The organism is Bradyrhizobium sp. UFLA03-84, assembly GCF_002289535.1.
GTDB classification, from domain to species: domain Bacteria; phylum Pseudomonadota; class Alphaproteobacteria; order Rhizobiales; family Xanthobacteraceae; genus Bradyrhizobium; species Bradyrhizobium viridifuturi.
Genome location: NZ_NSJY01000020.1, coordinates 1 through 57,671 on the forward strand (window position 1 = coordinate 1; position 57,671 = coordinate 57,671).

Genomic DNA, 57,671 nt, shown 5'->3' on the forward strand with positions numbered 1-57,671 from the left:
CGCGTATCTCATCTTGGCCTGGCTGCAACCGCAGCTCACTCGCGAGAGGCCGGATACATTTAAGCAGACTGTGCTCGTTACGAGACCGAAAAGCCTTGCACGGACGGAGTGGACCATACATTTCGGCGGATCACGTCCTGCAGCATCTCCTTGTCGAGTGACAGGTCCGCCACCAGCTTCTTCAGCTTGCCGTTCTCGTCCTCGAGCTGCTTCAACCGTCGCATCTCGGTCGGCAGCAGTCCGTCGTACCTCTTCTTCCAATTGAAATAGGTCGCCTGGCTGATCCCGGCCTTGCGGCAAATCTCCGCCACCGTGACGCCATCGTTGCCCTGCTTCAGGATGAACGCCTTCTGGGCGTCCGAAAACTTCGAGGCCTTCATCGTCTTCGCTCCTCCCAGCCGAGGGAATCGATGCGAAAACTCTAACCAAAAATGGTCCAGTTTGCCGGCCTCAGATCACGATAGATGCAGTTGTCGTCACGCGCGATGTTGTCGGACCGGCGCCTGGGCGATTTGCGTCGTCGCGGATTTACGAACTGACGAGACGCATTCTAGCGAAAACGTCGTCACGCTTCTGGAGATACTAGATCGGGCCAACCCATGTCGAACAAGCTAAATCCGCGACTACCCTCCAGGCAGTGTAGCACCACCTCAATCGTGTTTACATCGATGCTACAAGCTGACGCCGCGTAAGGTTCACGTCCTTCATGACGATCCAACGATCGGTAGATAGAACGCTATCGCAACGATCATCAGGCTCACGGTTGATCCTTCGACGCCCCGGCCTTCCGACTACTCACGAACCTGACGTAAATCACGAGCAGGAGCGATTACTTGCTACTCTCAGCGTGCGCCGCCGTCTCAGTCAGACCGCGCAACTCGCTCGATGTTGAAAACGTTCATCAACCTGAGGAGTTCTCGCGTCGAAAATTCAATTACCCTTCTTTCTGCCATGTTCTCACCCAAAGCAGTGACGCGCCGATTGCGCACTTCGCGCGCGGCAAGAGCGAGTGCCTCAGGAGAATTCGATGGTGAAGCCAGTTGTGATTGTGGTGGGTGCAGACAAGGGAGGAGTCGGCAAGACGACGGTATCACGAACTCTGCTGGACTATTTCAGTGTCAACAACGTGCAAACACGCGCCTTCGATACGGAGTCTCCGCGGGGAACGCTGAAGCGCTTTTATCCCGAGATCACCGAGATCGTCGACATGACGACGACCACGGACCAGATGAAGATTTTCGATACCCTGAACTCCGGGCTATCCGTCACCGTCATCGACGCTCGCGCCGGATTGCTGTCCTCAGCGCTGGCCTCCTTGCGCGACATCGGATTTCTGGATTCGGCGCGGTCCGGCCAGATTACCTTTGCCGTATTCCATATTCTAGGATCGTCTATCGCTTCGCTCGACGAGATCGAGGAGACCGCTACCTTCATGAGCGGCGCAAAGTACTATCTGGTCAAGAACTTCATCAATGACACTCAGTTCTTCCAGTGGGACCAGTCGACCTATAACTCCTATTTTCACCGCATCAAACAGGCGACCGAGTTGACCATCCCGAAACTTAACGAGATGGCCTATGAGCAGGTCGAAGTCGCATCCGTCCCGTTCGTCGATTTCGTGGCAAACAAGGGCCGCAACGATGAGCCCGCGAACAACTCCTTCGTGCTACGCGGTTATGTCCGGCACTGGCTGGCAAATGTCTGGAGCGAATTTGATCGCATCAACTTGACGGAATTGGCCGGCGCCAAGTCCGCTACTCGGAGTGGCGAGAAGTAGTCGCATATTCTTGCGGGCCAAGAGCAGGCCCATATACGAAACGAGATTGATCTGCTGGCTATGTTAGCGACCCCTATCTACATCATCTGCTCTCCTAGCCCGCAGGTCGGAAAAACCCTCATCGCTCGCGTCCTGAGCGAGTTCTTGCTGCTCAAAGACGGCACCGCCCTATCGTTCGATGTCAGTCTAAAAGAGCCATCACTGCTCGATTACCTCCCTAAGATCACCGAGACCGCGGATGTGACGGACACTTACGGCAAGATGCAGCTAATGGACCCGCTTATCGTCCACGATCGGGTACCCAAGGTGATCGATCTCGGCTTCCATGCCTTCGATGAGTTCTTCAAGATGTGCGAGGAGATCGGCTTCATAAAGGAGACAGCGCGCCGCTATGTTGCTCCTATCATTCTCTTCATCGCAGGCGCTGACCGCATTTCCTTTCGCGGTTATGACATGCTGCGGCGGCAGATTCCGCCAGCGTCGCTGGTCACCGTCCACAATGAATTTGCGCTGCACGGCGCATTACCTGAAGTCATGGATGGCGAGCGGGTGCTCCAGATTTCCGCGCTGCCGATGTTTCTCAAGAGATATATAGACCGACTTGGCTTTTCCTTCACCGGATATCTGCGGGACGAAAAGGACTGGTCTACCGAGCTGCATCAGTGGATACGACGGAACTACACGATGTTCCGCGATCTAGAATCGAGCTTGATGCTGCGAAGATCCTATCGATCGCGTGGGACGAACATCGAGAGCCTGCGTTGCACAAAGGCAACTTGAAGCTTGGATTACTCGCCGTCTATTGTCCAGCTTATGAGCAGCCGTTTGACCGACCGCCAACGGCTTTGGCGGTAATGAAATGCACTGTGCGAATCCCCGCCTGGATTGGGTGCAAATCAAGCGTACTTATCCTTGAGCTCATCCGCACCTAATCGCGCGACCGGCGACTGCCCTCTTGGGCTTTGCGGGCGGCCGAGACGCATCGATGATCTTTCCAGCGGAGGAGCTCATAGCTCGAAACCGAGCTTCCCGAGCACGCGGTCCATGACCGCGCCTTTGATCTCGCGGGCGATCTCGTTGCGAATCTGGGCGCCGAGCACCCGCTCGGCATCGGCGTCTCCTGTCAGACCATTCTCCGCCAGCCGCCGATCCAAGCGGGCTTGAAACGGCTCGCCCATCGCATCGGCGAGCCGTTCCTGCATCTCAGCATAGTCTTCGGGCGCGATGCGCCTTAGCACACTTTCCCATGGCTGCCATTGGGTCGCCAGGAACTGCGCAAATTCGGTCGCTTCCTGGTTCCGCACTGCCGTCTCGGCCCTGACGACATCGTCCCCAGTAACGTGAGAGACGCTCATGAAGCGCATGTCGGGGGCGATGTGCCGCAGCTCCAGCGCATCACGCAGTTGGGTCTGGTAGGCAAGGTAGACCTCGATCTCATCGACGTCCGTGTCCGGATCGGCTCGACGAAGCGAGTTGACGGTCTCGCGCGCGATTCGGTCCAGGGCCTCCAAGCGAAACATGACGCGGCCGTGCTGGAGCAGTTCGCCAAGGCGTCCGTCATAGGCGCCGTCCTCGACATCCGCGTTCAGGCGTGCGCTCTGCATGCCGTTCCAGGTCAAAGTGACGCGATCTTCGCAGCTCGCGCTCGCTCCGGAGGCCAGTTCGAAATACTGCTCGCGCAGATTCGACCTGATGGCTGCCTGCCGCAGATCTTCTGCGACCGCGTGCCGGAACGCGTCGCTGCCATAGTTCACGGTGCCGCGGAGCCTGTCGAGAAAGCGTGCATAATCTAGGGCACCCGGCTCTTCGGCGAAGGCCTGCCAAGCTGTTATTGCTGTCGGCTCGCCCTCGAGCCAGTGCGCGACAACCTCCTGCAGCGACCGCAGCTCAACTTGCACCGCGCCTGCGGTGTTCGGTAAGAACACCTGCGGGCCGGCATAGTCTCCGGCATGCATGGCGGTCTCCAGGCCGGCCTGCACCGCGTCGGACAGAGGATTATTCTCCAGATCAACACTCGCGTCGCGGGTTAGCTGTGTCAGCATAGTCTCGGGCACGCTGGTTAGTTGGTTGTTGCTGGCGCCAAGCCATAGCAGATCGGCCGGAAACGTCTCGGGCAGACTGGTCAGCCGATTATGGCTGGCACTAAGCCATTCAAGCCCGGCCGGAAGAGGCTCGGGCAGATCGGTCAGCTGGTTATAGTCGACATTCAGGCGCGCGAGCCCGGCTGGAAGCTCGGGCAGACGAGTCAGCTGATTGCCCGAGACGTCCAACTCCTGAAGCGTCGCTGGAAGGCGATCGGGCAGACTGGATAACTGATTGTTGTCGACATTCAGGCGCCGCAATCCAGGCGGCAGCTCTGCGGGCAGGCTGGACAGCCCGTTGCTAATGGCATAGAGCCGCCGCAGACCGGCCGGTAGCTCGGGCAGGCCGGTCAACCGATTATTGTTCGCGTAGAGCCGCTGCAGACTGGCCGGAAGTGTTTCGGGAAGGCTGCTCAGCTGATTGTCGTCGACATTCAGGCGGCGCAAGCCGGCCGGGATCGGGGCCGCCAAGTTGGTCAGTGACAGGGACGACAGATCTATTGGTTCATTGAGATCGCCCGTGTCCCTCCAGGCCCTCATTCGACTTACCACCAGCTGCCGATCCTCATGCTGCCCCTGCCCGTCTTCGGCAGCCCAATCCGTCAAGACTTGGTCCGGCAAGTCGGCAGCCGCCTGCGCTTCCGTCGAGGCTTCGTCCCAGTGCGGTGAGGCCGGTGACCCTGGTTCGGAGCTTTCCCAATCGGAAGCTTCGAAAGGAGTCCCAGTGCCAAGCTGTTCGGTATTCACAGATGTCGTCTCTTCGGTAGCTAAAGGAAGCGAATGCGCCGGAGCGGCGTATCATGAAGCTGGTAGAGCCCCGCTATGGATGAGCTTCATGGGCTGACGAAAGCACGTCACGAAGCGGTCGCCACGCAGGGCTTGGTGCGATTACTCTGCGTCCGATGGCGACCGAGGACCAATCTAAAGGAGCCTCGCTCGCGGATCGGGTTGATACTGGAATCAATCTCCCCTTTCCTGCCATGCCTGAGCACATCGAGCCGGCCTTGCAGCAATTCGGGACATTCAGCCTACGGGATATAGCTGACGACAAGCTGACAGCCTCGAAGCGATGATCAATGCGCCGCCCAACATTCCTTCGATGTCTCTCGACGTTTTGGCGCAGCGCTCCGCAAAAAGTCCGACGGGAACGAAACAGTGTCCTGCTCGGTAAATTTGGTGTCCGAGGCGGCACGCCGGCAACGTGATGCTGACAGGACGGCGACGTTGCCGCTCCTGTGCGGTCGAGGTCGGCTACCCTTCCTGGGAGACGTTGTGTTGATCGACGAGCCGAACGCTAGTAGATTTTTGCGCGTAACGCGCTCGCTCCTGACCGAGGGCCAAGGCGTGTACCCAATCAGCAAAGCCGACCTGAATGATTGGCCTCCAGCTATCAACGACCGCGGACATGATCCTCAAGCTCAACTGGCGCTTTCGCGGCTTGCGGCAAGCAAGCGGTGATTCCGCTCGCGGGTCCCTCCCGAGTCCGAACAGACACTGCCCATCACTGTCGGCATCGAGTTTCTTTACGTTGCGCTCAGTGTAGCCAACCCTCGCCGCGACCAACGAACTCGAGCACCGACTGCGCTTGGTTGATCTCGCACGACACGCGCTTCAATATCCGTATTGCGACCTCTTCCGTCGCGATCAACCCCGCTCTTTCGCAGGCCAGCCCGAAATGATACATCACCTGTTCGTCGGATGGCGCGATACGATTCTGAAACAAGCTGATCGTCAATGATGAGAGCATATGCTCGACGACGTCGTTTTCAGCCTGACTCACGAATCCACGTCCTTCTGATTAGTCGCTCAATATTGTACAATATGGGCGTCGCCGATAGAGCTATGACACCTCTCATTGTTCCGGGTTGTCGTGCCATGGCATCGCCCCATGAGTATCAAACACCGCTAGCTTGTGCTTTCTTTCTTCGATCGCCTCATCTGCTAACGTCGCTTCTCCTCTCAGAGCCTACGCAGTCTCAGCCGCGAGTTGCAGCTGCCTGATGATCTCAGTCACCCTCCCTTGCCCGGCGGCGTCGTGCGGCCACTTGCTAAAGCCGCACAGCAAATTGTCTGCCTCCAGCTTGGTAAAATTAAAGAGCCTGATACCGCGCCCAAGGATCTCATTGGCGATCGTGATCGTGGCCTGGCGAGCGACACTTTCTTGTGGCGATTTGTTGAAGCCGATCAGCAGGCCCCTGAGATCCTGGGTAGTGAAATCCGAGAGCTCCGTCCTCCGATCCGCGCGGCGAAGGACCTCGCCTGCGAGCACGACGGTCGCTTGACCGCACGGCAGTTCGTCCGGCCAGTTACTGAAGCCGCTGACCAGGTTCGCAAGTCCCTGCTGTGAGAACTCGCAAAGCTGAGCGGCGCGGCGCAGGACCTCGCGAGCGAGTGCGACCGCGGCTCGGCGAGACGCGGCCTCTTCTGGCCACTTACTAAAACCGTTCACCAGGTTTGACAGCCCCTGCTGAGTCAAATCGGGGAGCTGGGCAGCACGGCAAAATACTTCACCGGCGATCGCGACCGCAGCCCTACGACAAGTCGCATCTTCAGGCCATTTGCAGAACCCGTTCACCAGGTTCACCAATCCTTGCTGGGTATAATCCGGAAGCTGGACGGCACGGCGTAGGAGCTCACTTGCGATCGCAAATGTTGCCTGACGAGATGCATTCTCCTCTGGCCATTTGCTGAAGCCATTCACCAAATTCGCCAGATCCTGCTCGCTAAACTCGTGGAACCGCGTCGCACGTCCCAGCACTTCGGTTGCAACCGCGACGGTGACTTGACCACAGGGCAACTCCTCAGGCCACTTGCTAAAACCGTTCACAAGGATGGCCAACCCCTGCTGAGCGAAATCGGCGACCCGGCGGGGGCGCCGCAAGATTTCCAATGCAAGCGTGGCCGCGGCTTGGCGCGAGGCCGCCTCTTCTGGCCATTTGCTAAATCCGTTTACCAGGCTCACCAACCCTTGCTGTCTAAATTCAGAGAGCTGATGGTGGCGGCCCGCTCGGCGGATGATCTCGCCCGCGATTGCAACCGCGGCCTGTCGAAAGTCACTCCCTTCCGGCCACTTGCTGAAGCCGTTTATCAGCCCTGCCAGGCTGAGATTGTTCAATTCTTGAAGCGATCTGCTTTCCTCGCGACAAAATTTGGCTATTCGGACAGCCCCTTGGCGACATTCCGCTCTCCTGGCGTGCCTGCCGAAGGATGCCGCAAATATGGAAAGCGCTCTGATACCGATCTTCTTCATCAGAACATGGTCCAGCTGCGACACGCGAGAGGCTATTCTCTCGCAAGTATCCCGACCCGCCAGACCTCCAGCCCTTCGGCTCACCGCATTGCATGTCGTCGCATAGCCCCACGATTTCTCTGCACGGATGCTTTCCTCGAAACTCGGTAGAAATCTGGATTGAAACTCAACGGCTGCTTGTTGCAGAAACACTGGCAGGTCCGCCTTGCACAGTTGCTTGTCGCGCCTCACGACTGCAGTCGAGAATTCAACAATGCCGACAGCGCGATCGATTTCGCTTAACGCCGTCGTGAGACTAGTTTGAACGGACATAAGACCTTCCGAGCTTTCATCGAAGCACCCTGCGGCTATATGCAAGCAGTCATCGCCTCTGGCTCGATATTAACCGTCCATGCTCTTTGGAGCATCTGCCTGCGAGCGCCGGGCTGTTCACTCTGCGCACTTGCCCTGCGCGACTAAAAACGTGATTACAGTTGTGGCCAACCACATTTTGCTGCCCGTTTCATTTCATTGCCAGCCCTTGATACAATGGTTGGCCCAGCGCTCCCGTGGCGATGGTGCAACTGCCCTTCCCGGCCATCGCCCGAACAAGGTTGGCAATCAGCAAGCCATTCCCCTCCTCATCTCGATTTGCCAATGAGCCGTCGACGCGCGCCCCATCCTGAGCTTTGTGTTGATGCATCGGCGAGTCTACAACCTGTCGCAGCGTAAGATTCAAGCTGTAAATCGTCCTCCTGATGCGCAGGCGGATTGTATAAGGCGGATATCGATTGCAACGATTCCGGCGAAGTGGTTATTCAGCTCGACACCGCGTCCAGCCACATTTGCCGTCGATTGCTGAGATTCCACCCCTGGGCTCATGCGCTTTGTTTGATCGGTTCGCGAGCGCCGTCGTTCGCGGTCAAGCCCGCACCACCCTTCCCCATAGGGAGAACATCTCCGCCATGCCATTTCCCATGCTGTGGATGAGGGCCCTCAGGTCGCGCCCAGCCTGAACAATCAACAAAGGCACCGGACGCTTGTAGGTTTCGGTGCCATAAAGACCTTCGCGACATGGGCCATGCTTTACCAGCTCACGCTAAAGCCACCTAATGCCGGACGTGATTTAACATCTCACCATCCTTGGTATCTGATACGCACAAATACACTGTAGAGCGCAGGAATTGTGCAAGATACGCCATCAGGGCGCAGTGAAAACCCATGGAACTGCCACGATTTTTTGTCAGACGCGGGCCGCAAGGTGATATCGATTAACAGGAGCCTGTACCAATCGAACTGCTCGTCACTATCTGCGCAGAAACGGGTGGGAAGTCGCAAGTCCTCAGACGGAATTATTCGACATGAATGCGGCGGCACCGGTGCTCATGACGATCCGCGTGCGTAATGCTCCGAATGGCAAAGTGAACTACATCTGCAATGACTTCGATCGACGATAGATTGAGTGAGATCAGGTGGCTGCGGAACGAGATCTGGCGCTGCCGTCGGTTGCTTAAAACGGACCTATCTGACGCAGAGCGCAAGAGCATTGAGAAGCGCCTGCTCGAACAGCTGTCTGCCTTTGAGCGGCTTTTGTCGACGACGTTTCCTTTGGCCTTGAACCCTAAAGTCAGTTCGACCAAGAGCACCACGCCCCCGCCAAGCGGCCCCTCTGAAGCGCCCATCGAAAACGCCGCAATGGCATCGAGCAGTTCCTTCTCGAATTCGACTGGGAGCTAACCTCAGCAGTTTCTCGGCTCGATTCGCACTCTCCAGCCCAACCATAATCCAAAGGCGACAATATCTGGAAGAGCGCGATCGAATGTGCCCAACGCGGGCATTCCGGCGATCTTTTGCCAAGCATAGTCGATCTAGTCGCCTGCTGGAAATGCTAGGTCGGCGACAACAACGCCATATTAATGGACAACACGGATTCCTGAACGATGTGCGGCCTGACGACTTCCGTCGTTGAACCGGATTCGTTCGTCGGACCATTTCCAGCCAGACGGCGGTAACTTCGCGGTTGCCTTGTCCCACGAACGGACTGCAGCGCCGGCAACCACCGTAGTAGCGCATCGAACCTCAGAGCGCACCATGACCTCGTAACACGCGTGGTGGCCCAGTCGATCGCCCAACGAGGTCATTCGAAGTCCAGTGCCGCAGTTGGATGAGCTCCGACTCGGCAGCGTGACGTTCCAGCACGATAGACTTTCGAACAGCAAGCTGGTCAAAGTCCGGCGCCAATCAGCCTGGAACACGGCACCGTGCGTCAACCTCTGTAACCTCTGCTCGGACGGCTCACTCTCGATGAAGGACGATCGGAACCCTATTGAGGCGTCGTTTCGGTCCGCCGTTTCTGTCCGCCGCAGTTGGCAACGCGCGGCGACATTCGACGCCCAAGCTTTTGAAATTGTCTCTAAGACAAAACATGGCTGCGTCTACATCCCTCCGTCCTGTGAAGCGCTCACAAAAGCGCATCACGTCTGGTCTGCACGACGTGAGGACCTCTTCGGCCCGCCGATCTCGCGCGCAAGCGTATCCTGTGCACCACATGGCTGCGATCGTGATCGCAGCAAGGGTAGTTGCGCAGCGGTGCGCATTGTAAGTCCACCCCATTCGTTGCTCTTGATTCACCAAACCCTTCTTAAGCCGCATATTCTTCACTATTGTTATTTTCCCAACGAGCATCATCCGTTTACCAGGAACCAGGCGGCAGCAGCCGTCGTGGCGCCGCCGCAATCATTACGGTCTCACGAATCATCGTCTCACTACGCGCAACACGTTCACTGCGAAGACCGAGAGGTCGGCTGCGCTTTGCTGCGCGCGCAATGCGCTCCAGCCTTTGTGACATTCGCGAAGCTGGTTCCCAATGTGGCGTTCCCTGGTGCGAGAGTTCTACTTCGCAATGCCTACAACCTGACGCTACGATCGATTCAAGCATTTTGAGCGTCCAGCGAGCAAAAATACGGCCTAAGACAGGCACATCCGCATTGTGGACGAACTCCCGCCAGCTGCACGCTTCACCGGTGCAGTGTACGATACGTCACTGGTGTTGGTCGGTGATCGCTCGGCTTGGTGTTGAGATTGAAGGCGCAGCAAAGGACACCCGCCGGGACGATCGGCAAGAAGTTGTCGCCGAGTCGGCTGGCTTATTCGTCGTCCGAGCCAATGATCTTACCGTGGATTCCGCAGGCTTGGATTGCTTGCTGCTATTCCAGGTTTGCAACTGCTCGACCACAGCTCAGCGGCTTCGACCTTGAGCCCCGTTGGCACGGCCGTTGCTACTCGGCGCGTGAGCTGGGCGCAGCCTAGCCGCAACGCTGAAGATATCATTCGTCGTTGATTGCTGCGAGTCGTTCTTCGGACGGACTGACTCGCGCGCACCGCTCTATGTTCGCGATTGCATGATCTACGACGAACGAGGCTTAATATGAGGAAAACAGCGGCAGACCGGCTTGACATCGTAGGCAAGCTATTTGTCGTGGCTATTGCCATTCTGGTTTCGTCAGCGGCAGGTGCCAATGATGATCTAATGAGCGCCGCCAGGCGACTATTCAAGCCGATCCCCTCAATGGTTCCAGCGGTGAAGGACAACCCGATCACTCACGAAAAGGTCATCCTTGGCAAATTCTTGTTCTTCGATCCGAGGCTTTCGGCGAGCGAGGTCATTAGCTGCAACACGTGTCATAACGTTGGGATGGGCGGCGTAGATGCCGGTCCGACTTCGATCGGTCATCGCTGGCAACAGGGTACACGTCGCGCGCCAACCGTCTTCAACGCGGTCTTCAACGTGGCACAGTTCTGGGACGGGCGCGCGGCAGACCTCAAGGCGCAGGCCGCGGGACCTATCCAGGCCGGGGTCGAAATGAATGCGACGCCCGATCGCGTGCTCAGCACGTTGAACTCAATGACGGAATATGTCGTTATGTTCAGTAAGGCGTTCCCCAACGATGCGGCGCCCGTTACCTTTGCAAATTTTGCCAAGGCCATCGAGGCCTTCGAGGCGACCTTGATCACACCCGCCGCCCCCTTCGATCAGTACCTTGAGGGCGATGGATATGCTCTCAGTGACCACCAGAAAGCCGGGCTAAAGCTATTCATCGAAAAGGGATGCTCCTCTTGCCACAACGGAATTAATGTCGGTGGACAGGATTACTTCCCGTTCGGCGTGATTGAAAGGCCCGCCGCAAACTTGCTTCCGAGAGACGATAGGGGACGTTTTGCCGTCACTAAGAATCTTAGCGATGAGTATGTTTTCCGCTCCGCGCCATTGCGTAACGTTGCATTGCGGTCTCCCTACTTCCATTCCGGTCAGGTCTGGAGCCTCAAACAAGCGGTTGGCGTAATGAGTGAGGTTCAACTCGGTATAAAGCTGAGCGACAAAGAAACTGACGAAATTGTCGCCTTTCTAAACTCGCTTACCGGGCAGTTTCCGAAGATCGACTATCCAATACTGCCCACGCGCACCAACGTCACCCCAAGGCCCTCTTTAGACAAATAGGCTGTCACGATCGCGACACTCCGTGTGATTAGCGAGAACGCAGGAGCTCGAGCACGAAAGCTTCTAGACAGCCAAGTCAAGCCCCCCAGGTTGCGAATGAGCCGACCTTCTCCTCCGGGGGATCAGGTCTGACAAACTGGATCATATCGCTTTATGCGTTATTAACGAGTTTGACGGTCGCCCGTTCGCCAACGCACCATCTCCAAAGCGCAAGCGACGATGGTACCCCGCCCAGCTTCCATCTCATCGCCCTGCATGTGCGGTTGATGACGCGAGCGTCCAAATCCCTACCATAAGATACCACCATCTTTGACGTCGGGCGGAGACCGATGCGAAGCCCCTTTGTCACGCCAGCCGCGCACCATATTCCCAGCAACGGCACGCGGATTGCTGGGCAAGGATTAACGTGCTGGCGCGAAGAAGGCGGCCGTAGCGGACGCGGAGTCAAAGATGAGGCTTATCCGGTTGATCTTGATCGATCTGACGTTGATGCTGCTCGCACCCGGGAGCGCAGAAGCCACGATTTGGGGCGCCGGCGTAGCCTTCACATCTGCTACCAAAACTATGGCGTCATGGGAGGGGATTTCGGCCGCAGAGCCAATCTTGAGCTCTGGCGCGAGCCGACAGCCTTCCCGTCAAACATCACAAGCGGCGCCAATTCAGCTTGCAACGAACACCCTCGGCCACCCGGCCAAGCCGGCTGAGCATTCCACGATGCTGGAATTGGGCTCTCCCTGCGTGATCGGCAAGCGCGCAGGGCAGCGTCCGATTGCCTCGATCATCGACGGCTCGGAGATACTCAACAAGCCGCTTATCGTGACACCATCGATCTGTAATGCCGCAGCCACGCGTTATGGCCCCCTTGGGGAGGAGACACCGCGTTGGAACGCAACAGACTGGACTCTCGGTGGCATGGTGATCGCGGCGATTCTGCTCGTGATCTTGGTAGAAAGATACATCACAGGCGCGGGCACGTGAGAGAAGCAAAACCTGGCTTTATCGAATTTTCCTTCAACGGCTCTATCGCAAACATCCCGTTAGTGGCCCAATTTAGCGTACCTGCGAAAGGCGTCACGGCAATTTTCGGGCCGCCTGGCTGCGGCAAGACCGCGGTCGCACGCTGCATCGCCGGCGTGCAATGTCTACCGGGTGGATTTTGCGCAATCGATGGCGAGATTTGGCAAGATCAAACGACGTTTCGGCCGCCTCATCTGCGTCCGGTCGCTTATGTATTCCAGCGCCCAATTCTTTTTTCTCATTTTTCCGTCAAGCGTACCCTTCTGTTCAACGCATCGAAATCGAAACCGACACTGATCGATTTTGACGGGGTGGTCGAATTGCTCGCCCTTACCCCACTGCTCGAGCGTTCGCCATCGCATCTTTCTGGCGCCGAGCGACAGCGCCTTGCCCTGGGCAGTGCGCTACTAGCACAACCTCGACTACTTTTGCTTGACGACCCGCTCACTTTGCTCGACCGCTCCGCCAAATGCGAAATTTTGACATTTCTCGATCTCATGCGGGAAAAGCTCCCATTGCCCATGATCTATGTCAGCCATGACATGGCTGACATCGAGCGCTTTGCCGATCATCTCGTCATGATGAAAGATGGCATTGTGACTGCGGCCGGGCCACTCAATGTCGTTCAGAGCGCCCCGGCGCTTGCCGCGCGCGGCGATGCGGCGGTCTGCCTTGATACCGTGGTCGGCGGCTATGACGGGCGCTATGGGCTCGTCATCCTCCGCCTCAAAGGAGCGCGCCTGTTGATCCCTGGAGCGCCTCTTAGGCCGGGCGCGCAGCTGCGGCTGCGCGTCGCAGCCGACGATGTCAGCATCGCTTGCGAGCCGCCGCGCGCCAGCTCTATGCTCAATGTTTTTCCGGCACGCATCAAGGCTTCTCTGCCGTTCGACGATGCCGAGGTCACCTTGGTCCTGGCTCTCGAAACTGGCCGTTCGGGCGTACCGCTTCTGGCCCGCATCCCGCGTCGCTCCTTTGATGCGCTACGGCTCAGCAATGGCACTGACGTATTCGCCGAGGTCGCGCGCGCCTTGCCGGTCGTAGTCCCACAGCGGTTGCTCGTAAGGCCTTCCACATTAGCAGGAGGCGTTCGACAGACGAGCGCCGATACGAGAAACGAACAGCAATCGGAGTACGACAGTGAGCGGCAATCTTGATGAGATAGATCCGCAGCATTTTACGGCCGTGTTCGACTGGCCAGACAATGTAGATATGCAGCAGGCCAATTTGACCCAGGATCTCACGCGGCGAGGCGTACGCGTCGGCGGCATCATCCGGCGACGTTTGACGGGCGCACACGGTACGCCCTGCTTGGTCGCAGGGGACATTACGTCAGGGCAACAAATCTCAATTTGCGAGCAAGTCGGCAGCGCAGTCTTGTCTTATAAGCTCGATACAAGTGGACTTGCGAAGGCCGCAGCTATCGTTCCCCGAGCGCTTCGCCACCTGGTCAATCTCCTCGCGACGAGCACATTTTGCCGGCAGCAAGCAGCTGGCGGCAGCCTGCGCGCCGAATTCGCTAACCCAATTGGCCGTGGCGTACCACCTATGATAGCCGTTCTAGTTACATGCCTTGCCGCCCGGCGAACTTGCACAGGTGATGTTGGCACGTTGCTACTTTGCGATCGCCAAATCGTTCAGCGATGGAGGCGCGATTTCCGCTCGCCCCTAGGGCACAGCTGGGCCTTCATCCCCAGCCGCGGCTATTTAGGCACTATGATACCGGAGCGTTTGATGACGACTATACGACCAGCGGATACGTCCGCTCCGAAATAGCCCGTCGGGTTCCTTCGCCGTCTCTGAAAACAGCCTTAGCTTCGGGCCTCCGCTCCTCGTTACGAAACACCATGATGCATTATGCTTTGCGAACGCTCCGATTGCGGACGTTTAATCGGCGGGGAGTCGCAGTTCAAGCAGCTGCGCGGGCTATTCGGTTGAAGCCGACATCAGCCCCTCAGTCTGTTCTGCAGTGCGTGCCGATCGGCGACGAGGTCGCTAAGGTTCAGATGTGGCTGCCGTCTTCCCGCCAACCGCCTGACCAGCGCCCGCATCCCGTCGACCACAAAGACACCGCATCATAGCCGTTCCTCTGCTGGCGTACGGATGCGTCTTCAGCCATCCGCGCTACGAGCATTGCTGCAGGTCTGTCGTTGTATCCCTGCGCGGAGTCGTAGTGGTAGGCAACCGGCCTGGCGCGATCGCGGCGGTCCACCGGCAACAACGACCAATGGGAGCCGCGGTGATCGAGGTCCGTGGCGCTGGCTCATTGACCGGCAAGAACAGGAAGTCGACCGACCTCTGCTTCTTGTTGCGCGCGCTGCAACTCCCGCTGCTCAGCGTCCCAACATCCAATAGTTCGGATCGTTATAGACCGGTTCCACACCATTCTCCTTTGAGATGACTCTTCACAGCTGCACCAGCTCGCGCTCCGGTGCACTAATCACGGAGCCTCCGGCCTAAGGAAGCCGGACGCCAAGCTCGCCAAATTGAACAAAAGCGACTGTCCTCGCGCTCCTCTCTGGGCACATGCATCACTCTTATCTGCCCGGCCCTGGCTGCCGCAGAGGGCACTCCGGCTTCCAAGGCAATAGGTGTTGCTGGATACCCCCAAAACAACCAAGAGAAACGAAAGCCAGACACTTGTCATTCGAAAGGCAAGGCGTTCGGCCACCCACCCGGCTAGGGCCGCATGCGGCACATCGCGACAGGAAGCGGGCCGCGCCATTGCCGCTGGCCCCCCCCCGGATCTGCTATTGGCACTGCAGATTCTGCTTTGTCTCGACCCTTCAGTTTACGTCTCACATTAGCTACAACCAACCGGGTCGTACCTGCACAGAACATACTCCCGCGCACCATAAAAGGACCTGACATACTGAAGCCTCTCCGCGTGCTCACGAAGCCTCAGAGCCATGCCCTATGTACGATTGAAACTCTACAACCTGACGCTACGTAGACGTCATGCCTTCGTTGCCGCCGCCGCGAGCCTGGTCGGTTATCATTCCCGTTTCAGGTGCGGCAAATCCTTGCAGCTTGGTGAGCTCATGCCGTTTCGAGCGGGCTTAATGCGCGAGGGGAAATCTGCAGCCAAGCCGCTGCGCGGCGTAACTAGGGACAATCGGCTCTTGAAACGGATGGCATATCGTTTGCTTCAGCAGCGTGGTCACCATGTCCGGAAAACAAAAGTGTGAGGACCGCATGCTTGGAATTGGAAGTCAATTGCCGCCGTTCGAGATCACAGGCGTGAAGCCTGGCTTTCACGCGCACGAAGAAGATGGGCAGAGTGCATTCGAGACATTGACCCAAGCTAGCTTTCCAGAAAAATGGAAGATCATTTTCTTCTATCCTAAGGACTTTACCTTCGTCTGTCCGACCGAAATCGCCGAGTTTGCCCGGCTTTCCAAGGAATTCGTTGACCGCGATGCAGTGATACTGGGGGGCTCGACTGACAACGAGTTCTGCAAGCTTGCGTGGCGACGCTCACATGTCGACTTGCAAAATCTGCCAATCTGGCAGTTTGCCGACACGAAGGGGACCTTGGTCGATGGCCTTGGTGTGCGCTCCCCCGAAGGGGTCGCGTATCGCTACACCTATATTGTTGACCCCGCCAACACGATCCAGCACGTCTACGCGACCAATCTCAACGTCGGACGCAGCCCCAAGGACACACTGCGCGTGCTGGACGCTCTCCAAACCGACGAGCTCTGTCCCTGCAATCGCGAAATCGGCGGCGAAGTCCTGAAGGTCGCTTGAGGCAGCATGTCGTCGATTGAACAGTTGAACGAAAAGATCCCCGATTTCGCCAAGGACGTCCGGCTCAATCTGACTTCCCTGATAGCCGATGAGACACTCTCGCCGCAGCGGCAATACGGGCTTCTGCTGGCGAGCGCAATTGCCACCCGCAATGCAGACGTAATTGCCGCAATGGAATCCGCCGCGGCCGCCGTCATGACGCCCGTGGCGATCGCCGCAGCGAAATCCGCCGCCGCTGTGATGGCGATGAACAATGTCTACTACCGCTTCCTTCACCTCGCCTCCAATCCGGAATACAAGACGATGCCGCCACGGCTGCGCATGAACGTGATTGGCAGTCCAGGTGTTGACAAGTCTGATTTCGAGCTATGGTCGCTTGCTGTGTCCGCCATAAACGGCTGCGGTGCTTGTATCGATGCCCACGAGAAGACACTGCGAGCTGCGGGCGTCAGCTCCGGAGTGATCCTCTCCGCCGTGCGATCTGCTGCGATCGTCCAGTCAGTGGCGACTGCAATCGAGGCCGCTCGGCCGAGCTCATCCGAGGCAACGGGCTGATTTCTCCTCTGCCATCCGATCGAAAGGGTGGGGCGCCGTTCCGCATCGCCACACCTGTTACCTTGAAACGTGCCTAGCTCGAATTGCTCCGTGACGCGCGAATATGCAAATATTCCGACGCTAAGGGGCGGTTCGTACCACGGCTTCGTTCCATCCTCACCTTACCCTCAGCCAAACTTGAACAGCACCCCATATCCGCCGCGCGGATAACTCCACTGGATATCGCCGGTGGGCTCAGCGATCACCCGACAGGTACCGCACTCGATACAGCCGTCGACAGTCACCTCGACCCGCCCCTCATCGTTCAGCTCATAGCATCGCGCGGGGCACGCTTTCAAAAGCGCGACTAGCTGCGGCGATGGGGACGTGTGTGCGCGAACCTTGACGTGCGGACGACCAACGTCGACAAGGTAGCGGTTGTAATACAGCTTGTCTTCCACGCGCACCGAGGGCTCGGCATCCATGCTTTGTCCTTCCATACTTGGAACTCACACTGTTGACAATTAGCGCCAGGCTCGCGCAAAACGACATGCATCGCCGAACAGACCGGTCCATGAGCGCGCCTTGACAAAGGATTTCAAGGTCGCATTCTCCTTCTCAACCTTGGGCGTACCATCGACCCGCACAAAGTTTTGCATTGCCTTAGAGATGAGCTGCGGATAAGTGAGAAAGAAGTTTTGTGAGTGAGTATGCATCAGGGGCGGCAAATCCTTGTACTTCTTGAGGTCCTTGATGACGAAGGACTCGTCCAACATCTTCTTGTAGAGCGACAGATTTGTCGCTGTCATCGGCTCGCCGCGCGATTTAACCAGGCCGATCGCGTCGGCCGCTATGCGACCTGAGGTCATCGCGAGATTGGACCCCTCGCGATGAACGGCATTGTTGAGTTGCGCCGCATCGCCAACGACCACCCAGCCTTCCCCGTAGAGCTGCGGGATCGATTTGTAGCCTCCTTCAGGGATGAGATGCGCCGAATATTCCTTGACTTCGGAACCTGCTAGCAGAGGCAACACAGAGGGATGCCTTTTGAATTGATCGAGCAAGCCGTAGGGCGTCAGGCCGGTGCGCTGGAAGTCCGCGACGAGACAACCGATGCCGAGCGAAATACACTCCTTGTTTGCATAGATGAAACCCATTCCGGTCATACCGCGGGAAATGGTGCCCGCCGCCTCGATTACAACGCCTTCGTCGCCCTTAAGATTGAAGCGCGCTTCGATAGTCTCGCGAGGCAAGAAGTGCATTTCCTTGACGGCGAGCGCAACGTTATCGGGTGTCGGCCGCGCGCGCAGGCCCGCGCGCGTCCCAAGCAGACCATTGACCCCTTCAGCGAGCACGACGACATCGGCATGTATTTCGCCGTCGCGGCGATCTGTACGAACGCCGACAATTCTTTCACGCTCGTCGCGTACGAGCTCCGTCACAGTCGTCTCGCAGAGCAAGGTCACGCCGGCTTCGCGCACCTTTGACGAGAACCATTTGTCAAACTGCGCGCGTATGATCGTGTAACGGTTCGGCCGCTCCTCGTTGAAGTCGTCCGAGCGGTAATGCATCCCGACATGCGAGCGGTCATCCATCATCCAGAACCGTTGTTCAACCAGATGACGTTCGAGCGGCGCCTCTTCGCGAAACTCGGGAATTATCTTTTCCATCATGTCAGCGTAGAGGATTGCGCCCTGCACATTTTTCGATCCAGGATATTCGCCCCGCTCGAGCTGCAGCACCTTTATGCCTTGCCTGGCCATGGACAGCGCCGCCGCGTTACCAGCCATACCGGCTCCTACCACGATGGCATCGAACCTCTCTTCAATCATCATCATCTCCTTTAGACCGCGATCCGGGCGCGCGAATTCGGCAAGAGCCGAGCGCGAAATGCCGCCGTCAGCGCCGGCAGCAATTGCATGGCATCACTGACGATCGCAACATGGGCGAAGTCGAAGATCGGAGCACGTTTGTCAGTATTGATGGCGACGATCAAATCCGCCCCCTCGACACCCACCCGGTGCTGGATCGCGCCGGAAATACCGGCCGCAATATAGAGCTTTGGCCGGATCGTCTTGCCGGTCTGACCGATCTGCCGATCAGACGTAACCCACCCCTTCTGCACCAGAGGACGCGAGCAGCCATATTCAGCGCCAAGAAGAGTTGCGAGCTCGCGCACCAGCCGGAAGTTCTCAGGCGATCCCAGTCCCAAGCCACCCGCAACCACGACGTCGGCATAGGCTAGATTTGATGTCTCGGAATCACGATCTGGGAGGAACGACAGAACTTTCGTGACAATATCGTCTTCGACAAGGCCGAGTGGATGGACGATGATACGGGCAGCATCACGTTCGACGCGCTCCGGCATCGGCATGACCCGCGGGCGCACTGTTGCCATCTGCGGACGATAATTCAAGGTATAGATCGTGCAGAGTAACGAGCCGCCAAAGGTCGGACGCGTCGCCGCAAGAGAACCATCGGCGTCGACATCGAGCGCGGTGCAGTCGGCAGTGAGTCCCGTTGACAGAGTCGTCGCCACGGAACCCGCGAGATCGCGCCCCAGCGTTGTCGCGCCCAACAGCAGGATCTCTGGCTTGTAGATATTGACGAGTTCGGTGAGCGCTTTGGTATAGGATTCATTACGGTAATCCGCCAAAACGTTGTCGCTCACGAAATAGGCCAGATCGGCCCCATAGCAAAAGGATTCAAGCGCGGCGTTACGGGTGGACTGCCCCTCCGGGCCGACAACGACCGCGGCGAGATTCACTTTCAGCTTGTCGGCAAGCCTGCGCCCCGCTCCCATGAGCTCCCAGGAAACCGGATGCACCTGGCCGCGCTCCAGCTCGACGAAAACCCAGACATGCTTGTAGGCCTTAAAGTGCTCGGGCAGCTCCTTCTTGGCTGCTGCCCGGCCGGCCGCCGCAGGCGCTGCCGTTTTGGTGACATTGCTCATGGTTTTAAGTCCCCTCAAGAATACGCGCGCCCGCGCCACAGGTTTGTATGTAGATTCAGTTGACTGAGGATCAGTTCTGATTAGCAAGTGGCCGGCCGCTCGGCTGCCGGGCCCGCTTAGTGCAAACCGACCAGGCAGTAACACTCGTCATCGACGTAGACGCTTCGGGCGGGCCAGAGCCAGATATGTCCTCGACGGTAGTGCCTCGCGCGCTCGGTTCGACAAGCGCCACGGTGCCGACGACGCCGCTACGGCAGCTGTGCCCGGAAAAGTTGTTGCGTCCGCCTGCTCTGCAGTATCGGCGCCTCGCTTTCGGCCCAGCGCTCTGCATCGGGTGCGCCCACCAAAGCGATCGGAGCTGCGCACCTGTCAAGCACTGCGTGTTCAGCCTCCAGCCCCGGCACCTTGCATCGGCCGAGCTTGGCGCCTCCGCCGGACGCATGTTGCTATCCGCATTGCGACGAATGCCACTTTGCGCGCATCCGCGGACTCGCTCGACGCTGACGACTATGTACATGCCCTCTCCAGATGTTGCGCAACGGACGACTTAGCCACTGACCACCATCTCACGGTCGCTGTCGGCCTCGTTCGCATCAAAGGCGATATCGAACGGACCGGGCGCGAGCGTGAGCCGTGAGATCACGCCGCATTGCTCGGCAGGCGGTAGAAGCAGCGTCATAGGTGTTCCTTTTTCGTCTCGGACGACCGCCATCTGTCAGCATCGATGACGGGATAGGCACGACAACAGCAAGTGTCGTACCACTTGCAAGAACCATCGAAAGTCAGCCGGAAGCAATGATTTGACAGAAACTTAAATGCTCGCTCAGCGCATTGGACACGATCAGTCCGGACATGGGTCGGGAATGCGACAGCGTCGCTCGGGTCATCGCTGGCGGAGAGATGATCCGGATGAAGGAGCGTTCAGACCGCACGGCATTCGCTAGAGAACACCTCATTACGGCGGAACGCGAAGTCACTTCAGCTCGCTCAACGGAACAAAAGCTGTCGGTTTGCCTGGGCCTGCAACCGCATCCTTCAAAACCTTGAATACTCGCTGATCAATCGGCGGCGATGCCACGAAATCAGCATAAGCCTGCTCCAACATCGCTTTGCACCGAGCTCTGATTTCCGGCTCTGTGGCGCCAGAAAATTGCTCTTTGGCGAAATATTGTCCCATGCGCTTTAGGATGTGTAGGCGCGCGACATTTACAATCTTCGGATCATAATCGACGCCAAGCAACGAAAAGAACTCCTCTGCCGACGAGGCGTTGCTAAGCCGGTCCAGGATAGGGGCTGCCGGGGATGAGTTGATCATCGAAAGGTCTCCTTTGGATCAGCTCTCGGACGCCAAACAACATACTCTTAGCGCCTGATGATATTGCCGCGGTTCTACCTCGCACGGCAGGTGCGCATCGCCAACGCCCGCCCCTGGAACGCCGATGCGCTCAACTTCGCTCTCCAGATCTGCAGGTTCGGCGGGCCCCGACCTCAGCCCGCATGAGGAAGGGGCATGAACGGCCAAACCGCAACCAGTGCCGATGCTCGTCCGACCGGTGGTCGGGCGGGACGGCAGCCTCAAGAGAGGACGTCGCTTGGCAGTCCGCGGACCGTTCGCTGCTGGATTGCAGATCACAGCATGTATGCTGGAGTGGTCCGCAATAGATGGAGCGGAGATTTGCGGCCGGCGAACCGGCCTGAGGAGGTGGGGCATTTTCGCGCCAGTCAGTAGCATCGGATAGCCTCCTTGCGACACACTTGGTCTCTCGAATAGTCGGCGCAAACGTTGCTAAGCACGGCTCTTCACTCGCTTTAGGTGGCTGGGCATCCGCACACGTCGCGCCAGATCGCCGCCACCGTTTTGCGCTCAACTGGCAGCTTGTGCTCGATCGCATGCTTGCGAACTTGCGACAGGATCTGTCTGGCTTGATCGGCGCTGGCGGCCAGCTTGAGTTCATCGAGCAACGCCGTAATCGCCGCAAGTCCGGAATGCTTGCCGATCACAAAGCGGTTGCGGCGGCCAAGCAAAGCCGGATCAAGCGACTGATAGGTGCGCTGATCCTTCAAAAGGCCATCGACATGAATGCCGGATTCGTGCGTAAATACGTACTCTCCAACGATGGCCTTATCCAGAGGAATGGCACGCGCGGCCGCCGCAGCCACCAGTGCGGCGACGTTCTCGAGCTCCGGAAGTATGATGCCGGTCTCGCGCCCGTAGAGCTGCTTGAGTGCGACCGCGACTTCCTCGAGCGGCGCATTTCCGGCCCGCTCGCCTAACCCGATGACGGTCACCGAAGCGTGGCTCGCGCCAGCTTTGATGGCTGAGAGTGTATTGGCGGTTGCGAGTCCGAGATCGTCGTGGCCGTGAAATTCGAGTTCCAAATCGGTAGTCTGACGCAGTTTCCTGACCAGCGCGTAGGTTGCGTCGGGATCGAGCACACTGAGCGTATCTGCAACACGAAAACGACACGCGCCCGCGGCTTTTGCGACTGCAATCAGCCGGATCAGAAACTCGACGTTGGCGCGCGAAGCGTCCTCGCCGCCAACAGAAACTTGAAGCCCCTTCTCACGAGCATAGCCGACCAATTGCCTCACCTGTTCCAGTGCCAGGCTGCGATGACCACCGAGCTTGGCCGCGATCTGCACATCGGAAGTCGGGATCGACATGTTGACCATGGACACCCGGGCTTCAATCGCCGCATCGACGTCCGCTTTCCTCATCCGGCACCAGCCTATCGTCGTCAGCGGAAGATCTGCTTCGACAATGGCGCGGATTGCTGTGATTTCCTCATTGCCCATCGCAGGCGTTCCCGCCTCGATCTCCGTGACCCCGGCCCGCGCAAGCGCCCGCGCGATCGCCAGCTTTTCCTTGGTGGTGAACGCAACACCGGGCGCCTGCTCCCCGTCCCTTAGCGTCGTATCGTTAAGCACGATCGGCTTCGCGCGTTCTTGATCGAACCATGAGGGTTCTTCGCTAGAGGCGATCACGCAGGCTGGCTCCTTATCTTTGACCACATCCCCTTCAGCAACCCGCATGCCACTGCGCTATCCCTGCCAACGGATTGAAAATCTACGCTTCCTTCCTTAACCTCCTCCCGCCAATGGATTGCCGCAAGCGCGACTGACTCATGAAACGGGCGCTTTTGCCATTCCCAAGTCGAGTTCGAAAGCCAAGGCGATTGCAGCGCGCCGCGATGTTGGCGATTGATCCCGGAACAATTCAGGCCGGCATGTCTTAGATCCATGGTCACTTGCTCGCATTAAAGCGGCGTTTATCTGCACGATGACATGCCGCGGGGATCGCCATATCCTGGAAGCGTTGTCGCGCTGCAACGCACGAGAACATTTGTGGCAAGTCAGATGGGCCAATCAGCGGCGACCTGCTGGCGAGCCGCCTCCAGCAACTGGTCGCGCCGGCGCTCGGCCATCCGGCTCTCACCGCTTTCTTCGCCGAAACAAAGGTTGAAGTCGTTACATTGCGTGCACACCGGTGTTGTGCACATCGCGAGGCCTTCATCCTCGCAAAGCATGCGATAGAAGAAGCGCTTCCAACGCATATTGTTGACATTGCGCGCGGCGAGCGGCGCGTAGTGACGGCTGAGCAGCCGAGAGAGCTCGCCACGATTGCGCAATCCGAGATCTTCCCATAAATGGTCTGGTTCGATGGCCCGTCGAGCGATCATGGCAGCCAGCCAGCGACCGAGATCTCCTTGCGTCGAGCGGTGCTTCAGGAGAAGATCGCGCACCATTGCGATTTCGTCGTTCTCGTTGCATTTGTACCTCAGGAGGTCATCGCGAAGTTCGACCTCAAGTGAGGGAAAGTACTGCGCGAGCAAAGCCGCGAGTTCATCGCCCGATAGGCCAGTCTTCGCCGGAAGAGCGCCACCATCCATCGTGGCAGCCGCCAGAATAGATGCCAAAGCATGGCGGTCGAAATGACTGTCACTGGCAATGTCGGCATCCGCAGGAAGTACGCCGGTGAGGAGGCGGTAGGCTACAATTCCGTTGGAACTGCTCGCATCAGGCTCACAAGCAGCCATAGACGGAAGGAAGTGCACTTCGGACATGATTTTGTGGGTCACTGTAGCGGCCAGGTTTGCCTCGCCGCGTCCTGGTCCCGGCCGGGAGCGCTGATCAGAATGCCGGCCTCCCCGGATGGGGGGTGAGGAGGCCGGCATCCGTCGCGCGCCTTCACAAGGCCGCGACTCACGGCCTTTACGAGGCAGCGAGTTCGGCGGCAGTTTTGCCGATGATGGATTCGTCGACCGGCTTCATAATGCCATGCTCCATCAGCATGTCCTCAAGCTCGTCCATGGAGATCGGTGTCGGAATGATACCCTTGCCGCCATTGTTGTGAACCTTGGTAGCGAGATTGCGATAGTGATCGGCCTGCTTCGAATCCGGCGCATACTCGAGCACCGTCATGCGGCGGAGTTCGGCATGCTGCACCACATTGTCGCGCGGCACGAAGTAGATCAGCTGAGTGCCTAGCTTCTTGGCCAGCGCCTCCGCCAGTTCCAACTCCTTGTCCGTCTGTCGTTCATTGCAGACCAGGCCGCCCAGCCGCACACCGCCCGAGTTGGCATATTTCAGGATACCCTTCGAAATGTTGTTGGCGGCATACATGGCCATCATTTCACCGGACATCACGATGTAGATCTCCTGCGCCTTGTTTTCACGGATTGGCATCGCAAAGCCTCCGCAAACGACGTCGCCGAGCACGTCATAGGATACGTAATCAATGTTCTCATAGGCGCCGTTCTCCTCGAGGAAGTTGATCGAAGTGATGACGCCACGACCGGCGCAGCCGACGCCCGGCTCAGGACCACCGGACTCCACGCAACGGATGTCCTTGTAGCCGACCTTCATTACGTCCTCGAGTTCAAGATCCTCCACGCTGCCGGCGCTCGCCGCCAAGCTCAGAATCGTGTCCTGCGCCTTGGCGTGCAAGATCAAGCGGGTCGAGTCCGCCTTAGGATCGCACCCGACAATCAGGATTTTCTGGCCCATCTCGGCCAGCGCCGCCAACGTGTTCTGGGACGTCGTCGACTTGCCGATGCCACCTTTTCCGTAGAACGCGATTTGCCTTAGTGAAGACATGTTGCTCTCCATCAACCGATTTGCCAAAAGTTGCGCGCTTCTGACGCGCGAGCTTGTTTCTCTCTCTCAGAAACGGGGCACACGGGTTCAAGGGAAGGAGCACATCGCTCGTCTTACGCGTCGGCGTGCACTCAGCCCTCACTCAGTGTTGCTGCCCGATACTAGCAACCGCCGTGCCAATGCTCGCAAGCGCTGCCCAAGTCTTTGATTACATTTGAAAAGCCACCTGCCCGCCAGTGCGCCTGGCTGTTTTGGAATCTATCTGTCAGCGCGGCTGTCAGAAAACGAACAAGAGCGGCAACCGCTGACGCGAGGCCCATTGGCATCGGCTGTCCCATATCTTTAGCCATGGAATGGGACTTGCTACTCCTCTGGTGAACCGGCTCTCTGGGACTTGAGCGGTGCGACAATGTCGGTTGCGATCCAGACTGGCCGGACAGCGGATGCCAGCGGGGCTTAGCCAACTGGCATTGAAGATAATCGGCAAGACCATCGAATGGGCGTCGAACGCAGCAGCGACATGGCTATTGTTCACCTCAGCGCTGCCAACATAGGTATGACATGGCGACAATCACTTTTTATCAAAAGCCCGGCTGCGCGACCAATGTGCGTCAGATTCAAGCGTTCAACGCTGCCGGTCACGACATCATAGCCAAGGATATTTTGATGGAGCCGTGGACTTCAGAAGAACTGCGCCGCTTCTTCGGCAATACCCCGGTTGCCTCCTGGTTCAACCAAGCGGCCCCCCGTATCAAATCAGGCGAAGTCAATCCCGCCATAATTGACGACCAGCGCGCACTGGCGTTGATGTTAGACGATCCGCTCCTGATACGCAGACCTCTGATCGACGTCGATGGATCACGATGCGCCGGATTCGATCATGAGCTCGTGCTGTCGCTGCTTGGCCGCAAGACCCCAGATGATCTCGAGGGATGTGTGCATGACGCAAACGAGACGCGCTGTCCGCAAACGTGAGGCTAGGACAGACGGCTTTGATGCGAAGAACCATATTTTTCTGCTTCCGGCTTGGTTCGTGACCGCCAACTCGGACCCTCGCTGAGAAGGCCAACCCGGCTATTCCGTAATACGGATCTGCCGATATTGCGCCTCGGGTGAATGCTGCCTCTACCGGCCCTGCAATGTGCGGGGTTGCTGCATTGCCACTTTGATTTTGCATGGCCCAACGGGCATGGATTGGATCGGGGCATCAAGCCAACAAACAATCTCCTGAAGAGATTAGAATCAGCACGGACTATGAATCGAATAGCTATCAAGCAAAGACAACGACGCTTCGATAGCCGTGCTTCTTGTGCAACTCACCCGCATAATTCCGGTGAGCCCGCCACTACTTTGATCCGCATCAAATCCTCCGCCGCTTGTCATGTGTGACAGAGATCTCGCGCGCCTTATCGCGCGACTTTTGGAATGGAGAATTCGATGAGAACAAGAACAATTCTGACGACGACGTCGCTCCTCACGCTCGCGATCTCGCTGGCCAGCATCTCGACACAGGCTGCAGATCTCGGTCCGGCGCCGGTTTATTACATGGCACCCCCGATCGAACCGTTTAATCCATGGATGATCCGCCTGCGAGTGCTCGGCGTTTTGCCCGATACCGCAGGCAGTTCAGTCCACGTCTCCGGGGTACCCTCGCTGTCTTCTCCCAACTCCGGTCTGTTGATCAGCGATCAAGCCATACCGGAGCTCGACATCACCTATTTCTTTACAAAGAACATCGCGGCCGAACTCATTCTCGGCGTGACCCGCCATCACATCAGCGGCACTGGCACGCTTAATGGACTCGATATCGGCAAAGCGTGGCTATTGCCACCGACGTTGACCCTGCAATATCACTTCGACGATTTCGGTCCACTCAAGCCATATATCGGCGCAGGCATCAACTACACCGCATTCTTCAATCAGTCGGCGGCCAATACGTCGCTCGCCGGCCTTACCGTGACGGATCTGCACATCAGCAACCAGTTCGGCGCGGCGGTCCAATTTGGCTTCGATTACATGCTTGACCGTCATTGGGGCCTCAACTTCGACGTGAAGAAGCTGTGGCTGCGGCCAGACTATTCTGCGACCGTAAACAATGCAATTCCCGTCTCCGGGCGCGCCAATATCGACCCATGGCTCATCAGCGGCGGCATCGCTTACAAGTTCTAACGTCAGAGCAGGATCCAGAGAAGAAGACGAGGTTGATGACTCCGGACGCGGCGAGCCACCGAGCGCGTCCTTCAACCGCACCGCAGTTCATCCCGCGAGCGAGATGGCGTGTCAAAGACGCGTCGTCTCGCGAAGAACGTGAGCGCCATGCGCACCTTGCGCTTGCGGCGTGCTGCGTAGGGACAGTATTAAGTGACGCGAACAGATTGATCGAACAGCCATCGAAAGAATAACGTTCTTGCTTTGTCAGGCGTTGCGACCATGCAAGTTGCCGATCGGGTCTGAAAATTCAAGGCGCCGCGCTGCGCCGTGAATGATAGTCTGACAAGGGAGTTGACGCTCAAGGTTCAGGGCCCGGGCACAAGCAGCTCTAATCTGGGCCCGTCTCACCGAACATCTCAAAGAGCGCCATAACGACAAGCTCCCTGACGCGCTGTTCGCACGTCCTGACGCCTGAGGGCCCGCCGGTCAGCCTGATCCGACCGACGTACCGAGGGAACAGCTCATCGAGGGAGAAGCTGTCCATGCTTGATTGCCCGGCCAAGCGGCGCGAAGAGGCGTTTAGCTGCGCTTTAGCACCATCACGAGGCGGTCGACGCGTTTACCCCGCTTGAGATGGGATTCCAGGATTTCGTCGACGTCTTCCGGCGTAGTCGCGCGGTACCAGATTCCGTCAGGATAGACGACCATCAAGGGACCGGAGTTACAATAGCCGAGGCAGCCAGCCATCGTGAAACCGATATCGTTAAGGCCTTGCGCTTCGATCGCCTTGCCCATTCGATCCCACAATGCTTGCGCGCCAGAGGCGCCGCAACTGCCGTGAGGATGGGTGGGCGGACGCTGCGTGTTGCAGGCAAAGACATGATGCCTATAAATTTGGGGGAGTTCGAATTCGGTTTCTGAGTCCATGCGCTTATCCTGTGATCAATGCGAGCGATCCGAAAGAGACATGGCCTGGGCCCGCATCGCCCTCACAGGGTCTCTTGCTGTCGAACACCGCATCGATAGATTGATGCTACTGATTTCGATGCGTGCCTGCGGACGCAGGCGAAATAAGCGAACGCAACACTAATTGTAAACGTTGAAGATCACCCACAGATCACTCACGTCTGGCACAGCTTTCCTGATTCGTTTCAACGTCTTCTCCTACCATCGCAATCTCTTCGCTCCTACATTGCTCAGCCATCCGATTGCTGCAAAGCAAGTTCCACACCAAATGCAGAATCCTCGCATTTTTATGACTATCTCTTGTTCTGCCGAGGCGCTCCTCATCGTTGATGCTGGAGTTCCGACAATGTCGTTTCTCATCTGTTTTGGACAGGACAATCGTTGGCTTCGCGTTTGACGCCCACCATTCTGCTTCAGCCGTTCGCACGCATGATGTGCGCTCCGCTGTTTGCAATCTATTGTTTACCTCAACAGGATAGCGCCTGGCGCAAACGCCCCGACAGTCAGAGTGAACGCAGACCCGCGTTCAAGGCTATAGGTTAAGCTGCCTGGAGTTGATCGGCCGTCACGAAACCGGCAACACAGCGGTCCTGAATCGCGCCCAGCCCTCCACGATAGCGTCAAGGCGCACTTGCCGCCTCAATGCCGAGCACCGAATGCGTGTTCATTCATGCATGCGTCCGTAAACCGGCGGCTCCCAAAGATCGCGGCGGCACTCGCTGAGAGGTCGCAGTGTGGCGTTTGGCATCGCAATTGCAGCCCAGAAAATAAGTCAGCCGTCGCTGACGGCCTAGCTTCTGACACAGGATCGTCATTGTTCCTCCCAAACGATCCTGTCAGTCTGGGTCTCCCCATTCTCGCAGCCCAGACGGTGTCCTCGGCGGACTTCCAGCCGCCGAGGACATTTCTTGAACATGTTCTATCGGCCGGCAGCAAGAAGCAGGTCCCGCCTGCGAGATCCATTTGGCGAGTTGACGTAAGAGCACCTTTTGTTGGTACGGCAGAGCTCGCTGGCGCCCGGCAGCAAGGCGTTGGACTGCCTTTTGCTCTGACAAGCTAAGAGAGCATAATACCCATCTGCACCAACGCTTAGGAGCGACGATTTCGTCCTCCGATAAAATCCCTCAGCCAACTTGAACAGCAGCCAAATGATACGCCGTCAATCCGGATGGATCGTGATATCCATTGTTTCTTCGCTGTCCTCGAAGCGCTCGGAAGCCCGATCTTCCTCCAGCAGCTCGACGCCGCATAGGCAAACGTCACCTTCGATCACGGCGAGCGCTACCGGCTCAAGCGCTTGTCCATTGCAGGGACCCTCGATGCACACTCCGGTCTCGATCTCGAACCTTGCACCATGCCGGCCGCATCTGAGAAAGGTGTGGTCTGCCGAGAAAAACTCGCCGGAGCCGATGTTCAGGCAGACGCCGTCATGCGGACAACGGTTCACATAGCCAAAATAGTCGTCACCGAAGGTGCGCACCACAATAATGGAAAACAACCGGCTTTCGCCGCTATCATCGATACGCGACAGGCTAAAGCCCCTGGCGCCATTCCGCTCGATGGCATCGGCCGGACAGACGGTAAAAACCTCGATCTGATCGCCCATTGGGTTCCCAATCATCGCTTGGCTCATCCAGGCCTCGCAGTTTCCCGCTTGAAGGCTTCGACCGTAGTACGGCTCAATCGGAAGATGCCGCGGCCACGTGCGAGCGGTCGATATGCCGAGCTAGCGCGGACGTTGAGAACTTCAAACCATTGGTTCGGCGTGAGCTTTGCCGGGCGCTCGCTGATCTGGATCACCTTTCCATTCGGAGCGAAGCGGAGGTGAATGATGACTTCTTGTATGCTCATAGTAATCTCTGCTTGACTAACTCGAGACACCCGAGCCGAAGCCCAGGATGGCGTACTCGGGTTCGAGCATCTTGGCGCGTCGGCCTTAAACCACGGCGTGAGCACGACAGTTTGCGACGATCGGGCAGGCTTTCTGCGAGCGCGAGGCTGGAGCATTTCTCCCGCAGCTTCCCGAACAGTACATGATACAGCGGCATGCGACGTGTTTCGCATTTATGCGGATATCTATCCGCCCGCGGCGGCATCGCATGACATGCGCCCGATCGATTTCTCATCTCGCGGACGCCCAGAGCTATAATTGTGCTCAACCAATCCTCCTTTCATTTGGGGCACAAAGATCATCTCAGTAGATCGCCGCACCCGCGCCCACGTTGATCGAGGCATCTTTCATGGTCTCCACGATAAACGCGATCTGCTTGTTCGTGAGATGGGTGTGAAACGGCAGCGCTAGAGCGCGATCGGCGACCTTTTCGGTAACCAGGAAATCGCCACGGCGATAGCCGAGGTCAAAATAGTGGCGTTGCAGATGCAGCGGCTGGCTGTAGGCAGCGGACTGAATCTGCGCGGCGCGCAGATCATCGATGATGGCGTCCCGACCGGATCGCGAGAAGCGTGTCCCCAATTGAACGAGATAAAGCATCCAGTTCACATCCGTCACATCGGGGCCGACATAAGGCGGCTTGATGCCTTCAAATGACTGGATATGCGCGTTATAGAGCTGCTCGATGAGCCGACGCCGCTCCAGGATTTCATTGAGACGCTTCAGCTGCGTCAGCCCCAAGGCAGCCGTGAGATCGCTGATGCCAGCCTGGTAAGGTGCTGTGCTCGCGACGACGACTGAGAATCGCTCGTCTAGGCGGTGGGCGCGATGGCGGCGCAACCCAAGCGCAATATCCATGTCATCCGTCACCACCATTGCGCCTTCACCGCAGCTTAGGGCTACCGGCTGGGCAAAGTCGAACACGGCCAGGTCGCCAAATCGGCCGACGAGCTCCCCCTTGTAGCTCGACCCGATCGCCTCGGTAGAATCCTCCAACAGCAGCAGCCGGTGGCGCTGTGCGACCGTCCGCAGTTCTGCCCATGGCGCAGGATGACCGTTGGGATTGCCGGCGACAATCGCCCGCGTGCGGGCCGTAATGCTCTCTTCGACCTTCGCTGGAACCAATGTTCCCGACCAATAGTCGACGTCGGCAAATACCACCCGTGCGCCTGCGAGACTGATGGCATGCGCCGTTTCGCGAAATGCGTAGGGCGAGGCGATGACCTCATGTCCTGCTCCGATCCCGAGCGCCTTGAGTGCAAGCAGGAGCCCAATCGTACCACTCGAAACCGCAACGGCATGTTTGCGGCCCAGATAGACCGCGAAAGCCTGCTCGAACGCCTCAGTGATCCGCCCGCTGGAGATCTGCGACGAACACAGCAGGGTTTCAACTGCAGAGAGCTCAGCGACGGTAATATCCGGGCCCGACAGCGGGATAAAGGATGCATTGTTCTCCGCATTGTGCGCGCTATCGCACGGATGCTCTGCGAGCTCAGTGCCGCTCACTGCGCAGCGCTCCTTTTGGCCAATATGATACCGGTCGCCCGTGCCGGGTCGGCCGTAATCTGCACGCAGTGATCCGATCCATCGATCAGATGGAGATCGAAACGCACAAACTGCCGGAATGGCTGATCCGGCATATCCGACGCGTCACAGCGCACACAAGCAAGCTGCGGAAAGCGGCGCCGCAGCTCGACAAACGGCCCCTCCTCGGCCCTGTCGGTCGCAAGCAGCTGCTCAATTTCAATCAATTCCTGCGTAGTGAGCGTCATCGTGGCTCCTCTGTGCCCCCTCAAAAGCCGCCCCTCATTGCCAGAACAGACGCTCCGGATCCGCGTTCAATTCGTCGATCGCTGAAGTCAGGCGGTGATACAGGCTATAAAATTCCCAGATTCCTTGGGCGTGGTTCTTGCAAAACACCTTCCAAATTCCGCTCACGCGATCAAAAAGAATTAGCGCGACGTCGATTAGCGCGCCGTCCCTTTCAATATTGCGCGAGCAACAGGGGCTCTCGACGAGGTAGCCGCCTTTCACCGGTGTCACCTTCGGCGAGACGTAGATATAGCGCGTACGGGAGCTCAAGCTGCGCTCGATCCGCTTGCGATCAAGCTCGTTGGGGTGCGCCACCAGCCCGGTCTTGACCTTCCTCATCAGCCCGGCATTCATCGCGAAAGCCTCCCTTCAAAGACCTGTGATTTCTTCTTCAAGACAGCCGATGAGCAACCGTTCTCCAAAATCGACAGTATAGATCGGAACGTTCGCATCGGTATGGATGGCAACCCTGATGATCTCTCCGGCCACTCCGGCGCCGAGCAAGACGCCGTCAGGCTCTGCATTGGGAAAAGAGCCGTCGTTGATGATATCGACTGTGGTTTTAACCCGCTGGCCCCGCCGATATTTCAGAAAGCCGGGTTCACTCACGACACGGCCTCCACCGGCAATGGAAGATCATCAATCTCCTCGCAGGCATCCACGGGCACGAGTTCCTTGCGCTTCATGCCAACGCGGTAGCCGCTTTCCAGAAACTCGACACCATATATGTAGAACTGCTGCAGGAATGTCCCGATCGAGATGACGTAACCGACCTCTCCCTTCTTGACCAAGATGTCGCCGATCTCCTTGCCACGAAAGGTGCCATCGTTCCGGATGGTGCGACTGGCTCGTACCTTTTGGCTAAAACTGAAGACAGGCGGCTCGTCGAGCTCGACGACGTCGCTGTCGCGAACAATACCGCTCATGTAGCGCTCCTCATGCATCGTTGCTGGTAGACATCAATGGTGTTGCTGCCGGCCCGACCAGGAGACACCCTCCACAATTGTGTGCTCATCCCTCGCCGCACTCAGCCGATTCACTCACCGCAATGCGGTTCGCCAGTTCGTGTCGACGTGCTGACCAGGATGTCGCTTTAGGGCAGTTCGTGCTCTCGAGTGACAGCCGTTCTGCGATATCTAGCCGCGCTCTAGCGTATTGGCCCGTAGCTTCACCAAGTAGCCCCGCAACGGCAGCGAGACGTGGTACGATGTGACGGAACTGGACTTCCTCAGCGCAGATCGATTGATTGCGGAGCTGCGGGCCAAAGTGGCGCGTGAGCACGTCGCCAGTTCCTTGTCGGACAGCATCGGCATCATTTCCCCGTACGAAACGATGTTGCGGCTGAGGCGACGAGGCTTCTAGGGCCATCAAGCATCGACGATAAGACGACGGCATTAGCCTGCGTGGACACGATCGCTCAGACCTCAACGTCTGCGCGCCAAGTGCCGCCATTGCTGAGCGCGGGATTCCGCCGGGAGACGTGCTGGAGACGTAGCCGGCCCAATCATTTGGGCAAATAGCCGAACGCCGGCAGTCGCAGCCCCTCTTGCGCGACCGACGAGCGCAGGCCCTGTAATTGGAGTGATGCCTCAGGGCGGCGTTGCCAATATGGTCGATCTTCGGATTGGCTCCTCCGCTCCAGGACGTCCGCGCGCGATTCGGTACCGATCTTGTCAGCCGGTTCGAGTTCGAGCAGCTTGGTCGCGGCCTCGTCCCCTCTTTCCGATTGCCTGCCCATATCTGCAGGCCGGCCAGGTCCATCAACACGGCGGGATGCAACCGCGGCATGATGATATCGGCGTGATCAAGTGCAGCATCAGTCGCGTTAACCATCCGCCGGCCTTGGCCCGGGACTTCGCCGAACGAAGTGCGCGCGATCAGCGCTCCCTGACCGGCAAATGGCGACCTGGCTGCGGCCTCGAAGGTCATCGGCAGCTTCGTTCGCCCGGCGCATTCCGCGATGTTGCGGCTCGGTAAGACTGATCCCGCCGCGCATGCGCCGATCAGCGTGACCTCGTCAGTCACATAAACGATAATGGCGCGGCCCAGAAGCCTACGCTCGGAGCTGAGAGGCGCTTTTGGCCTGCCGCGCCAAATGAAATGCCTGCCAACGCTCCGCTGCCGGCGACCAGCAGCACGATCGCAGGAACATCCGGAGCAGCCGCCTTCGCGAGGGGAGGCACGAAGGTCGAGACCTGCGGTGTTGACAACGCGCCACACGAAGTTTGCAAATTTTTTAGCCCCAGCTCTTGGCATGCCGTTCATGGAAGCTCGCATCCTAAGCTGGCGCCTGATAGCGGGGTAAGGACGTGTCGATCACGCAGGTATTGTCGACCGGACAGGCCGCAACGCATTGCGGCTCGTCGAAATGGCCAATACATTCGGTGCATTTCGTCGCTTCGATGACAAAGCTTCCTCCCTTTTCCGAGATGGCAACGTTCGGGCATAAGGGTTCGCAAGCTGAGCAGCTGGTACACTGAGAGGCGATGATCTTGAATGGCATATACCCCCCTTACGCCGCGGAGATCAGAGCTCCCTGGCGGATCGCGGCGTCGCCGCGCTCCTCGTGCTGGACATCGCCGCTCTTCACCTTGTCGAGATAGGACCTGAACCAGACGATCGTCGACTTCTCGATGAACTCATGCGCGTATTGATCAACCGGCTCGATCCCGGCCTTGATCAGGTTGCTTTTTGGGCAGCCGCCGATCTTGGCCACGAACACCGCATGGCAGTCATGAATGCCACGAATGATGGTCGAAAGCCTGTCCTCCTCGCCATAACCGTCCTGGCAGTAGACGTCGACGCGACGGTGACCGATGAACTTTGCGCCGGATGTAGAAAGTTCATATACTTGGAATTCCTTTGCATGCCCAAAGTGCTCGTTGATGAGTCCCGCGCCCTTGGTTGCGACCGCCACCAGAACCTTGATCGCGCTCGTCTCGGCGGCGAACTGTGTAAGCTCTTGTTGGAGGGCCACGACGCTGACGGCCCGCTCGTCCTCCACCCTGTCTTGATAAGCCTTGCGCGTAGCAAGGTCATATTTGACGCCCATTTTCATGATCTGATCCGTACTGAACTCTGCGCTGCGATCCTCTCCGATCAGTCCGACAGCATCAGCGCGGCACTGGCGACAATGCCGCATCATGTTCATCTTCCCTTCACAAGCATCCTGCAGCGTCTTCAATTCCTGCGCCGACGGCCCGCGTTGACCGTTTAGGCCAAACACCGTGCCGTGCTCAGGCGCGGAGATCAGCGGCATGATATTGTGAAGGAAGGCACCGCGCGCCTTCACCGCCTTGTTGACCTCGACCAGGTGCTGATCGTTGATGTGGGGGATCATTACCGAGTTAACCTTGCACAGGATCCCCCGTTCGCTAAGCATCTCCAGTCCTTGCAGCTGACGGTCGGTGAGTATCCTCGCCGCATCGATGCCGGTGTAACGTTTATGGCTGAAGAAGATCCAGGGATAGATCTTGGCGCCGATTTCGGGATCGATCGCGTTGATAGTGATGGTGACGTGGTCGATTCTGGACCTGACGATCGTGTCAATATGGTCCGGCAGAGCCAGTCCGTTCGTCGACAGACACAGCTTGATGTCGGGCGCCGCCTTGGCGACCAGTTCGAACGTCTTGAACGTCTTTGCTGGATTGGCGAGAGCATCGCCGGGACCAGCGATTCCGAGCACGGTCATCTGCGGAATGGCGGTCGCGACCACGAGCACTTTTCTCGCCGCCTGCTCAGGGGTGAGCTTCTCGCTCACCACGCCCGGGCGAGATTCATTGGCGCAGTCATATTTGCGATTGCAGTAATTGCACTGGATGTTACAGGCTGGCGCGACCGCCACATGCATGCGGGCGTAATGATGATGCGCCTCTTCGCTGTAGCAGGGATGTTTCTTCACCTTTTCCCAGATTTCGCTCGGCAGATCGCCTTGGCTTGTCCGTGACCCGCAGCCTGCCTGGGCGGTCTTGGCTGCGGTGCGACAGCCCTTATGCTCGGCGGCAGACTGCATCATCGTGCCGTTATCCGGCGCAGCTTTGGCGTACCCTCCGCTCCCCACCATCGCACTCATTCTCTATCTTCCCCGCGGGCACATTGGCTTCCCAGGACCATCCGTGAGCGAGCCTCAAGATGAGGCGTAGCAACTCACATGCCACGGCGCAGAAGACGATATTTGGTCAGCATGTCGTAGCGTTATCGGGTCCGACCGACGTTGAGACATGTAAGAGCGGCAATGATACGCTTGTTAAGAATGCGACAGATACGTCTCATTCTCACTCAGAACTATGCGGGCTGACGCATCAATGATGGTGCCAACGCGCGCGCCACACCCGGCTTCATCCGAACGGGCGTTTCGTGCATCGCGCCATCTCACAACTGGCGATACCAGTTGGGCTATCGAGCTTCACACATCTAACGGGTGAGCAGTATCTCAACCGCGCAAGGGAGCCGAATCGCAAGCGGCGCCAGACCTTGTTCGAGTAGAAAACGGAGCTCGTTGCGCGACAGCGTATCCGGATTGACGATCGCATAGTGGGGGCCACCCGAGCGCTTGATAATCTGCCGCGCATAGCTGCGCAACAGCTGGTCGTTAAAGCGACAGCCGATGAAGAGAAAGGTCCGTCCGCTCCGCCATTCCTTGATGATGTCCGGAATTGGCGTCTGAATGTCGATCTCGGTCAAGGCCTCGACATAGTCAGAATCGGAGATCAGGAAGTTGTTGGCCGGGTGCACGCTGCCATGCGGCTTATAGAGCACCGTCGCCCAGCTGCCGGCCACGGCACTTTCGACCTTTTGGCCAGAGGAATCATAGAAGCGATACCAACGATTCTCGCCAATGCCGGCACGGGTAATGCCCTGCACTTCACCCCATCCCTTGCGCTTGCCCAGCGCGGCGCGCATTGCGCTGTCGTACCATGCATCGACGATGACGGGCGGCGACAGGGACGCGAAATGATGATGTAACGGCGTCGGCTCCGCTGATCGAGCGAAGGCTTGCACCATCAATGTCGTCAGCGTAGAGCGATGTTTGCTGACCTCGATATGCTGCGCCGACGCCCACGCATTGCCTTTGGTCCGCCGAGGCAGCGCAATCTTGCTGGCGAAGAAGTCGGCCAGCGCCTCGGGCGTGGCCGGCGCATCGGATCTGGACAGTCCGGTGAGGCCAGGACCGAGATAGGGCACCACGCGCGCAGCCCTTAACCCGGCAGCGACGTCCGCGAGAATGGTCTTGGCATCGGCTGCATCGACAAAGTCGATCCGCCGAGGCCCCTTCACGGACCCTCTCCGTCCGCGCTCCGCTTTTTAGCGTCGATTGTGATCGGTAATTTTGTATCGCTCGCCATCTTGGGCAAATCGAGTACCCACCCATTGGCTATTTTGATCCACCCGCCCCAGAGGGTCTCATATTCGGACTCGACGATCGACTCTTCGAGGTCTTTCTTTGGTACGTAGATCGACAGGCCCGCGTCCGGAGACCGGCGGATCATGATTTTCACGTTGAACTCCTTGACTGTGAATCATGGCTGGCCAAGCGGGCCGACTCCCGCGAAGTGGCGCGCAGGCGAGCCACGATGTCAGACACGGCGCACACGACCTCGTCGACCTCCGCGAATGAGGTTTCTCGCGATAGCGAGAAGCGCACCGCACCGTGCATGCTCCACGCCGGCACCCGCATGGCCCGCAAGACATGCGATGGCTCCATTGAGCCCGCGTTGCAGGCTGATCCGAGCGACACAGCAATGCCGGCCCGATTGAGATGGTGGGCGATCGCTTCGCCTTCGAGATGGTCGAAGGCAATATTGGTCGTGTTCGCTAGCCGGTTGCTGATATCGCCGAGCGCAATACACTCGCCAATGTGCAGTATTCCCTGCTCGAGGCGATCGCGCAACGCAGCAATGCGAACGCGCTCAGGTTCGAGCCGCTCCGCCGCAAGCTCTGCAGCCTTTCCAAGGCCGACGATTGCAGGAATATTCTCCGTTCCGCCGCGGCGCCGTCGTTCCTGTGATCCGCCCCAGATCAGGGGTCGGAAACTTGTCCCCTTGCGCAGATATAGCGCGCCGATGCCTTTGGGTCCGTGCAGTTTGTGCGCGGATAGTGACAGCATGTCGATCGCACTGTGCTTAAGGTCTACGCGCATCTTGCCGACGGCCTGGACAGCATCGGTGTGAAACAGCGCGCCCGCCTCATGGGTCAACCCTGCAAGGAACTCTACAGGAAATATCGTGCCGGTCTCGTTATTGGCCCACATAACGGAAGCAACCGCTGTCCGTGGCCCGAGAGCGCTGCGAAACGCCTCGATATCGAGCCGGCCGCGGGAATCTACCGATACGACATGCGTCTTGACTCCGCTTGCCCCCAATTGCTCCGTCACGGCAAGAATGGCAGAATGCTCGACCGCTGTGGTGACGATCTCGTCGCGGCCCTCTTGGGTCGCAAGCGCAGAGAGAATCGCGGCATTGTTGGCCTCGGTCCCTCCTGAGGTGAACACGATCTCATGATCGTATGCGCAGCCTAGCAACCGCCGTAAGCTACCCCGGGCCTGCTTCAAGGCGACTGCGACCTCGCCGCCAAAGACATGCGTGGATGAAGCGTTGCCGAATTGCTCGGTGAAGAACGGCAACATAGCTTGCACGACGGATGGATCGGTCCGGGTCGTTGCATTATTGTCGAGGTAAATCGGCACTTGGGTCCCACTCAATCCAGGGCCTCGCCGACAGCCGCAATCGGGACGAGACGAACGCATTCGCATATTTTGTCGATCAGCCTCGTCTGAATGCGGTCCAGCGTCAGTCTAGGACGCTTACAGAACGCGGATGCGCCGTTCAGACTGGCGATGGTCCTGTGGCTATTGGTCCGGATGAGCCGACGGTCGCCATGCAGATCCGCTCGCATCTGTCCGATTGCGTCGCGAATGCGAAGCGCTCTCGCAGCCGACGATTGCCATACTTCTTCCGGTTCGGCCAGCATGCTGCGATGTTTCCTCTTTATCAGCTGAACGATTTGCCGCAGGAGCAGCTCGCGGCGGCGTTCGGGTTTTGAAAGATGAATCCGGGACTATCCGGCGCCAGGACGAAATCAATGGTCGTGCCGATCAGATGCTCATGGCTCTTGCTGTCGACAAATACCTTCAGACCCCCGCATTCGATCACGGTGTCACCAAGCGTCGGCACCTCGGCCAAGCCCATCTTGTATTTGAACCCATTGCAGCCGCCTGCTTCGACCAAAATGCGCAAGCCACCGGTCGGGTGCATTGATGATGCCATCGCGCCTTTGATGGCACTCACTGCGCTATCTGTCAGGCTGATCATGGCTTACCCTCTCATGAGCTTAGGTCTGCCCGACAATGGCAAGTCATGTGCCAGCGTGCAAAGCTTGATCCCGCTTACTTTTTTGGTCGCATCTGTCGGCTTCATCAACGCCGGTGTCGAGTTTGTGACAACGCTGCCTGGGACGATCGCCTCTCGCACAGGCGTTTTGTTTCGCGGCACGGCTGGAGGTCGTTACAGAGGCGGCGGCAAGCAATTTGCATCGCATCTGGCATCGGCCAGCGCGCCGGTGAAAAGCTCAAATCGAGGACGAATTTAATGACTGCAATCGAGAACACCGCACTCGGTCGACTTGAGAAGGAGGGCCGCCTGCTCAATGCTGTACTCAAGGGCGGGACGACCAAGCCCGGCCGGTTTGGCTTTCGCGGCGACATAGCACTAAAATTTCAGACGCAAGTCGCGGACGAGAAGCGGCCGCCGGACTATTCGATCGAACAGGTTCTGACGATCGCGCAGGACGGAGAACGTACTATCCCGGTGCTGGCCGGCTACCTGCACTCCTTGGCCTACCTTGCTGACGTCGCGGCCGTGCTTGACGGTGCGTTAAGCCAAAAGGGCAGTTATTTCTTGTTCTGTAACAACGTCGATTTGCTGGCGAAGTACCACATCAGGCTCGGTGGCATTACCTTCCACGTCCTGCCGTGCGATGAATCCACTGTTTGGAAGGAGATGATGGACCTGGTCGGGCTCAACAAGGACGACCTCAAGAAGCTGGATGCGGGCGGCAAGCTTGATTACCTCCTCGATGCGGCAAAGGCTCTCGATCTACCCTACGACGAGATCTCCTATGAAGACGGGCTGGAGAGGATGGAGCCGGTAAAAAACCGCAACGAGAACCGGCCGGTCTGAGCGCGGACGTCATTCGTTCCGGGACGCATCATCTTCGACAAGACGCATGCCGACGACACAGATATCGCCATCCAGCACTGTCAAGGCGATTGGCGTGAGCGTTCTGCCCTTACACGGACCATCGACGCACAGCCCGGTTCCGAGCTCGAAGGTGGATCCGTGTTTGCCGCACATCAGCCGGACGCCGCTTGGATCGAGGAACTCGTTTTGTTCCCGGTCCAAAGCAACGCCATTGTGAGGGCATCTATTGAGATAGCCAAGCACCTTCCTACCCCAGCGTACCACAACGATGGGCCACGGCCGGTGATTGCCGTCGTGATCGAGGACCATAAGGTGGAATCCCATGGCCTTGCGGCTCGGAATGTCGTTAAAACCACAAATCGCGAAATAGCATCTACTTGCATTCGTTGCTCGCCTATCGCAAGGGCTCTGCAGTGTTGCTGTGCCTTGTGCTGCAAAAACCGTCGGAGCGCTGCTCGGCGTTCGCGCAGCCTTAGCGGTACCGTACAGCTTGTCCGGCTAGCAGAACCGCAAGCGCGTGCGCAACTCGTTGCTCCTGGTGTACCGGTCCATTCCGCCTCCCAGCGTACGCGCATTGGCGCTGCCGCGCGTCTCTATAGAACTGATGTTCTATTGTACCGATAATTTCGTCCATGCGCTGGAGAGCCCGACAAGACGCTCGATCGTACGCTGGAACGCCCGTTTGGTCGCACACCCGATGGCACACCTCGCGCTAGCCGTCGCAGAACGATTTTCAAGATCGCCAATTTCGCAATCCGTTCAGTGATACCAGATTCAACGGAAGTACTGACATCGTGAGCACAATCGGTTCCCGCATTTGCCTCAGATTGCCGCTCGAAAGCCGGATTAAAACAGGCCCTCTCCCAAACCGCGCACCAAGGCACTACTGGCTCGGCGAAGCAGGCCCCCGGCACGTATGACACAAGGCCGGCCAACTCCACCAACCAACTCGCGAACCGGCATCTGGCAAGGGAGCGCGACGTGGCGCGCGCTCCCTTCAAGGCTACGCCTCCTGCTCATACGCGAGCCAGGGCGAAAACCCATCAGTTCCGCCGCACTCCCATTATTCCGGATCGTCTTCAACAGCCATTCGTCGAAGTTCACGCTCCAAATAAAACGAAGGATCATCGTCAGATGAGTCCGACTCAATGCTCTCTCGATGACCGCTGCGGGCTTCTTCGACCTTGGAAAGATATTTTGCAGGCTTGCCTACTCGCTGCCACTCGCTGTTCTCGTTCTTCGTCCACACTTCGGGTTTCTGATGAGGGTCGAGCACCCAGTGATTGCGACCCACGTGAACAAAACCCGTTTCAGCTAGAAGGGGCTCCATCCCCGGTCGGGCAGGACGCGACAATACCAATGGATGATCGCCGCCCAATCGCAATTGATGCTCGAGCAGGATATCGCCTGCGTTTTCGACAAACGGCTGAGTAACGCGTAGATCTACTACGGACGTGATATCGTTACGCCCGAACTGTTCTCGAAACCGGTCTCCCTTGATCCGGACCGGGCCACCCACTGCTAGCAGGCCGACACTTTCGTCACCCAGCTGACAGCTGAAGAACTTCCGGGGTTATTCGGGTCGTGGTAAGTGTTGGCATGGGCTCCAGCAACAGTTGCAGCCCACTCAGCTTTCCTCGAAACAAACTCTGAATACTCTTGTGGATTGTCGGCGATGTCCCTGATATCGCGACGCAAGTATATCTCCACGAGATTCATGAAGTCTTCTTGTTCGTCGATTTTGACAATGGTTGGATCGGAACTCAGAGAGTATGGCGCCGCTGCCCCCCGACGATGCCCCACCTCGCTCCATGCGCGCAACTGTTTGCGCAAAACGGGGGCCATCTCCCGCCTCGCTCGAATCATCAGCCTGATAAGCGCTTGTGGACGGGCTGGATGAGCCAACGATTCTGCCATACATCCGGATCGCTATCCTATCGGCGAATTGCACGCAGTCGGGCTCGTGCCGCGCAAGCTCCGCAATGAGGATATACAATCTCTAGCTGATCACAAGCTTACCGCGCCACCGGCCCACTACGGAGTCGGCAAGGCATCCACCGGAAGACAGACAACGACTCGGCCGCCTTAAGGCTCCACTGGATAGGTGAACCGCGTGTCCCTTCTCGCTGACGGGCGGTCAACGACGTGCCGCTCGACGTTGTTGCTCTCAACCAGTACTAAAATCCCCGATGAGGTTTGAGCACGATGGCCTGATCAAAGATACGAGCTCACTGATCACGAGCGCGTCACCCGCCCAGGTAGCACATGTGATTGCACTATCCTCTGCTGCTGGACGAGGGGGTCTTCGCTTATGTGACCTCAGCTCCGACTGAGGTGTGGACCTGGCAATTGGCCGGGCACACCCTTGCGCAGGCGCCGCAGCCGATGCAGGCGCCCTGATCATTTAGAACCATGATCTTCTTTTCGATCTCATCGTCCGCGTCATCGTCTAAATCGACAAGCTCGCCCTCTTCGCTGATTCCCTTCAAAGTCATGACATCTCGACCGCACACCTTGAAACAGCGCCCACAACCGATGCACTTCTTGTCATCGATCGACGTCAAGTATTCCGGTATCCACTCGCGGCCATCGCGCGCTGCAAATGACATAAGTCAGCCCCTTTGGTTATTTTCCAGCGCCTTCAAATCATGGCTCTTGCGCTCGAGTTCGGCATAGGCATCGTACGCCTTCTCCGCCACTGTCATGATCGAGCCCCAGTTGACAGGCAATTCCTCCGACAGATCGTGCAAATCCATTTTCGCTTGCAGCGCTTTTCCTGACAGCTTCTTCAGTTCTGCTTTCAATACTTCACGATCACTCATGAGCGCCCTCAATAGTTCGCCACGTCCGGAAATCTGCGAACCATGTCGATTCCGTCGTTGACATATTTGTCGCCTTCCTGTGCAAGCTTTACGAGATTAACGAAGCCAAAACGATGCACATCGCGTAGCTGCTTGTTCACGGCGATCAGGCGCCCTGCGACCAACACCACGCGGCCGAAGCCTTCATGATGCAGCTTCATAATGGGCTGGACCATCACGCCGGTGGCCCTCTCGATCGAGAGCGCGACCGCGTCGAAGAACAACTCAAGCCGCCACAGCGTGTCGGGATCGGGATCGCCGACAATCGGCAGGGCGCGCCGCTTCTCCTTGTTCAAGACATAAGGTTCGAGTAGGTCGAGATCGCTCTTGTTCGTCCAGGCGCCGTTGGCATCCTGAGCGCGCCACATCCGGATTAGCTCGATGAGGAACGGCGCGTCGATGCTGCTACCCTGCCGCACTATTTCTTCGGTCATCTCACCTCATTCGTCGAACTCAAACGCGCGGCGCTGGTCCTTGGCCATGGCCTTGCGCAGCCAAGGAGGTGGCGTTCCCTTCAGTACTTCCTGAAGCTTTTCAAGCAGCATCAGGATGCTTTCCGGCTTGCTCACCTTGATAGGATGGATCTTGTTGGCCACCACCCTCGCGGCACCAGCACCGCCGATTGCGGCGACATAGAGAATTACACAATCCTTAATTGCATCGATCTTTGGCGCCAACTTATCGTCGTTGCCATCTTCCTTGAGATCGCCCTCAAACTCAATTGCTTTAATAAAGACGTGCCCACCCGGCGCGACATCATAGATTGCGATATTCTTCGCCCAACCAAAATGTGCATCGACCCGTCTAAGATCTTGCGTAGCGAATGCGACCTTCATGCCGTCAACCTCCCAGCTGCGTCACTCGAGCCGTGGCCGGCTCGTCGTGGCAGTGCGGCCGGAGCCCGCCAGCTATCCGGCGTAGGCTGGTGGTTCTCCTCTCGGTCAGCAATTACGAGATTGGCGATATCGAAAATCATATCGCGCGTACCACGATAGCCGACGGATAGCTGGTGTCCTGCACCAAGCCGATCGAACATCGGAAAACCCGCGCGATAGAACGGAATTTTCAAACGAGCCGCCGCTTGCCTGCCATGCGAATGCGTGACCAGCAGGTCGCATTGTTTGGTTCTGGCGAGCTCCTCGAGATCCTCGAGATCACCGATGAAGACTTCCTCGGCCTTGACTCGCTCAATAACCACCGACTGCGTGGTTGTCACTGCTGCGGTCACCTGCGCGCCCATGTCATGCAGCGTACTGGACAGGTCGAACAGGAGGTCGGGCTCGGCGGCGATCGCAACTCTGCGACCACCAATATGGAAGTGCGCGTCCAGCATTGCATCGGTGAGCTGGCCACGCTGCCGCCGATATTTCACCGGTACGGGCCGGCCGCTGATCTCGCTCAAAAAGGTGATAAATTCGTCGTTGGGATCGAGACCACAAAGCCGTTCGAACAGGCGAAATGGCACGTCGGCCTTGGCCTGCAGGACCTCCGCCGCGCGTCGCATCTGTGCGCCAATTGCGATCGTCCATTGAGCGCGTCCCATGCTCGCAATTTCGTCGACGCCGATGCCGCCTATGGTTGTCGGCGTAAACTCATCGGGGATATGCCCATCAAGCGAGCCTGCCAGATCAGGCAAAAAGGACGGCCGCAAACCGAAATCCTCCAAGATGGCCCGGAGTTCGTCTAGATCACCGGGGGTGAGGTGGCATCCTGGAAGAACATTCACCCTGGACGGGTCGCGCAGTCCACTCACGCCCGGCCCCTCGACCAACGCCTCCACAATACGCGCCACAGCCTTCTCCCAGCCATCCTGGAACGCTCCCTTGAAATCTGGTGTCGAGACATAGACCATCGGCAATTTTGCAAGTTGCGGATGCTTGTCCCGGATCAGCTTGAGGTAGGCATCGACATCGTCGCCATTGGTCTCTGTAACCCCGGTTGAGCAGATCCCCACGATCTTTGGCTTGGCTCGGCTGTGGATATTGAGTATCGCCTGCTCGAGATTCTCGTAGCCACCGAGCACGGTTGCGACCTCGCTCATAGCGGTGGTTTGCAGCGGTACTGCTTCCTTGAAATGGCGCACGAAAAGCGTGAGCCCGAAGGATGTACAGCCTTGCGAGCCGTGCAGAAGCGGCATAGCCCCACGCAACCCCATAAAGGCGAAGGCTCCGCCGATCGGCTGGCTCATCTTCAGCGGATTGACCGCACAAGATTTAGTAGACGCTTTGACGAGGGCCATAACAGGTCCTTATTCTGCGGCCTGTGGCAGGGCAGATGGTGAGGCCGCCAAGATTTCCTCGATGCGTCTGTTGCAGCAGCCGCCGACCGCATTGGTGTGCTCTCTGACAGCTTCCACGCTGATCAAGCCATGGGCGGTAATCGCATCCTCGATTGTTCCGAGATCTACCTTGTTGCAAAGGCAGATCTCCTTGGCTCGGCGCGCCGTTTCGCCGAGCGCAGGATCGCAAGCGATCTCGGCCAGCGGTGATCGCATCTGCACCATCTCCTTCGCCAAGACCTGCCATGGCGCAGGTCGACGCAGCTGCTCCCACATCGGATTGGAGAGCGACTTGTCGATCTCCTCCACCAGTTTGACCATTCCAAGATAGCCCAGATAGGCATGGCACCGCTCTTGGTTGATATCGATCCAGGGCATCGCCGCCTTCAGTGCGACAAACTGCGATTTGCCGCCCGACAGCATGATGTCTGCTTCCGCTTCTTTCAACATTCTGTACATTTCGCGCGGCGTCATCTCCTCGATCATGTGGGCATCCTGCCCCATCAGCTCCTTGATGCGTTCCTTGTCCTCCCCGGTCGATTTCTTCACGCTGGTTCCGACCAATTCGAGACCGGCTTCCTGCAGTGCCGCCACGACCGACCATGACTTGACGCCGCCGGTAATCAACAAGGCCTTCTTGCCTTTGAAACGTGGCTTGTACGGTTCGATGGCAGCCCAGGCGCGCGTTTCCTCGCGCGCGATCACCGCATCAGTGCGCCCGAGCAACTCTTGGGGGGCGCCGCGCTCGACTAATAAGCGGGCGATCTGGCGAAGCGAATCACTTGAATCCTGAATACCGTAGAACGCCCCCTCGAAGAACGGGATCCCGTAGCGTTCCTTCATTTTGCGTGCGACGTTGATCATAGATTTTGAGCAGACCAACATCGCCGCCCGCGCACGATGAGAAGAAGCGACCTCGCGATACTTTCCGTCGCCAGAGATGCATGAGAGAATCCGGACTCCGAGTTCGTCCAGCAATGGCTTCACTTGCCAGAACTCTCCTGAAAGGTTGTATTCTCCGATCAGGTTGATGTCGTACGGCGTTGTGTAGTCCGGCTCCTGCGTTCCGATGACATGTTCGAGCAGGGCCTCGCCGGCGAGCTTGTTACCCAGGTTTTTGGAGCCAACGAACCCTGGGGAATTGATCGGTATAACTGGTTTGCCGAACCTTTGAGATGCAGCCTTGCAAACCGCATCGATATCGTCGCCGATCATCGCCGGGATGCAAGTCTGATAGACGAAGATCGCGGGAGGGTCCCGCTTACTGATGATTTCTGTGATTGCCTTGCACAGCCGCTGCTCGCCTCCGAATACGATATCGGTTTCGTTCAGGTCGGTTGTGAATGCGGTTCGCCACAGATTTGAGCCAGACGACGCCGAGCCGCGATTGTCCCAGGAGTTGCCTTCGCACGCAATCGGACCGTGCACCAAGTGAGCGACATCGGTAAACGGCTGCAGCGCGATCTTGGCACCGTCGAAAGCGCAGCCGCCCGCAGCACTGCCCGGCTGCAGTTGCCTGGTGCAGCCCTTCCTGCGAGCAGCCTTCGACTTACTGCCATTCTTGGCGCAGCCCGGCTCGTCGAAGATATTCTGGACCGTGGCCGCTAGCGAACTCATCCGTTTTCCCCTCAGCAAACTAATTGAGAGATTAACCGCCGTGCATTGGTGCCGTGCCACCGCCGGGTTTGGCGATGGCACGCGCACCGTTCGTCATCAGCGAATGATGTCGAAGCTGTAGTCGGTTTTGCCAAGAAGGTTGGTCTTCTTGTCGATTTCGTCGAAGATCTTGTCGAGGATCTTGACCAGCACATTCAGGCCACCCTGATAACCCCAAACGGGCGAGCGGTGATGGTGATGCCGATCAAAGACTGGAAAGCCAATTCGGATCAGTGGCGTTCCAGTGTCACGCTCGAGGTACTTGCCGTATGTGTTGCCAATCAGAAAATCGACCGGCTCGGTAAATAGGAGCGAGCGCAAGTGCCAGAGGTCCCGGCCAGGGTAGACTTGGCAGCTCTGCCCAAACGGCGAGCCTGCAAGCAGCGCCGCCATTTTTGTCTGCCATGCCTTGTTGCCGTTGGTGGAAAGCACATGGGTTGGCTCGGCGCCCAGTTCGAGCAGAAAGGAAGCTACCCCGTAGCAGAGATCCGGATCACCATAGACCGCGAACTTCTTGCCATGGATATGCGCACTGGAATCGGCGATGGCATCGACCAAGCGGCCACGCTCTCGTGCGAGTTGCTCCGGAATGTCCTTGCCGCCGATCCGCGATAACGCCACCAGCAAGTCATCCGTTGCGGATATGCCAATCGGGTAGTTGAAGGACACGACATCCTGCCCATGCCCGGCCACGAATTGCAACGTTTTCTCCGTACACCACTCCTGCATGGAGATTGTCGCCTTGGCGTGAACGGCGTTGGCTGCGTCTTCCAGCGTGGTGCCGCCGTCATACATCCGGAACTCGCCATCTGTCGGGGTGTCGAAGACTTCGGAGTTGTCGGCGAGTATGGTGTGCTGGATTCCCATCAGTTCCAGGATGCGCCTGATCTCGCGAAGGTTTCCGACGGCATAGCCATCGAAACCGCCGATGATGTTGATGGCCTGGTTCGGCCTGCGCTCCAGCTTCGGCACCGTTCCGGCCTTGCCGTCCCAAAAATGCTCCAAGATCCCCTTGAGCGCGTTGTCGTAGCCGGTGACGTGGCTGCCGACGAAGGCCGGCGTGTGGGCGAATGGCACGTCGAACTCCGCCGGAACCGAGCCCTTCTCTTTGGACGTTTTGATGAAGGCATTCAGGTCATCGCCGATCACCTCAGCCATGCAGGTCGTGGAGACCGCAATCATCTTGGGTTTGTACATGTTGTAGCTGTTTGCGAGCCCGTCGATCATGTTGTTCAGGCCACCGAATACAGCAGCGTCCTAGGTCATCGACGAAGAGACGCAGGAACACGGCTCCTTGAAGTGTCGCGACAGATGGCTGCGATAATAGGCCACGCAGCCTTGCGAGCCGTGAACGAAAGGCAGCGTGCCTTCAAAGCCGACGGAGGCGAATACGGCGCCAAGCGGCTGGCAGGCCTTGGCCGGGTTTATCGTTAGCGCCTCCCGCGCAAAATTTTTCTCGCGGTACTCCGGCGTTTTCGTCCATTCCTTGATACGCTCGACTTCGGCGGGCTCGCGGGGATCCTCGAACATCTTCTTCTTGTCCAGCATCTGCTGGTATTCTGGACCGCGGAACAGTTCGAGATGATCGAGCACGTGCTCGGCACTTTGCGCCATTATTGAGATCCTTTTTATTATCGAAATTGACTGCCCCGCTCTCCGCTGAGAGCGAGACTTGTTGCCCTATTCTGCAGCCAAGAGCTTGGCCCTCGGCGTTTCCTTCCAAGGCGCCTTCGTCTTTTTCCAGACAGGCGAGTTGACAGCCATGTCCATGTCGCGCGCAAAGATCGCAAAGCCGTCATAGCCGTGATATGGACCCGAATAGTCCCAGGAATGCATCTGCCTGAACGGCACACCCATCTTCTGGAACACGTATTTTTCCTTGATGCCCGAGCCGATGAGGTCAGGCTGGAGCTTTTCGACGAAGCGCTCGAACTCGTAGCCATTGACGTCGTCATAGATCAGCGTGCTGTCCTTTACGTAGTTCTGAGCTGTGCGCTGATAATCGTCGTTGTGGCCAAACTCGTATCCGGTGCCCACGACTTCCATCCCGAGGTCTTCGTAGGCGCCAATCACATGACGCGGACGAAGCCCGCCGACATACAGCATGACCGTTCGGCCCTCCAGGCGCGGGCGATACTTCGCAACCACCGCGTTGACCAGCGGCTGGTACTTTTCAATCACCCGCTCAGCCCCTTCCTTGATCTTGTCGTCGAAATAGGCCGCAATCTTCCGCAACGATTCTGCAATCTTTGAAGGTCCGAAGAAGTTGTATTCGCACCAGGGGATGCCGAATTTCTCTTCCATGTGGCGGGAGATGTAGTTCATTGAACGGTAGCAATGCAGAAGGTTGAGCTTGGCTTTCGGAGTTGCCTCGAGTTCAGCGAGTGAACCGTCCCCGGACCACTGCGCGATCACCCGCAGGCCCATTTCCTCCAGCAGAATTCGCGATGACCAGGCATCGCCGCCGATATTGTAGTCGCCGATGATTGCAACATCGTAAGGCGTCGGCTCGAACTTTGGCGCGCCGTTGGGCTCGAGCTTGTCGAAGATCCAGTCACGCACCGCGTCGTTGGCAATGTGGTGACCTAGTGACTGCGACACGCCACGAAAACCCTCGCAGCGGACCGGCACGATGGTCTTGCCTCCATACTCCTTGGATTTAGTTCTTGAGACAGCCTCGATATCGTCGCCGATCAGTCCGATCGGGCATTCCGATTGGATGGTGATGCCGTTGTTGAGGGGAAACAGCTCCTGGATTTCGTCAAGAACTTTGACCAGCTTCTTGTCGCCACCGAATACGATATCCTTTTCCTGGAAGTCGGAGGTGAATTGCAGGGTCACGAAGCTATCGATCCCCGTCGTACCAACGTAATAGTTGCGGCGCGATCCCCACGAATACTGCCCGCAGCCAACAGGACCATGGCTGATATGGACCATGTCCTTGATAGGTCCCCAAACCACGCCCTTGGATCCCGCATAGGCGCAGCCCCGGATCGTCATCACGCCGGGTATGGATTTGATGTTGGACTTCACCCCGCAGTCGGACTTGCCGGCCTGGTGAACGTTGAGGTGCTTGGCACGTCTTTTCGCGGTTTTCTCCGGATAGACCTTCAGCACCTCCTCGATCAGCTGTTTGTTGCGAGCCCTGATATCTGCGATACTCTGGGTCGTGGCGAGACTCATCTGATGTCCTCAAGGTTGGCTGTTGCAAGAGCGGCTTCTGACCAGAACTTTTGCAACCAGCATGCCAGCGCTTCGCGAACACAAAACCCATAACGATTAACGGCAGTTAGCGCGTCTCGCGCGGGGGCAACGCCGTTGTTGCGAACGCGACATCGCGCTTTGCTCGGAGGCTTCTTGGTTTGACCTGTTCGAAACGGAACAAGGGGAACTATGTGCGAAATGGCTCCGCTCAGCTATTCGCGCGTGTTTTCGTTCTAGACGTGAACCTATAAATCTGCCGGGCGGACGGCTTGCCAGAATCCGCTATGGCCCGATAGCGACCAAATTCCGCAGCGCGACGAAATAACGCGAAGGACGTCAGCTCCGGTTCACGCTAATTTATAAACTTGGCGCAATCTCAGACCTGATCCATTCCACGAAAGTCTGCAATGCGCGGCGCTGACGGCCAGCGCGCGGGAACACCAGATGATGACCAACGTAGCGGATGTCGGTGGAGCGGCCAGCCAGGGGCGCTATCAGGCGCCCCGATGCTATCTCACTTTCAGCCAACCGAGTTGATTCCAACGTCACGCCAACCCCGCCGCAAGCCATAGCTATTGCGAGGAAGCTGCGGTCGAATCGCATTCCATGGATCGCTGGAGGTTCGAGCCCGTTCGCGACGAACCATTGATACCATTGAACCTGCTTCACATCGGAGCGAATAAGAACTTGGCTCAACAAATCCTTTGGCTGGCGGATTCTCTTCGCGATCTGAGGAGCACACAGAGGGGTGACGGTTTCTTCGCCAAGCGGGATCACTTCGAGGCTCTCACCGCGAGGTGAACCGTAGACGATGTCCAGATCGAAATCGTCGTTCGTGAAGCGGGCGTACTCCGTGTTGGCGGCGAGCCGAACCTCCAGTTTCGGTTCGGCCGCGAGAAATTTGGTCAGGCGCGGGGCCAGCCATTGCGCTGCGAAACTTGGGGCACAATGCACCCTCAGGAGCTGCGGCCCGCGACCTGCGACTTCTTCGATCCCGCGCCGCAAATTGTCGAAGGCCGCACCGGCGTGACGCATCAGGTTCTCGCCAGCGGGCGTTAAACGGACGGAACGAGCACTCCGCTCGAACAGAACGGTGCTCATGGTGCTTTCCAGCTTGCGGATCGCGTGGCTGACGGCGCTCGGCGTCAAATGCAATTCGTCGGCTGCGTCGCTGAAGGAGCCACTGCGCGCAGCCGCTTCGAAGGCCCGGATGGCGGAGATCGGGATGCTCGACAGCAGCATACCCATAAGTGAACCAGATTCACACATCCAAGACAACTGCGCGTTTGTCCCGGCCGGCCCCTCGGCTCTAGCAATGGGGCAAGAGGACCGGCTGCCTGCGCGGCGTCCAAAACGACAGGGACAGGAGGATTCGAATGCTGCTTCGCGGCAAAACGGCGATTATCACAGGGGCGGCCTCGCCCCGCGGGATTGGCCTCGCAACTGCCAGACGATTTGCCGAAGAGGGCGCGCGGGTTGCCATCCTCGACATCGACGGGACCGCCGCACAAGCCGCCGCGCAAGGCCTCGGCGACGCTCATATCGGAATTGCTTGCAACGTCGCCGACCAGGCTTCGTGCCAGGAGGCAGTCGAAGCTGTCGTCGACCGTTTCGGCCAAATCGACATCCTGATCAACAATGCCGGCATCACACAGCCGGTCAAATTCCTCGACATCACGCCGGCCGACTGGGACCGTATCCAGGACGTCAACCTCAAGGGCATTCTGTTCCTGTCCCAGGCAGTGATCCCGCATATGCGGATGCGCAAGTCGGGATCGATTGCATGCATGTCGTCGGTATCGGCCCAGCGCGGCGGCGGCATTTTTGGTGGTCCGCACTACTCGGCGGCGAAGGCGGGGGTCCTTGGGCTTGCCAAGGCGATGGCTCGGGAATTTGGCGCCGATGGTATCCGCGTCAACTGCGTCACGCCGGGATTGATAGGCACCGACATCACTTCCGGCAAGCTCAACGACGAGATGAAAGCGAAGATCTTGGAAGGCATTCCGCTCGGACGGCTCGGGGAGGCCAAGGACGTTGCCGGCATCTACACATTTCTCGCATCGGACCTCTCGGCATACGTCACCGGCACCGTGATCGACGTCAACGGCGGGATGCTCATTCACTAAGAGCAGCAATGGAGAGACGGATGTCCACGAGTTCACTTGTCAACGCGCCTAGCCTTTCGCAGCGTGCGCGCAATATTCGCCGCAACGCCCTGCGCATGGGCGAAGTTCAAGGCCAGGGCTATATCGCGCAGGCGCTCGATATTTCCGACGTGTTGGCGGTCGCATATTTTCACGCGATGCGCTACCGGCCCGAAGAGCCTACCTGGGAAGATCGCGATCGTTTCCTCCTTTCCAACGGTCACTACGCGATCGCCCTTTATGCCGCACTGATCGAGGCCGGCATTATCCCCGAAGTCGAACTCGAGACGTATGGCTTCGACGAAAGCCGCCTGCCGATGTCGGGCATGGCGTCCTACACGCCCGGCATGGAAATGTCCGGCGGGTCCCTGGGGCTCGGACTGAGCATCGCGGTCGGCATGGGCCTCGGGTTGAAGCGCAAGGGCTCCAAGAGCCGTGTCTTCACGCTGTTCTCGGACGGAGAACTCGACGAGGGATCGAAGTGGGAAGCGATGATGTCGGCTGCACACCACAAGCTCGACAATTTGATCGCGATCATTGACGTCAACAACCAGCAGGCCGACGGCCCTTCGAAACAGATGATGGGGTTCGAGCCGTTGGTCGACAAGCTCGAGGCCTTCGGCTGGTTCGTACGTCGAGTCGACGGCAATGACCTGGACGCCGTCGTGGTAGCATTCGACGCAACGATTTCGCACCCCGAACCGCAACCGAGGATCATCGTCGCCGACACTGTCATGGGCAAGGGAGTTCCGTTCCTCGAACAGCGCGAAAAGAACCACTTCATTCGGGTCGAAGCGCACGAATGGAAGTTGGCGCTGGCAGAACTTGATGCGGGAGACAGGTCATGAAGTCGGTTACCTCAGCTTCGCCCGGGAAACCGCGGCTCACCACCTCCGCGATGATCGCGTCGATCGCCGCCGAGGGACAAAAGACGAAACCGGCGCCGTTCGGTCACGCGCTCGTCGAATTGGCCCGGAGCCGCCCCGAGGTGGTCGGCCTCACCGCCGATCTGGGCAAGTACACGGACCTGCACATTTTCGCGAAGGAGTTTCCAGACCGCTACTATCAAATGGGTATGGCGGAGCAGCTCCTCTACGGTGCGGCTTCGGGCATGGCGGCTGAAGGATTCATGCCCTTCGCTACGACTTATGCGGTGTTCGCCTCGCGGCGCGCCTACGATTTCATCCACCAGACGATTGCAGAGGAAGACCGCAACGTAAAGATCGTCTGCGCCTTGCCAGGTCTCACCTCCGGCTACGGCCCAAGCCACCAGGCGGCGGAAGACCTCGCGCTGTTCCGCGCAATGCCGAACATGACCGTGATCGATCCCTGCGACGCTCATGAGATCGAGCAGATCGTTCCGGCCATCGCGGCGCATCACGGACCCGTATATATGCGGCTCTTGCGTGGTCAGGTGCCCCTCGTCCTGGACGAGTACAACTATCAATTCAGGCTCGGCAAGGCATCCTTGATTCGAAACGGTCGGGACGTCCTGATCATCTCCTCTGGAATCATGACCATGCGGGCGCTGGAAGCCGCAAAGGAACTCGCCGGTGATAGCGTGGACGTGGCCGTGCTGCATGTACCGACAATCAAGCCGCTCGACCACGAAGCGATACTGCGCGAAGCACGGAAACCTGGCCGTCTCGTCGTGGTCGCCGAGAACCATACCATCATCGGCGGGCTCGGAGAGGCAGTTGCAGCGTTGTTGATGTGCTCCGATGTCCATCCAGTCTTCCGCCAAATCGCGTTGCCCGATGAGTTCCTTGCCGCTGGGGCGCTTCCCACGCTGCACGATCGCTACGGCATTTCGACTGCCGAAGTTGCAAGGCAGATCAAGAGGTGGCTGCGCTAAGCGCGCACCTCGATACGTCAAGTTCGACTGAGGGAAGAATCGCTTACGCGGCGTCGCCGCGAAGAACGATGGCCGCTGCCTGACGGCCGGTGCCCGAGAACCGGCCGGAGCTGCAGAAGCGTACTGCTGCCGACAACATACCGATACTCAACAAGGAGGAAGCAATGACCCAACGTAAGTCGACTGCCATCACCCGTCGCAAGTTGCTCCTGGCTGGCGCGGCCGTCCCGTTGTGCGCCATCCTCAGCCGCCCGGCCGCCGCCGCGGAGTTCACTTACAAGCTTGCGACCGGGCAGGACCCCGCGCATCCGGTGAACGCTCGGGCCAAGGAGGCCGCCGATCGCATTAAGGAAGCGACTAGCGGACGCCTGGAAATCAATCTCTTTCCGGCCAACCAGCTTGGCTCGGATACGGATCTGCTGACGCAGGTTCGCAACGGTAGCGTCGAGCTTTTCAACCTCTCCTCTCTGATTCTCGCCACCCTTGTACCCGCCGCTGGCATCGTGAATCTCGGCTTCCTCTTCCCCAACTACGATGCCGTCTGGAAGGCCATGGACGGCGAACTCGGCGCCTACATCCGCGCGCAGATCGCCAAGACGCCCGTCATGGCGGTGTCCAAACCTTGGGACAATGGCTTCCGCCACATCACGTCGTCGGGCCGTGAGATCAAGACACCGGACGACCTCAAGGGCTTCAAGCTCAGGGTACCTGCCGCACCCAATCTGACGTCGCTCTTTCTTGCGCTCGGGGCAGGACCAGCGCCGATCAACTTCAACGAGGTCTATTCCGCGCTCCAGACCAAAGTCGTGGACGGTCAGGAAAATCCCCTTCCGGTCATAGCAACGGCGCGCCTGTATGAGGTGCAGAAGACCTGCAGCCTGACGGGTCACGTCTGGGACAATTACTGGATCCTCGGCAACAAGCGCGCGTTCCAGAAACTTCCGCAGGACGCGCAAGAGATCGTGACGCGCGAACTCGATCGCTCGGCCAACGATGAACGAGCCGACATTGCAAAGCTCAGTGAATCCCTCCGCACAGATTTGTCAGCCAAGGGGATGCAATTCCTCGACGTCGACCGATCCGCCTTCCGGCAGGCGCTGGCAAAGACGAGCTTCTATGCCGACTGGAAATCCAAATTCGGCGAGGAGACCTGGGTTCAACTTGAGAAAGCCGCGGGCAAGTTGGGGTGAGTCATGGAACATGCGCACATGGACGGGGCGACACTCGCTCTTCCTGAGCCTGCCTCCGGATGGCGCAAGGCTGTGGTGAACCTGAACAAGGCACTGAAGCCCGTCGTCGCCATTCCTGCCGCAGTGCTGGTCGTTGCGGAGGTGATCGTCCTTTTCGTCGGCATCGTCTCTCGCTACGTGCTCCACACCCCGATTGTCTGGTCGGATGAGCTCGCCGGTATCCTGTTTCTATGGCTGGCGATGCTGGGATCGGTCGTCGCCTTCCAGCGGGCCGAGCATATGCGGATGACGGCCATCATTGGCATGATCCGACCGGAAGCCAGGTTGTTCCTTGACGTCTTTGCGACAGCTGCCGAGTTTGCGTTCCTGCTTCTGGTAGTTCGCCCCGCCTACGAGTTTGCGGCCGACGAAGTCTTCGTCACAACTCCGGCTCTGGGAATAGTCAACACTTGGCGCGCGGCCGCCCTGCCGGTCGGCGTCGGCTTGATGCTGGTCGTAGCCACCCTGAGGCTGGCAGCCACAGCCAATGTGAAGCACCTTGCTGCTGCAATCGTTGCGGTAGGAACGCTGATCGGGGTTCTCGCGCTGCTCGCACCAATCCTTAAACCCCTCGGTAATCTGAACCTGCTGATCTTCTTCGTGTTTATCGTTGGCGCCATGGTTTTCGCAGCGGTGCCGATCGCCTTCGCGTTCGGCCTGGCGACCATCGGCTACATAACACTGACGACCAGCACACCCGACGTGGTCGTTATCGGTCGCATGGACGAAGGCATGAGCCATCTCATCCTGCTCGCGGTGCCGATGTTCGTGTTCCTCGGCTTGTTGATCGAAATGACCGGCATGGCCCGCGCTATGGTCGGTTTCCTCGCCAGCCTGCTCGGCCACGTTCGGGGCGGCCTCCAATATGTGCTGGTCGGTGCGATGTATCTGGTCTCGGGTATTTCGGGATCCAAGGCGGCCGATATGGCAGCAATAGCGCCTGTGCTCTTCCCCGAAATGACCAGACGCGGCGCGAAGCGTGGTGACCTCGTCGCGCTCCTGGCGGCGACCGGTGCTCAGACCGAGACGATCCCCCCATCATTGGTGTTGATCACGATCGGATCGGTGACGGGTGTGTCGATCGCGGCCCTGTTCACGGGCGGGTTGTTGCCGGCGATCGTGCTCGCGGTCGGACTGTGCGCGGTGGTGTGGTGGCGGTACCGTCGAGAGGATTTGTCGCACGTTCAGCGGGCGACCAAGCGTGAAATCGGCCGTTCCTTTCTGATCGCGATTCCCGCCATTGCCCTTCCATTTGTGATCCGCGCCGCAGTGGTCGAGGGGGTAGCAACAGCCACCGAGGTCTCGACGATCGGCATCGTCTATTCCGTATTGGCCGGGCTTTTTATCTATCGCCGGTTCGACTGGCGTCGCCTCTATTCGATTTTGGTTGAGACCGCGGCTCTTTCCGGCGCGATCCTCTTCATCATCGGCGCGGCGACGGGGATGGCCTGGGCTTTGACCCAATCGGGCTTCTCGGCATCTCTTGCAAAGTTCATGACTTCCCTGCCGGGTGGTGCGCCGATATTTCTGATCGTCACCATCCTTGCGTTCGTCGTCCTGGGAAGCGTGCTCGAAGGCATCCCTGCCATCGTGCTCTTCGGTCCGCTGCTTTTCCCCATTGCCCGTCAGGTGGGAGTGCATGAGGTCCACTATGCCATGGTCGTCGTTCTGGCGATGGGGATTGGACTTTTCGCGCCGCCATTCGGCGTCGGCTACTATGCGGCGTGCGCCATCAGCCGGATTCATCCCGACGAAGGCATGGGTCCGATCCTGGCGTACATGCTGGCCCTGCTCCTCGGCACGGTCATAGTGGCTGCAGTGCCGTGGATTTCCATAGGTTTCCTTTAAAATCCGCGAAACGTCTCAGCTGCGGGGATCGTCCGCAAGGTGAGCTTCTGGCGAGCTAGACAGGTTGTTCGCACAGTTCTTTGCCCCTCGTGGAGGCAACGATCCGGGCGCGAAGCGACACACGGCGTTCAGGGGCATACCCGACTGTGGATCGCGCATCGACCAGATCACCATGCGAGTTTTCGAAAAGGCCTGACGTGAATGCGGGTCGCCCTTCGCTCGAAGCTCCGATTACTTTCACGACAGCGCGACTAGCCTCTGGAAGGCCGCTCCTACGTCACGTCCACTTAGATCATGGACGGCCGGGTCGAGCCACTAGCAAGCCCGGCCAAGTCCGCATGTCGCCGAAAGCGGAAGCGTATGCAAAGCGTTACCGGTAAGGCCGCGGGGCGTTGCCGGTTGATGGCGCGACCCGAGACATGATTCAAGCTCCGAAACCGGAGCCTCGAATCATGCGCTACGAACTCAGCGATTACGAATGGATCGCCATCAAACCGATGCTGCCGAACAAGCCGCGTGGCGTTCAGCGCGTAAATGTCCGTCGCGTGCTTAATGGCATCTTTTGGGTCCTGCGTTCAGGTGCGCCATGGCACGACCTGCCGTTAGAACTACGGACCCCGCGCTCGACGAAGGCGAACGAAGGAA

At 58.3% G+C, this 57,671-nt stretch carries 54 protein-coding genes and 3 pseudogenes; 19 read left to right on the forward strand and 38 right to left on the reverse strand.

Features of this window, described 5'->3' with window-relative positions; genetic code table 11:
* Positions 1-122: 122 nt before the first annotated feature.
* Positions 123-380 (reverse strand): annotated as a pseudogene (locus tag CK489_RS39150) (transposase); the annotation flags it as partial.
* 647 nt (positions 381-1,027) lie between these two features.
* Here CK489_RS39150 and CK489_RS39160 point away from each other — a divergent pair.
* A complete protein-coding gene (locus tag CK489_RS39160; protein WP_095736207.1) occupies positions 1,028-1,777 on the forward strand; it encodes a P-loop NTPase family protein in 750 nt (249 codons plus the stop codon).
* Positions 1,778-1,837: 60 nt separating this feature from the next.
* On the forward strand, positions 1,838-2,557 hold the full coding sequence (locus CK489_RS39165; RefSeq protein WP_095736087.1) for a hypothetical protein: 720 nt from the start codon (positions 1,838-1,840) through the stop codon (positions 2,555-2,557).
* A 227-nt stretch (positions 2,558-2,784) separates the two neighbouring features.
* On the opposite strand, the gene CK489_RS39170 is transcribed toward CK489_RS39165, so the two are convergent.
* The 3 genes from CK489_RS39170 to CK489_RS39180 all read right to left on the reverse strand — a co-directional run bounded on the left by CK489_RS39170 (position 2,785) and on the right by CK489_RS39180 (position 7,420).
* Positions 2,785-4,605 carry an NEL-type E3 ubiquitin ligase domain-containing protein gene (locus tag CK489_RS39170; RefSeq protein WP_095736088.1) on the reverse strand — a complete coding sequence of 607 codons (1,821 nt, stop codon included), beginning with the start codon at positions 4,603-4,605 and terminating at the stop codon, positions 2,785-2,787.
* A gap of 787 nt (positions 4,606-5,392) precedes the next feature.
* A complete protein-coding gene (locus tag CK489_RS39175) occupies positions 5,393-5,638 on the reverse strand; it encodes a hypothetical protein (RefSeq protein ID WP_244486021.1) in 246 nt (81 codons plus the stop codon).
* 186 nt (positions 5,639-5,824) lie between these two features.
* Positions 5,825-7,420, reverse strand: a complete 1,596-nt coding sequence (locus CK489_RS39180; protein WP_095736089.1) for a hypothetical protein — start codon at positions 7,418-7,420, stop codon at positions 5,825-5,827.
* A gap of 3,094 nt (positions 7,421-10,514) precedes the next feature.
* On the opposite strand from CK489_RS39180, the gene CK489_RS39200 reads away from it, so the two are divergent.
* The 7 genes from CK489_RS39200 to ahpD all read left to right on the forward strand — a co-directional run bounded on the left by CK489_RS39200 (position 10,515) and on the right by ahpD (position 16,904).
* On the forward strand, positions 10,515-11,585 hold the full coding sequence (locus tag CK489_RS39200) for a cytochrome-c peroxidase (protein ID WP_094193814.1): 1,071 nt from the start codon (positions 10,515-10,517) through the stop codon (positions 11,583-11,585).
* A gap of 450 nt (positions 11,586-12,035) precedes the next feature.
* A complete protein-coding gene (locus tag CK489_RS42480; RefSeq protein ID WP_244522099.1) occupies positions 12,036-12,563 on the forward strand; it encodes a hypothetical protein in 528 nt (175 codons plus the stop codon).
* Positions 12,560-13,756: a molybdenum ABC transporter ATP-binding protein gene (modC, locus tag CK489_RS39210; RefSeq protein ID WP_198961133.1), complete on the forward strand. Its 1,197-nt coding sequence runs from the start codon at positions 12,560-12,562 to the stop codon at positions 13,754-13,756. The genes CK489_RS42480 and modC overlap by 4 nt, the downstream gene beginning before the upstream one ends.
* Positions 13,757-13,811: 55 nt before the next feature.
* A complete protein-coding gene (locus CK489_RS42975) occupies positions 13,812-14,375 on the forward strand; it encodes a DUF2478 domain-containing protein (protein ID WP_095736091.1) in 564 nt (187 codons plus the stop codon).
* A 1,133-nt stretch (positions 14,376-15,508) separates the two neighbouring features.
* A complete protein-coding gene (locus CK489_RS41145) occupies positions 15,509-15,787 on the forward strand; it encodes a hypothetical protein (RefSeq protein WP_143278324.1) in 279 nt (92 codons plus the stop codon).
* A 7-nt stretch (positions 15,788-15,794) separates the two neighbouring features.
* Entirely contained in the window at positions 15,795-16,349 is a 555-nt protein-coding gene (locus CK489_RS39225; protein ID WP_050402990.1) for a peroxiredoxin, read from the forward strand.
* Between the two features lie 6 nt (positions 16,350-16,355).
* Positions 16,356-16,904, forward strand: a complete 549-nt coding sequence (gene ahpD, locus CK489_RS39230) for an alkylhydroperoxidase, AhpD family (protein ID WP_050402989.1) — start codon at positions 16,356-16,358, stop codon at positions 16,902-16,904.
* Positions 16,905-17,071: 167 nt separating this feature from the next.
* Here ahpD and CK489_RS39235 read toward each other — a convergent pair whose 3' ends face one another.
* The 8 genes from CK489_RS39235 to nifH form a co-directional block, all read right to left on the reverse strand.
* Complete coding sequence (locus tag CK489_RS39235; RefSeq protein ID WP_050403054.1) at positions 17,072-17,368, reverse strand: ferredoxin family protein; 297 nt, start codon at positions 17,366-17,368, stop codon at positions 17,072-17,074.
* Between the two features lie 39 nt (positions 17,369-17,407).
* Positions 17,408-18,715, reverse strand: coding sequence for an FAD-dependent oxidoreductase (locus CK489_RS39240; RefSeq protein WP_050627320.1), 1,308 nt, complete (start codon positions 18,713-18,715; stop codon positions 17,408-17,410).
* A gap of 11 nt (positions 18,716-18,726) precedes the next feature.
* The gene (locus tag CK489_RS39245) at positions 18,727-19,836 is read right to left on the reverse strand and encodes an electron transfer flavoprotein subunit alpha/FixB family protein (RefSeq protein WP_095736092.1); all 1,110 of its coding nucleotides are present in this window, start codon (positions 19,834-19,836) and stop codon (positions 18,727-18,729) included.
* Between the two features lie 547 nt (positions 19,837-20,383).
* Positions 20,384-20,515 carry a hypothetical protein gene (locus CK489_RS42725; protein WP_283806263.1) on the reverse strand — a complete coding sequence of 44 codons (132 nt, stop codon included), beginning with the start codon at positions 20,513-20,515 and terminating at the stop codon, positions 20,384-20,386.
* 294 nt (positions 20,516-20,809) lie between these two features.
* The gene (gene nifW / locus CK489_RS39250) at positions 20,810-21,151 is read right to left on the reverse strand and encodes a nitrogenase stabilizing/protective protein NifW (RefSeq protein ID WP_050402987.1); all 342 of its coding nucleotides are present in this window, start codon (positions 21,149-21,151) and stop codon (positions 20,810-20,812) included.
* 494 nt (positions 21,152-21,645) lie between these two features.
* A complete protein-coding gene (nifV, locus tag CK489_RS39255) occupies positions 21,646-22,869 on the reverse strand; it encodes a homocitrate synthase (protein WP_095736093.1) in 1,224 nt (407 codons plus the stop codon).
* A gap of 320 nt (positions 22,870-23,189) precedes the next feature.
* The gene (locus CK489_RS39260) at positions 23,190-23,900 is read right to left on the reverse strand and encodes a nitrogen fixation protein NifQ (RefSeq protein ID WP_095736094.1); all 711 of its coding nucleotides are present in this window, start codon (positions 23,898-23,900) and stop codon (positions 23,190-23,192) included.
* A 148-nt stretch (positions 23,901-24,048) separates the two neighbouring features.
* Positions 24,049-24,933, reverse strand: coding sequence for a nitrogenase iron protein (gene nifH / locus CK489_RS39265; RefSeq protein ID WP_050403050.1), 885 nt, complete (start codon positions 24,931-24,933; stop codon positions 24,049-24,051).
* A 561-nt stretch (positions 24,934-25,494) separates the two neighbouring features.
* Between nifH and CK489_RS39270 the strand changes: the two genes are divergently transcribed.
* The gene (locus CK489_RS39270; RefSeq protein WP_050627263.1) at positions 25,495-25,908 is read left to right on the forward strand and encodes an ArsC/Spx/MgsR family protein; all 414 of its coding nucleotides are present in this window, start codon (positions 25,495-25,497) and stop codon (positions 25,906-25,908) included.
* Positions 25,909-26,358: 450 nt separating this feature from the next.
* The gene (locus CK489_RS39275; RefSeq protein ID WP_050627264.1) at positions 26,359-27,102 is read left to right on the forward strand and encodes an OmpW/AlkL family protein; all 744 of its coding nucleotides are present in this window, start codon (positions 26,359-26,361) and stop codon (positions 27,100-27,102) included.
* Between the two features lie 561 nt (positions 27,103-27,663).
* On the opposite strand, the gene CK489_RS39280 is transcribed toward CK489_RS39275, so the two are convergent.
* The 14 genes from CK489_RS39280 to CK489_RS39355 form a co-directional block, all read right to left on the reverse strand.
* The gene (locus CK489_RS39280) at positions 27,664-28,011 is read right to left on the reverse strand and encodes a (2Fe-2S) ferredoxin domain-containing protein (RefSeq protein WP_050402983.1); all 348 of its coding nucleotides are present in this window, start codon (positions 28,009-28,011) and stop codon (positions 27,664-27,666) included.
* Between the two features lie 1,198 nt (positions 28,012-29,209).
* Complete coding sequence (locus CK489_RS39285; RefSeq protein WP_245350745.1) at positions 29,210-29,683, reverse strand: Rieske (2Fe-2S) protein; 474 nt, start codon at positions 29,681-29,683, stop codon at positions 29,210-29,212.
* 561 nt (positions 29,684-30,244) lie between these two features.
* On the reverse strand, positions 30,245-31,447 hold the full coding sequence (locus CK489_RS39295; RefSeq protein WP_050627265.1) for a DegT/DnrJ/EryC1/StrS family aminotransferase: 1,203 nt from the start codon (positions 31,445-31,447) through the stop codon (positions 30,245-30,247).
* Positions 31,444-31,713 carry a DUF6129 family protein gene (locus CK489_RS39300; RefSeq protein WP_050403049.1) on the reverse strand — a complete coding sequence of 90 codons (270 nt, stop codon included), beginning with the start codon at positions 31,711-31,713 and terminating at the stop codon, positions 31,444-31,446. The genes CK489_RS39295 and CK489_RS39300 overlap by 4 nt, the downstream gene beginning before the upstream one ends.
* 34 nt (positions 31,714-31,747) lie before the next feature.
* Entirely contained in the window at positions 31,748-32,107 is a 360-nt protein-coding gene (locus CK489_RS39305) for a DUF3024 domain-containing protein (protein WP_050627266.1), read from the reverse strand.
* Positions 32,108-32,122: 15 nt separating this feature from the next.
* On the reverse strand, positions 32,123-32,362 hold the full coding sequence (locus CK489_RS39310) for a nitrogen fixation protein NifZ (RefSeq protein WP_050402976.1): 240 nt from the start codon (positions 32,360-32,362) through the stop codon (positions 32,123-32,125).
* Positions 32,359-32,679 carry a nitrogen fixation protein NifZ gene (locus CK489_RS39315; RefSeq protein WP_050627322.1) on the reverse strand — a complete coding sequence of 107 codons (321 nt, stop codon included), beginning with the start codon at positions 32,677-32,679 and terminating at the stop codon, positions 32,359-32,361. Before CK489_RS39315 ends, CK489_RS39310 begins: the two co-directional genes overlap by 4 nt.
* Positions 32,680-34,031: 1,352 nt before the next feature.
* Positions 34,032-34,256, reverse strand: coding sequence for a 4Fe-4S binding protein (locus tag CK489_RS39325; RefSeq protein WP_083992236.1), 225 nt, complete (start codon positions 34,254-34,256; stop codon positions 34,032-34,034).
* Positions 34,257-34,265: 9 nt separating this feature from the next.
* Positions 34,266-35,825 (reverse strand): nitrogenase cofactor biosynthesis protein NifB, encoded by a 1,560-nt coding sequence (gene nifB / locus CK489_RS39330; RefSeq protein WP_095736096.1) that lies wholly within the window; start codon positions 35,823-35,825, stop codon positions 34,266-34,268.
* A gap of 341 nt (positions 35,826-36,166) precedes the next feature.
* Positions 36,167-37,030: an SIR2 family NAD-dependent protein deacylase gene (locus tag CK489_RS39335; RefSeq protein ID WP_095736097.1), complete on the reverse strand. Its 864-nt coding sequence runs from the start codon at positions 37,028-37,030 to the stop codon at positions 36,167-36,169.
* The gene (gene nifT / locus CK489_RS39340; RefSeq protein WP_050402971.1) at positions 37,027-37,251 is read right to left on the reverse strand and encodes a putative nitrogen fixation protein NifT; all 225 of its coding nucleotides are present in this window, start codon (positions 37,249-37,251) and stop codon (positions 37,027-37,029) included. The genes CK489_RS39335 and nifT overlap by 4 nt, the downstream gene beginning before the upstream one ends.
* A complete protein-coding gene (gene nifS, locus CK489_RS39345) occupies positions 37,248-38,498 on the reverse strand; it encodes a cysteine desulfurase NifS (RefSeq protein ID WP_050402970.1) in 1,251 nt (416 codons plus the stop codon). The genes nifT and nifS overlap by 4 nt, the downstream gene beginning before the upstream one ends.
* A complete protein-coding gene (locus CK489_RS39350; protein ID WP_063695527.1) occupies positions 38,450-38,722 on the reverse strand; it encodes a hypothetical protein in 273 nt (90 codons plus the stop codon). Before CK489_RS39350 ends, nifS begins: the two co-directional genes overlap by 49 nt.
* A 20-nt stretch (positions 38,723-38,742) precedes the next feature.
* On the reverse strand, positions 38,743-39,063 hold the full coding sequence (locus CK489_RS39355) for a HesB/IscA family protein (RefSeq protein ID WP_050402968.1): 321 nt from the start codon (positions 39,061-39,063) through the stop codon (positions 38,743-38,745).
* Here CK489_RS39355 and CK489_RS41150 point away from each other — a divergent pair.
* Both CK489_RS41150 and CK489_RS39360 read left to right on the forward strand, forming a co-directional pair.
* Positions 39,062-39,340, forward strand: a complete 279-nt coding sequence (locus CK489_RS41150) for a hypothetical protein (protein ID WP_128089492.1) — start codon at positions 39,062-39,064, stop codon at positions 39,338-39,340. The genes CK489_RS39355 and CK489_RS41150 overlap by 2 nt on opposite strands.
* Positions 39,340-39,930 carry a hypothetical protein gene (locus CK489_RS39360; protein ID WP_050402967.1) on the forward strand — a complete coding sequence of 197 codons (591 nt, stop codon included), beginning with the start codon at positions 39,340-39,342 and terminating at the stop codon, positions 39,928-39,930. Before CK489_RS41150 ends, CK489_RS39360 begins: the two co-directional genes overlap by 1 nt.
* 9 nt (positions 39,931-39,939) lie before the next feature.
* Here the strand turns inward: CK489_RS39360 and CK489_RS39365 are convergent, their stop codons facing one another.
* The 12 genes and pseudogenes from CK489_RS39365 to CK489_RS39415 form a co-directional block, all read right to left on the reverse strand.
* Complete coding sequence (locus CK489_RS39365; RefSeq protein ID WP_050402966.1) at positions 39,940-40,275, reverse strand: Rieske (2Fe-2S) protein; 336 nt, start codon at positions 40,273-40,275, stop codon at positions 39,940-39,942.
* A 739-nt stretch (positions 40,276-41,014) separates the two neighbouring features.
* Positions 41,015-41,470, reverse strand: coding sequence for a hypothetical protein (locus CK489_RS42495; RefSeq protein ID WP_245350747.1), 456 nt, complete (start codon positions 41,468-41,470; stop codon positions 41,015-41,017).
* A gap of 2 nt (positions 41,471-41,472) precedes the next feature.
* Entirely contained in the window at positions 41,473-41,796 is a 324-nt protein-coding gene (locus tag CK489_RS42500; protein ID WP_244522103.1) for a hypothetical protein, read from the reverse strand.
* 464 nt (positions 41,797-42,260) lie between these two features.
* Positions 42,261-42,560: a ferredoxin III, nif-specific gene (fdxB, locus tag CK489_RS39375; protein WP_050627269.1), complete on the reverse strand. Its 300-nt coding sequence runs from the start codon at positions 42,558-42,560 to the stop codon at positions 42,261-42,263.
* A gap of 3 nt (positions 42,561-42,563) precedes the next feature.
* Complete coding sequence (locus CK489_RS39380; RefSeq protein ID WP_050402963.1) at positions 42,564-42,773, reverse strand: CCE_0567 family metalloprotein; 210 nt, start codon at positions 42,771-42,773, stop codon at positions 42,564-42,566.
* A gap of 8 nt (positions 42,774-42,781) precedes the next feature.
* Positions 42,782-43,246, reverse strand: a complete 465-nt coding sequence (locus CK489_RS39385; protein WP_050402962.1) for a NifX-associated nitrogen fixation protein — start codon at positions 43,244-43,246, stop codon at positions 42,782-42,784.
* A gap of 6 nt (positions 43,247-43,252) precedes the next feature.
* Entirely contained in the window at positions 43,253-43,648 is a 396-nt protein-coding gene (nifX, locus tag CK489_RS39390) for a nitrogen fixation protein NifX (RefSeq protein ID WP_050402961.1), read from the reverse strand.
* Complete coding sequence (gene nifN / locus CK489_RS39395; protein WP_095736098.1) at positions 43,645-45,051, reverse strand: nitrogenase iron-molybdenum cofactor biosynthesis protein NifN; 1,407 nt, start codon at positions 45,049-45,051, stop codon at positions 43,645-43,647. Before nifN ends, nifX begins: the two co-directional genes overlap by 4 nt.
* A gap of 9 nt (positions 45,052-45,060) precedes the next feature.
* Positions 45,061-46,707 carry a nitrogenase iron-molybdenum cofactor biosynthesis protein NifE gene (gene nifE, locus CK489_RS39400; RefSeq protein WP_050402958.1) on the reverse strand — a complete coding sequence of 549 codons (1,647 nt, stop codon included), beginning with the start codon at positions 46,705-46,707 and terminating at the stop codon, positions 45,061-45,063.
* Between the two features lie 96 nt (positions 46,708-46,803).
* Positions 46,804-48,360 (reverse strand): annotated as a pseudogene (gene nifK / locus CK489_RS39405) (nitrogenase molybdenum-iron protein subunit beta).
* Positions 48,361-48,426: 66 nt separating this feature from the next.
* On the reverse strand, positions 48,427-49,929 hold the full coding sequence (gene nifD, locus CK489_RS39410; protein WP_050627270.1) for a nitrogenase molybdenum-iron protein alpha chain: 1,503 nt from the start codon (positions 49,927-49,929) through the stop codon (positions 48,427-48,429).
* 378 nt (positions 49,930-50,307) lie between these two features.
* A complete protein-coding gene (locus CK489_RS39415; protein ID WP_050627323.1) occupies positions 50,308-51,189 on the reverse strand; it encodes a LysR substrate-binding domain-containing protein in 882 nt (293 codons plus the stop codon).
* 137 nt (positions 51,190-51,326) lie between these two features.
* On the opposite strand from CK489_RS39415, the gene CK489_RS39420 reads away from it, so the two are divergent.
* The 6 genes and pseudogenes from CK489_RS39420 to CK489_RS39445 form a co-directional block, all read left to right on the forward strand.
* The gene (locus CK489_RS39420) at positions 51,327-52,076 is read left to right on the forward strand and encodes an SDR family NAD(P)-dependent oxidoreductase (RefSeq protein WP_095736099.1); all 750 of its coding nucleotides are present in this window, start codon (positions 51,327-51,329) and stop codon (positions 52,074-52,076) included.
* Between the two features lie 20 nt (positions 52,077-52,096).
* Entirely contained in the window at positions 52,097-52,942 is an 846-nt protein-coding gene (locus CK489_RS39425; RefSeq protein WP_095736100.1) for a transketolase, read from the forward strand.
* Positions 52,939-53,949 carry a transketolase family protein gene (locus CK489_RS39430; protein WP_050627271.1) on the forward strand — a complete coding sequence of 337 codons (1,011 nt, stop codon included), beginning with the start codon at positions 52,939-52,941 and terminating at the stop codon, positions 53,947-53,949. The genes CK489_RS39425 and CK489_RS39430 overlap by 4 nt, the downstream gene beginning before the upstream one ends.
* Positions 53,950-54,113: 164 nt before the next feature.
* Positions 54,114-55,139 (forward strand): TRAP transporter substrate-binding protein, encoded by a 1,026-nt coding sequence (locus tag CK489_RS39435; RefSeq protein ID WP_050627324.1) that lies wholly within the window; start codon positions 54,114-54,116, stop codon positions 55,137-55,139.
* A gap of 3 nt (positions 55,140-55,142) precedes the next feature.
* Positions 55,143-57,026, forward strand: coding sequence for a TRAP transporter large permease (locus tag CK489_RS39440; protein WP_050627272.1), 1,884 nt, complete (start codon positions 55,143-55,145; stop codon positions 57,024-57,026).
* Between the two features lie 452 nt (positions 57,027-57,478).
* Positions 57,479-57,664 (forward strand): annotated as a pseudogene (locus CK489_RS39445) (transposase); the annotation flags it as partial.
* Positions 57,665-57,671 lie beyond the last annotated feature (7 nt).

Excerpts from the sequence above, each read along its gene's own strand:
- CK489_RS39160 (WP_095736207.1), top strand. The coding sequence starts at position 1,028 with ATGGTGAAGCCAGTTGTGATTGTGGTGGGTGCAGACAAGGGAGGAGTC.
- CK489_RS39165 (WP_095736087.1), top strand. The coding sequence starts at position 1,838 with ATGTTAGCGACCCCTATCTACATCATCTGCTCTCCTAGCCCGCAGGTC.
- CK489_RS39180 (WP_095736089.1), bottom strand. The coding sequence starts at position 7,420 with ATGTCCGTTCAAACTAGTCTCACGACGGCGTTAAGCGAAATCGATCGC.
- CK489_RS39200 (WP_094193814.1), top strand. The coding sequence starts at position 10,515 with ATGAGGAAAACAGCGGCAGACCGGCTTGACATCGTAGGCAAGCTATTT.
- CK489_RS42480 (WP_244522099.1), top strand. The coding sequence starts at position 12,036 with ATGAGGCTTATCCGGTTGATCTTGATCGATCTGACGTTGATGCTGCTC.
- CK489_RS42975 (WP_095736091.1), top strand. The coding sequence starts at position 13,812 with ATGCAGCAGGCCAATTTGACCCAGGATCTCACGCGGCGAGGCGTACGC.
- CK489_RS41145 (WP_143278324.1), top strand. The coding sequence starts at position 15,509 with ATGCCCTATGTACGATTGAAACTCTACAACCTGACGCTACGTAGACGT.
- CK489_RS39225 (WP_050402990.1), top strand. The coding sequence starts at position 15,795 with ATGCTTGGAATTGGAAGTCAATTGCCGCCGTTCGAGATCACAGGCGTG.
- ahpD (WP_050402989.1), top strand. The coding sequence starts at position 16,356 with ATGTCGTCGATTGAACAGTTGAACGAAAAGATCCCCGATTTCGCCAAG.
- CK489_RS39235 (WP_050403054.1), bottom strand. The coding sequence starts at position 17,368 with ATGGATGCCGAGCCCTCGGTGCGCGTGGAAGACAAGCTGTATTACAAC.
- CK489_RS39240 (WP_050627320.1), bottom strand. The coding sequence starts at position 18,715 with ATGATTGAAGAGAGGTTCGATGCCATCGTGGTAGGAGCCGGTATGGCT.
- CK489_RS39245 (WP_095736092.1), bottom strand. The coding sequence starts at position 19,836 with ATGAGCAATGTCACCAAAACGGCAGCGCCTGCGGCGGCCGGCCGGGCA.
- CK489_RS42725 (WP_283806263.1), bottom strand. The coding sequence starts at position 20,515 with ATGACGCTGCTTCTACCGCCTGCCGAGCAATGCGGCGTGATCTCACGG.
- nifW (WP_050402987.1), bottom strand. The coding sequence starts at position 21,151 with ATGATCAACTCATCCCCGGCAGCCCCTATCCTGGACCGGCTTAGCAAC.
- nifV (WP_095736093.1), bottom strand. The coding sequence starts at position 22,869 with ATGCGGGTTGCTGAAGGGGATGTGGTCAAAGATAAGGAGCCAGCCTGC.
- CK489_RS39260 (WP_095736094.1), bottom strand. The coding sequence starts at position 23,900 with ATGTCCGAAGTGCACTTCCTTCCGTCTATGGCTGCTTGTGAGCCTGAT.
- nifH (WP_050403050.1), bottom strand. The coding sequence starts at position 24,933 with ATGTCTTCACTAAGGCAAATCGCGTTCTACGGAAAAGGTGGCATCGGC.
- CK489_RS39270 (WP_050627263.1), top strand. The coding sequence starts at position 25,495 with ATGGCGACAATCACTTTTTATCAAAAGCCCGGCTGCGCGACCAATGTG.
- CK489_RS39275 (WP_050627264.1), top strand. The coding sequence starts at position 26,359 with ATGGAGAATTCGATGAGAACAAGAACAATTCTGACGACGACGTCGCTC.
- CK489_RS39280 (WP_050402983.1), bottom strand. The coding sequence starts at position 28,011 with ATGGACTCAGAAACCGAATTCGAACTCCCCCAAATTTATAGGCATCAT.
- CK489_RS39285 (WP_245350745.1), bottom strand. The coding sequence starts at position 29,683 with ATGAGCCAAGCGATGATTGGGAACCCAATGGGCGATCAGATCGAGGTT.
- CK489_RS39300 (WP_050403049.1), bottom strand. The coding sequence starts at position 31,713 with ATGACGCTCACTACGCAGGAATTGATTGAAATTGAGCAGCTGCTTGCG.
- CK489_RS39305 (WP_050627266.1), bottom strand. The coding sequence starts at position 32,107 with ATGAATGCCGGGCTGATGAGGAAGGTCAAGACCGGGCTGGTGGCGCAC.
- CK489_RS39315 (WP_050627322.1), bottom strand. The coding sequence starts at position 32,679 with ATGAGCGGTATTGTTCGCGACAGCGACGTCGTCGAGCTCGACGAGCCG.
- CK489_RS39325 (WP_083992236.1), bottom strand. The coding sequence starts at position 34,256 with ATGCCATTCAAGATCATCGCCTCTCAGTGTACCAGCTGCTCAGCTTGC.
- nifB (WP_095736096.1), bottom strand. The coding sequence starts at position 35,825 with ATGAGTGCGATGGTGGGGAGCGGAGGGTACGCCAAAGCTGCGCCGGAT.
- nifS (WP_050402970.1), bottom strand. The coding sequence starts at position 38,498 with ATGCGTTCGTCTCGTCCCGATTGCGGCTGTCGGCGAGGCCCTGGATTG.
- CK489_RS39350 (WP_063695527.1), bottom strand. The coding sequence starts at position 38,722 with ATGCTGGCCGAACCGGAAGAAGTATGGCAATCGTCGGCTGCGAGAGCG.
- CK489_RS41150 (WP_128089492.1), top strand. The coding sequence starts at position 39,062 with ATGGCTTACCCTCTCATGAGCTTAGGTCTGCCCGACAATGGCAAGTCA.
- CK489_RS39355 (WP_050402968.1), bottom strand. The coding sequence starts at position 39,063 with ATGATCAGCCTGACAGATAGCGCAGTGAGTGCCATCAAAGGCGCGATG.
- CK489_RS39360 (WP_050402967.1), top strand. The coding sequence starts at position 39,340 with ATGACTGCAATCGAGAACACCGCACTCGGTCGACTTGAGAAGGAGGGC.
- CK489_RS39365 (WP_050402966.1), bottom strand. The coding sequence starts at position 40,275 with ATGGGATTCCACCTTATGGTCCTCGATCACGACGGCAATCACCGGCCG.
- CK489_RS42500 (WP_244522103.1), bottom strand. The coding sequence starts at position 41,796 with ATGGCCCCCGTTTTGCGCAAACAGTTGCGCGCATGGAGCGAGGTGGGG.
- fdxB (WP_050627269.1), bottom strand. The coding sequence starts at position 42,560 with ATGTCATTTGCAGCGCGCGATGGCCGCGAGTGGATACCGGAATACTTG.
- CK489_RS39380 (WP_050402963.1), bottom strand. The coding sequence starts at position 42,773 with ATGAGTGATCGTGAAGTATTGAAAGCAGAACTGAAGAAGCTGTCAGGA.
- CK489_RS39385 (WP_050402962.1), bottom strand. The coding sequence starts at position 43,246 with ATGACCGAAGAAATAGTGCGGCAGGGTAGCAGCATCGACGCGCCGTTC.
- nifX (WP_050402961.1), bottom strand. The coding sequence starts at position 43,648 with ATGAAGGTCGCATTCGCTACGCAAGATCTTAGACGGGTCGATGCACAT.
- nifN (WP_095736098.1), bottom strand. The coding sequence starts at position 45,051 with ATGGCCCTCGTCAAAGCGTCTACTAAATCTTGTGCGGTCAATCCGCTG.
- nifE (WP_050402958.1), bottom strand. The coding sequence starts at position 46,707 with ATGAGTTCGCTAGCGGCCACGGTCCAGAATATCTTCGACGAGCCGGGC.
- nifD (WP_050627270.1), bottom strand. The coding sequence starts at position 49,929 with ATGAGTCTCGCCACGACCCAGAGTATCGCAGATATCAGGGCTCGCAAC.
- CK489_RS39420 (WP_095736099.1), top strand. The coding sequence starts at position 51,327 with ATGCTGCTTCGCGGCAAAACGGCGATTATCACAGGGGCGGCCTCGCCC.
- CK489_RS39425 (WP_095736100.1), top strand. The coding sequence starts at position 52,097 with ATGTCCACGAGTTCACTTGTCAACGCGCCTAGCCTTTCGCAGCGTGCG.
- CK489_RS39430 (WP_050627271.1), top strand. The coding sequence starts at position 52,939 with ATGAAGTCGGTTACCTCAGCTTCGCCCGGGAAACCGCGGCTCACCACC.
- CK489_RS39435 (WP_050627324.1), top strand. The coding sequence starts at position 54,114 with ATGACCCAACGTAAGTCGACTGCCATCACCCGTCGCAAGTTGCTCCTG.
- CK489_RS39440 (WP_050627272.1), top strand. The coding sequence starts at position 55,143 with ATGGAACATGCGCACATGGACGGGGCGACACTCGCTCTTCCTGAGCCT.